This window comes from Clostridium mediterraneense, from assembly GCF_900091705.1.
Lineage (GTDB): Bacteria > Bacillota > Clostridia > Clostridiales > Clostridiaceae > Sarcina > Sarcina mediterraneense.
In genome coordinates this window covers 1-57,671 of sequence record NZ_LT594783.1, presented here as the reverse complement: position 1 = coordinate 57,671, position 57,671 = coordinate 1, and the positions used below count along the sequence as shown (strand labels likewise).

55 protein-coding genes and 1 riboswitch (1 of these 56 running past the window's edge) are annotated in these 57,671 nt (G+C 25.4%); of the genes, 41 read left to right on the top strand and 14 right to left on the bottom strand.

The genetic code is table 11. From position 1 onward, the window contains the following. The 4 genes from BN8917_RS00860 to BN8917_RS00845 all read left to right on the top strand — a co-directional run. A protein-coding gene (locus BN8917_RS00860; RefSeq protein ID WP_066869275.1) for a DUF1002 domain-containing protein crosses the window boundary here: on the top strand, positions 1–775 show its 3' portion. It extends 521 nt beyond the left edge of the window; the window shows 775 of its 1,296 coding nt (coding positions 522–1,296); its start codon lies beyond the left edge, outside the window; its stop codon occupies positions 773–775. An 81-nt stretch (positions 776–856) separates the two neighbouring features. Further along, positions 857–1,513, top strand: coding sequence for an HD domain-containing protein (locus BN8917_RS00855; protein WP_066869272.1), 657 nt, complete (start codon positions 857–859; stop codon positions 1,511–1,513). 413 nt (positions 1,514–1,926) lie between these two features. Then, positions 1,927–2,916, top strand: a complete 990-nt coding sequence (locus BN8917_RS00850) for a Gfo/Idh/MocA family protein (RefSeq protein WP_066869268.1) — start codon at positions 1,927–1,929, stop codon at positions 2,914–2,916. A 155-nt stretch (positions 2,917–3,071) separates the two neighbouring features. Further along, a complete protein-coding gene (locus BN8917_RS00845; RefSeq protein WP_066869265.1) occupies positions 3,072–3,653 on the top strand; it encodes an isochorismatase family protein in 582 nt (193 codons plus the stop codon). Positions 3,654–3,750: 97 nt separating this feature from the next. Here the strand turns inward: BN8917_RS00845 and BN8917_RS00840 are convergent, their stop codons facing one another. Then, positions 3,751–5,139 carry a sugar porter family MFS transporter gene (locus BN8917_RS00840; RefSeq protein WP_066869262.1) on the bottom strand — a complete coding sequence of 463 codons (1,389 nt, stop codon included), beginning with the start codon at positions 5,137–5,139 and terminating at the stop codon, positions 3,751–3,753. Positions 5,140–5,506: 367 nt separating this feature from the next. Between BN8917_RS00840 and BN8917_RS00835 the strand changes: the two genes are divergently transcribed. The 5 genes from BN8917_RS00835 to BN8917_RS00815 all read left to right on the top strand — a co-directional run bounded on the left by BN8917_RS00835 (position 5,507) and on the right by BN8917_RS00815 (position 11,579). Beyond that, positions 5,507–6,319 (top strand): hypothetical protein, encoded by an 813-nt coding sequence (locus BN8917_RS00835; protein WP_084748410.1) that lies wholly within the window; start codon positions 5,507–5,509, stop codon positions 6,317–6,319. A gap of 654 nt (positions 6,320–6,973) precedes the next feature. Continuing rightward, on the top strand, positions 6,974–7,411 hold the full coding sequence (locus BN8917_RS00830) for a hypothetical protein (protein WP_066869256.1): 438 nt from the start codon (positions 6,974–6,976) through the stop codon (positions 7,409–7,411). A 115-nt stretch (positions 7,412–7,526) separates the two neighbouring features. Beyond that, entirely contained in the window at positions 7,527–7,724 is a 198-nt protein-coding gene (locus tag BN8917_RS00825) for a DUF378 domain-containing protein (RefSeq protein ID WP_066869253.1), read from the top strand. Positions 7,725–7,879: 155 nt separating this feature from the next. After that, a riboswitch (SAM riboswitch) is annotated at positions 7,880–7,983 on the top strand. Positions 7,984–8,141: 158 nt separating this feature from the next. Beyond that, on the top strand, positions 8,142–10,430 hold the full coding sequence (gene metE / locus BN8917_RS00820; RefSeq protein WP_066869250.1) for a 5-methyltetrahydropteroyltriglutamate--homocysteine S-methyltransferase: 2,289 nt from the start codon (positions 8,142–8,144) through the stop codon (positions 10,428–10,430). A gap of 177 nt (positions 10,431–10,607) precedes the next feature. After that, a complete protein-coding gene (locus tag BN8917_RS00815) occupies positions 10,608–11,579 on the top strand; it encodes a Gfo/Idh/MocA family protein (RefSeq protein WP_066869248.1) in 972 nt (323 codons plus the stop codon). Positions 11,580–11,643: 64 nt separating this feature from the next. Here the strand turns inward: BN8917_RS00815 and BN8917_RS00810 are convergent, their stop codons facing one another. Both BN8917_RS00810 and BN8917_RS00805 read right to left on the bottom strand, forming a co-directional pair. Then, positions 11,644–12,939 carry a PTS sugar transporter subunit IIC gene (locus tag BN8917_RS00810; protein ID WP_066869245.1) on the bottom strand — a complete coding sequence of 432 codons (1,296 nt, stop codon included), beginning with the start codon at positions 12,937–12,939 and terminating at the stop codon, positions 11,644–11,646. Between the two features lie 41 nt (positions 12,940–12,980). Continuing rightward, positions 12,981–13,595, bottom strand: coding sequence for an AAA family ATPase (locus tag BN8917_RS00805; RefSeq protein ID WP_066869242.1), 615 nt, complete (start codon positions 13,593–13,595; stop codon positions 12,981–12,983). 65 nt (positions 13,596–13,660) lie between these two features. On the opposite strand from BN8917_RS00805, the gene BN8917_RS00800 reads away from it, so the two are divergent. The 3 genes from BN8917_RS00800 to BN8917_RS00790 all read left to right on the top strand — a co-directional run bounded on the left by BN8917_RS00800 (position 13,661) and on the right by BN8917_RS00790 (position 16,129). Next, complete coding sequence (locus BN8917_RS00800; RefSeq protein ID WP_066869239.1) at positions 13,661–14,365, top strand: MurR/RpiR family transcriptional regulator; 705 nt, start codon at positions 13,661–13,663, stop codon at positions 14,363–14,365. Positions 14,366–14,544: 179 nt separating this feature from the next. Then, positions 14,545–15,156: a cyclase family protein gene (locus BN8917_RS00795; protein WP_066869237.1), complete on the top strand. Its 612-nt coding sequence runs from the start codon at positions 14,545–14,547 to the stop codon at positions 15,154–15,156. Between the two features lie 34 nt (positions 15,157–15,190). Next, positions 15,191–16,129, top strand: a complete 939-nt coding sequence (locus BN8917_RS00790; RefSeq protein ID WP_066869234.1) for a carbohydrate kinase family protein — start codon at positions 15,191–15,193, stop codon at positions 16,127–16,129. A gap of 74 nt (positions 16,130–16,203) precedes the next feature. Here BN8917_RS00790 and BN8917_RS00785 read toward each other — a convergent pair whose 3' ends face one another. Both BN8917_RS00785 and BN8917_RS00780 read right to left on the bottom strand, forming a co-directional pair. Further along, the gene (locus BN8917_RS00785; RefSeq protein WP_235829958.1) at positions 16,204–18,534 is read right to left on the bottom strand and encodes a multicopper oxidase family protein; all 2,331 of its coding nucleotides are present in this window, start codon (positions 18,532–18,534) and stop codon (positions 16,204–16,206) included. Between the two features lie 103 nt (positions 18,535–18,637). Further along, complete coding sequence (locus tag BN8917_RS00780) at positions 18,638–19,486, bottom strand: MerR family transcriptional regulator (RefSeq protein ID WP_066869231.1); 849 nt, start codon at positions 19,484–19,486, stop codon at positions 18,638–18,640. 83 nt (positions 19,487–19,569) lie between these two features. Here BN8917_RS00780 and BN8917_RS00775 point away from each other — a divergent pair, with 83 nt between their 5' ends. Next, positions 19,570–20,925, top strand: coding sequence for an MATE family efflux transporter (locus tag BN8917_RS00775; RefSeq protein ID WP_066869228.1), 1,356 nt, complete (start codon positions 19,570–19,572; stop codon positions 20,923–20,925). A 130-nt stretch (positions 20,926–21,055) separates the two neighbouring features. On the opposite strand, the gene BN8917_RS00770 is transcribed toward BN8917_RS00775, so the two are convergent. Both BN8917_RS00770 and BN8917_RS00765 read right to left on the bottom strand, forming a co-directional pair. Next, positions 21,056–22,408 carry an APC family permease gene (locus BN8917_RS00770; RefSeq protein ID WP_066869224.1) on the bottom strand — a complete coding sequence of 451 codons (1,353 nt, stop codon included), beginning with the start codon at positions 22,406–22,408 and terminating at the stop codon, positions 21,056–21,058. Positions 22,409–22,602: 194 nt separating this feature from the next. Beyond that, complete coding sequence (locus BN8917_RS00765; protein ID WP_066869221.1) at positions 22,603–25,032, bottom strand: heavy metal translocating P-type ATPase; 2,430 nt, start codon at positions 25,030–25,032, stop codon at positions 22,603–22,605. A 307-nt stretch (positions 25,033–25,339) separates the two neighbouring features. Here BN8917_RS00765 and BN8917_RS00760 point away from each other — a divergent pair, with 307 nt between their 5' ends. From BN8917_RS00760 to BN8917_RS14255, 5 genes are all read left to right on the top strand, one after another. Further along, positions 25,340–26,779, top strand: a complete 1,440-nt coding sequence (locus BN8917_RS00760; protein ID WP_066869218.1) for a 6-phospho-beta-glucosidase — start codon at positions 25,340–25,342, stop codon at positions 26,777–26,779. Between the two features lie 466 nt (positions 26,780–27,245). Continuing rightward, entirely contained in the window at positions 27,246–27,833 is a 588-nt protein-coding gene (gene rbr / locus BN8917_RS00755) for a rubrerythrin (RefSeq protein ID WP_066869215.1), read from the top strand. 115 nt (positions 27,834–27,948) lie between these two features. Further along, on the top strand, positions 27,949–28,584 hold the full coding sequence (locus BN8917_RS00750; protein ID WP_066869212.1) for an NUDIX hydrolase N-terminal domain-containing protein: 636 nt from the start codon (positions 27,949–27,951) through the stop codon (positions 28,582–28,584). A 242-nt stretch (positions 28,585–28,826) separates the two neighbouring features. Beyond that, positions 28,827–29,132: a hypothetical protein gene (locus BN8917_RS00745; protein WP_066869209.1), complete on the top strand. Its 306-nt coding sequence runs from the start codon at positions 28,827–28,829 to the stop codon at positions 29,130–29,132. Positions 29,133–29,412: 280 nt separating this feature from the next. After that, positions 29,413–29,571 (top strand): hypothetical protein, encoded by a 159-nt coding sequence (locus BN8917_RS14255; protein ID WP_159426712.1) that lies wholly within the window; start codon positions 29,413–29,415, stop codon positions 29,569–29,571. Between the two features lie 112 nt (positions 29,572–29,683). Here the strand turns inward: BN8917_RS14255 and BN8917_RS00740 are convergent, their stop codons facing one another. Next, positions 29,684–31,117 (bottom strand): MFS transporter, encoded by a 1,434-nt coding sequence (locus tag BN8917_RS00740; protein ID WP_066869206.1) that lies wholly within the window; start codon positions 31,115–31,117, stop codon positions 29,684–29,686. A gap of 515 nt (positions 31,118–31,632) precedes the next feature. Here BN8917_RS00740 and BN8917_RS00735 point away from each other — a divergent pair. From BN8917_RS00735 to BN8917_RS00700, 8 genes are all read left to right on the top strand, one after another. Beyond that, entirely contained in the window at positions 31,633–32,286 is a 654-nt protein-coding gene (locus tag BN8917_RS00735) for a hypothetical protein (protein ID WP_066869203.1), read from the top strand. A gap of 421 nt (positions 32,287–32,707) precedes the next feature. Beyond that, positions 32,708–33,679, top strand: a complete 972-nt coding sequence (locus tag BN8917_RS00730; RefSeq protein WP_066869200.1) for an oxidoreductase — start codon at positions 32,708–32,710, stop codon at positions 33,677–33,679. Positions 33,680–33,891: 212 nt separating this feature from the next. Continuing rightward, entirely contained in the window at positions 33,892–34,740 is an 849-nt protein-coding gene (locus BN8917_RS00725) for a DegV family protein (protein WP_066869197.1), read from the top strand. 81 nt (positions 34,741–34,821) lie between these two features. Beyond that, positions 34,822–35,298, top strand: a complete 477-nt coding sequence (locus BN8917_RS00720) for a hypothetical protein (RefSeq protein ID WP_066869194.1) — start codon at positions 34,822–34,824, stop codon at positions 35,296–35,298. Between the two features lie 707 nt (positions 35,299–36,005). Beyond that, positions 36,006–36,260: a hypothetical protein gene (locus BN8917_RS00715; RefSeq protein ID WP_066869191.1), complete on the top strand. Its 255-nt coding sequence runs from the start codon at positions 36,006–36,008 to the stop codon at positions 36,258–36,260. 187 nt (positions 36,261–36,447) lie between these two features. Then, positions 36,448–37,605, top strand: coding sequence for a hypothetical protein (locus BN8917_RS00710; protein ID WP_066869188.1), 1,158 nt, complete (start codon positions 36,448–36,450; stop codon positions 37,603–37,605). A 139-nt stretch (positions 37,606–37,744) separates the two neighbouring features. Then, positions 37,745–38,515, top strand: a complete 771-nt coding sequence (locus BN8917_RS00705) for a hypothetical protein (RefSeq protein ID WP_066869185.1) — start codon at positions 37,745–37,747, stop codon at positions 38,513–38,515. An 88-nt stretch (positions 38,516–38,603) separates the two neighbouring features. Continuing rightward, positions 38,604–39,338, top strand: a complete 735-nt coding sequence (locus tag BN8917_RS00700) for a metal-dependent hydrolase (protein ID WP_066869182.1) — start codon at positions 38,604–38,606, stop codon at positions 39,336–39,338. 34 nt (positions 39,339–39,372) lie between these two features. On the opposite strand, the gene BN8917_RS00695 is transcribed toward BN8917_RS00700, so the two are convergent. Then, positions 39,373–39,882: a hypothetical protein gene (locus tag BN8917_RS00695; RefSeq protein WP_066869179.1), complete on the bottom strand. Its 510-nt coding sequence runs from the start codon at positions 39,880–39,882 to the stop codon at positions 39,373–39,375. 139 nt (positions 39,883–40,021) lie between these two features. Here BN8917_RS00695 and BN8917_RS00690 point away from each other — a divergent pair, with 139 nt between their 5' ends. Further along, positions 40,022–40,576: a lytic transglycosylase domain-containing protein gene (locus tag BN8917_RS00690; RefSeq protein WP_066869176.1), complete on the top strand. Its 555-nt coding sequence runs from the start codon at positions 40,022–40,024 to the stop codon at positions 40,574–40,576. Between the two features lie 65 nt (positions 40,577–40,641). On the opposite strand, the gene pnuC is transcribed toward BN8917_RS00690, so the two are convergent. Continuing rightward, on the bottom strand, positions 40,642–41,421 hold the full coding sequence (gene pnuC / locus BN8917_RS00685) for a nicotinamide riboside transporter PnuC (protein ID WP_066869173.1): 780 nt from the start codon (positions 41,419–41,421) through the stop codon (positions 40,642–40,644). 466 nt (positions 41,422–41,887) lie between these two features. On the opposite strand from pnuC, the gene BN8917_RS00680 reads away from it, so the two are divergent. The 6 genes from BN8917_RS00680 to BN8917_RS00650 all read left to right on the top strand — a co-directional run bounded on the left by BN8917_RS00680 (position 41,888) and on the right by BN8917_RS00650 (position 46,204). Next, complete coding sequence (locus BN8917_RS00680) at positions 41,888–42,655, top strand: hypothetical protein (protein WP_066869170.1); 768 nt, start codon at positions 41,888–41,890, stop codon at positions 42,653–42,655. Positions 42,656–42,810: 155 nt separating this feature from the next. After that, a complete protein-coding gene (locus BN8917_RS00670) occupies positions 42,811–43,257 on the top strand; it encodes a hypothetical protein (protein WP_066869164.1) in 447 nt (148 codons plus the stop codon). A gap of 144 nt (positions 43,258–43,401) precedes the next feature. Further along, positions 43,402–44,556 (top strand): pyridoxal-phosphate-dependent aminotransferase family protein, encoded by a 1,155-nt coding sequence (locus BN8917_RS00665; protein ID WP_066869161.1) that lies wholly within the window; start codon positions 43,402–43,404, stop codon positions 44,554–44,556. A 16-nt stretch (positions 44,557–44,572) separates the two neighbouring features. Beyond that, positions 44,573–45,073: a hypothetical protein gene (locus BN8917_RS00660; RefSeq protein ID WP_066869158.1), complete on the top strand. Its 501-nt coding sequence runs from the start codon at positions 44,573–44,575 to the stop codon at positions 45,071–45,073. A 234-nt stretch (positions 45,074–45,307) separates the two neighbouring features. After that, positions 45,308–45,511, top strand: a complete 204-nt coding sequence (locus BN8917_RS00655) for a hypothetical protein (protein WP_066869155.1) — start codon at positions 45,308–45,310, stop codon at positions 45,509–45,511. Positions 45,512–45,739: 228 nt separating this feature from the next. Next, positions 45,740–46,204: an NUDIX hydrolase gene (locus tag BN8917_RS00650; RefSeq protein WP_066869152.1), complete on the top strand. Its 465-nt coding sequence runs from the start codon at positions 45,740–45,742 to the stop codon at positions 46,202–46,204. Positions 46,205–46,240: 36 nt separating this feature from the next. Here BN8917_RS00650 and BN8917_RS00645 read toward each other — a convergent pair whose 3' ends face one another. Further along, positions 46,241–46,528: a hypothetical protein gene (locus BN8917_RS00645; RefSeq protein WP_066869149.1), complete on the bottom strand. Its 288-nt coding sequence runs from the start codon at positions 46,526–46,528 to the stop codon at positions 46,241–46,243. A gap of 175 nt (positions 46,529–46,703) precedes the next feature. On the opposite strand from BN8917_RS00645, the gene BN8917_RS00640 reads away from it, so the two are divergent. The 3 genes from BN8917_RS00640 (at position 46,704) to BN8917_RS00630 (ending at position 49,944) form a co-directional block, all read left to right on the top strand. Beyond that, positions 46,704–47,219 (top strand): sigma-70 family RNA polymerase sigma factor, encoded by a 516-nt coding sequence (locus BN8917_RS00640; RefSeq protein WP_066869146.1) that lies wholly within the window; start codon positions 46,704–46,706, stop codon positions 47,217–47,219. A gap of 3 nt (positions 47,220–47,222) precedes the next feature. Then, the gene (locus tag BN8917_RS00635; RefSeq protein ID WP_066869143.1) at positions 47,223–48,386 is read left to right on the top strand and encodes a hypothetical protein; all 1,164 of its coding nucleotides are present in this window, start codon (positions 47,223–47,225) and stop codon (positions 48,384–48,386) included. Positions 48,387–48,753: 367 nt separating this feature from the next. Next, the gene (locus BN8917_RS00630) at positions 48,754–49,944 is read left to right on the top strand and encodes an alanyl-tRNA editing protein (protein ID WP_066869140.1); all 1,191 of its coding nucleotides are present in this window, start codon (positions 48,754–48,756) and stop codon (positions 49,942–49,944) included. A 104-nt stretch (positions 49,945–50,048) separates the two neighbouring features. On the opposite strand, the gene BN8917_RS00625 is transcribed toward BN8917_RS00630, so the two are convergent. Together BN8917_RS00625 and BN8917_RS00620 are read right to left on the bottom strand one after the other, a co-directional pair. Continuing rightward, complete coding sequence (locus BN8917_RS00625) at positions 50,049–51,038, bottom strand: hypothetical protein (protein WP_066869137.1); 990 nt, start codon at positions 51,036–51,038, stop codon at positions 50,049–50,051. Between the two features lie 781 nt (positions 51,039–51,819). Further along, positions 51,820–52,764, bottom strand: coding sequence for a hypothetical protein (locus BN8917_RS00620; protein ID WP_066869134.1), 945 nt, complete (start codon positions 52,762–52,764; stop codon positions 51,820–51,822). Positions 52,765–53,121: 357 nt separating this feature from the next. Between BN8917_RS00620 and BN8917_RS00615 the strand changes: the two genes are divergently transcribed. The 5 genes from BN8917_RS00615 to BN8917_RS00595 all read left to right on the top strand — a co-directional run bounded on the left by BN8917_RS00615 (position 53,122) and on the right by BN8917_RS00595 (position 57,365). Next, positions 53,122–53,631, top strand: coding sequence for a hypothetical protein (locus BN8917_RS00615; protein ID WP_066869131.1), 510 nt, complete (start codon positions 53,122–53,124; stop codon positions 53,629–53,631). Positions 53,632–53,813: 182 nt separating this feature from the next. Further along, a complete protein-coding gene (locus BN8917_RS00610; RefSeq protein ID WP_066869129.1) occupies positions 53,814–54,611 on the top strand; it encodes an SMI1/KNR4 family protein in 798 nt (265 codons plus the stop codon). A gap of 631 nt (positions 54,612–55,242) precedes the next feature. Further along, on the top strand, positions 55,243–55,488 hold the full coding sequence (locus BN8917_RS00605; protein WP_066869127.1) for a hypothetical protein: 246 nt from the start codon (positions 55,243–55,245) through the stop codon (positions 55,486–55,488). 108 nt (positions 55,489–55,596) lie between these two features. Continuing rightward, the gene (locus BN8917_RS00600) at positions 55,597–56,862 is read left to right on the top strand and encodes a 3'-5' exonuclease family protein (RefSeq protein WP_141668647.1); all 1,266 of its coding nucleotides are present in this window, start codon (positions 55,597–55,599) and stop codon (positions 56,860–56,862) included. Between the two features lie 80 nt (positions 56,863–56,942). Then, the gene (locus tag BN8917_RS00595) at positions 56,943–57,365 is read left to right on the top strand and encodes a hypothetical protein (protein ID WP_066869121.1); all 423 of its coding nucleotides are present in this window, start codon (positions 56,943–56,945) and stop codon (positions 57,363–57,365) included. A gap of 127 nt (positions 57,366–57,492) precedes the next feature. Here BN8917_RS00595 and BN8917_RS14805 read toward each other — a convergent pair whose 3' ends face one another. Continuing rightward, positions 57,493–57,666, bottom strand: a complete 174-nt coding sequence (locus BN8917_RS14805; RefSeq protein ID WP_407641386.1) for a transposase — start codon at positions 57,664–57,666, stop codon at positions 57,493–57,495. Positions 57,667–57,671 lie beyond the last annotated feature (5 nt).

Below are 57,671 nucleotides of genomic sequence, written 5' to 3'. Positions count from 1 at the left end.
AGGTGATATAGGTAAAGATGTAGGACAAGAAAAAGCTACAGGTGCTATTAATGAGATAAAGACTGAAATTATAAAAAATAATACAAAAGATACAGTACAAATAGCTGAAACTATAAATAATGTAACTAATAATTATAATATAACGCTTACTCCTAAACAACAAAAAGATTTAGAAAGCTTAATGGCTAAAATCTCTAAGCAAGATTATAATTATGAAAGTATGAAAAATACATTAGAAAATGTAGGTAAAGATATTAGTGATAAATTAGAGGTTATGGGAGAAAGTATTTCAACAGGCTTTTTTGATAAGGTTAAAAATTGGTTCTCAGGTATAGGTGACTGGTTTGCTGGAATCTTTAAGGGAGAAGAAGATTTAGGTATTTTAGGTTCAACTAATGATGAAATGCTTGGAGATAGTGTAAAAGTTGATGCTACTGAAAAAGATGCTATAAAACTTCCAACTGCTGAAGAAGCTCAAGGATTCTTTAATAAGATTTGGAATTGGTTTAAAGGATTATTTACTAGTGATTCAAAAGAAACAGAAACTAGTACTCCAGTAAATAATACAAAGATACAGGGTGTATCAGATACAAATTCTAATAATAATGATAATAAGGTAGAAGAAGAAAGTAACTCAGGTGAAAATGCTGAGAATACTTCTAGTGAAGAAAGTAATTTAGAACCAAATAAAGATAATAATCAAAATGAATCTACTAATACAAATGAATCTACAAATGTAGAAGAAGTTAATCAAACAGAGCAAAATAAAAATTAATAAATTTTATAAAAAATCTACCTTTAATATTAAAGGTAGATTTTAATTTATATAGTTATATGTTTAGGAGAGAGAGGAATTATGGATAAAGAAAGAATTATTGAAGAAACAAAAAATATTGTTAAAGATAAATTATATGGAGATGGAAGTGGGCATGATTGGTATCATATAGAAAGAGTTTATAATTTAGCTAGTTTTCTGGCAAAAGAAGAAGGTGGAGATGAATTTATTATTAAAATGAGTGCTCTTTTACATGATATAGATGATTGGAAATTTAAGAAGGAGATAGAGAATGAGACTGATTACTCAGAAACCTATAGAATTTTAAATTTTATGAATATTGATAATGAATCTATTGATAAAATAATAGAAATAATAAATATAATGTCATTTAAAGGTGGAGTTATTGATTCAAGTCAAAAAACTATAGAAGGAAAAGTTGTTCAAGATGCTGATAGGTTAGATGCTATTGGAGCAATTGGGATCGCTAGAACTTTTGCATATGGTGGATATAAGAATAATTTAATGTATGATCCAGATATTAAGCCAATAGAATTTAATAGTTTAGAAGAAGTTAAAAATACTAAAAATCATACTATAAATCATTTTTATGAGAAATTATTAAAGTTAAAAGATTTAATGAATACTGATACTGCTAAGAAAATTGCAACTGATAGGAATGAATATATGTTAGGATTTTTAGAAAAATTTTATAGCGAATGGAATTTTAATAAATAGTAGAGGAGATAGTAAAATATCTCCTTTATTTTTATAAATAAAGATTCATAAGAATCTCATATATAAATTTATCTTTTATATAAAAGTAGTGTGAATAAACTACTATTTAAGATAGCTAAATATTACGGGAAGCATCTTTAGATACAGAGATAATAATTAACTTGTTGGTATTTTTTAATTTAATATTTTTAATATAAATTTTATTTAAATTAGTTCACCTTTTGAGTTATATAGCTATTTTATAGATTTTATAAATATTTTTAAAAACACAAACGTAAACACAAACGAAAGTGTAAACATTTATGTAGTTATAAATAATTGTATAGATTAAGTTTTATTTTAAATAAATAAATTATATAATATAAATTATAGAAATTTTTTACATATAAATAAAGATAAATAAGGAGTAAATTATGTTTAAAATTAAATTTGGAATTATAGGTTCAGGAAAAATAGTTGAAGAATTTTTACAAGCTGCAAATAAACAAAAAGATTTCGAATTTGTGGCTATGTATTCTAGAGATATAAATAGGGCAAAAGATTTTGGTAAAAGATTTGGGGCAAGATTATTTTTTAATAATTTAGAGGAGTTTGCAAAGTCAGAAGATTTTGATGCAGTTTATATAGCATCACCAAATGCTTTTCATTGTAAACAGGCAGTTTTAATGCTTAAGAATAAAAAGCATGTTCTTTGTGAAAAAGCTTTTGCAACTAATGTTGAAGAAGTAGATTCTATGATTAGATGTGCTAGAGAAAATAATGTTTTACTAGTTGAAGCAATGAGGAGTACAAGTTCTCCAGGGTTCATAAAGCTTAAAGAAAATTTATATAAAATTGGTACTATAAGAAGATACTTTGCTTCATATTGCCAATATTCTTCTAGATACGATGATTATAAAGAGAAGGGAATAATTCATAATATATTTAATAGAGAAATGGCAGCTGGAGCATTAATGGATATAGGAGTTTATTGTATAGCTCCTATGATTAATCTTTTTGGAACTCCAAAATTTATTATATCAAATGCATATATTATGGATACAGGTATTGATGGACAAGGAAGTGCTATATTTAATTATGGTACTTTTGACGCTAGTATACTATACTCTAAAATATCTAATTCTAAATTACCTATTGAAATTCAAGGGGAAGAAGGCATTATTATAGCTGATAATATTAGATTTAGTAATGTAAAGATAGTATATAAAGATAGTAGAGAAGAAATTATCTATAAAGAAGAGCTTGATAATGATATGTTTTATGAAATAGATGATTTTATAAATTCTATTAAATTAGGTAAAAAAGAATCAGATATAAATAAATTGGAAAATTCTAGAATGGTTATAGAGGTATTAGATGAAATAAGAAAACAAATAGGTGTTGAATTTTTAAGTGATAAATAGATTGATTGTATAGAGTTTATATATTTTAGAAATATTAATATAGATAAATAAATTTGAGAGTCTTGTTTATTTATCTTGTAATAAAATAGTAAACTATATATTATAGTTTATGACTATAATATATTTATAACTAAAGAAAATGGAGTGATTTTAATATGAGTAATATAGATACAATAGATTATAAAAAGACTGCTATAGTAGTAATAGATTTACAAGAAGGAATAGCTAAGAGAGAAGGACTTGCTCCTTATAGTGGAAAAGAAGTTGTTGATAATTCAGCAAAGTTAGCTAAAGCTTTAAAAGAAAAAGGTGGAGAAATTTTCTTGGTAAGAGTTTCATTTACTGATGGAAAGGATGCCTTACATCCAGCATTAGATCCTGTAGAATCAAATGCTACTATACCACAAGCAGGTTGGGATGTAATAGTTCCAGAACTTTCAGAAATTGAAGGAGCTCATGTAATTACTAAGAGACAATGGGGAGCTTTTTATGGAACAGAACTTGACCTTCAATTAAGAAGAAGAGGAATAGATACAATAATTCTTTGTGGTATAGCTACAGGTGTAGGAGTTGATACTACAGCAAGAGAAGCATTCCAAAGAGGATATAATCAAATATTTGCAATGGATGCAATGACAGGATTAGTTAAAGAAGAACATGAATATTTATCAAAATTTATATTCCCAAGAATGGGTAAATTAAGAACTACTAAAGAAATATTAGATTTAATGAAATAGAAAACTCAAGAAAATAAAGAAAAGGTATTGGATAATTCGAGAATCCAATACCTTTTTTATTTTAATCTATTTTCTTAGTTTAACTTTATATTTAATTTTACTTATTTTTTTTTAATAATTCATCCTGTATTTGTTCAAGTGATTTACCATGAGTTTCTGGAACATAACGCATGACAAATGGAATAGATAGAAAAGCAAAGACTGCAAAAATTCCAAAAGGTCCACCTACGTTATTGTGGAAAAGAGCAAGAATGATTAAGAAGAATTGTGTTACGACAAAATTTCCTATCCAATTTGCTGCAGAACCAAAGGAAGATCCTACTCCACGAACATTTAATGGGAATATTTCTCCAATAAGTACCCAAGCAAGAGGTCCCCATGAAACAGCAAATCCAAAAATATAGATTGCAATAAGAATAATAGTATATACAGCAGCTGTTTCAATATTTATTGTGTAGTTAATAATACATAGTATAGCAAGTGAAACTCCCATTACGAAAGCACCCCATATTAGTAATTTCTTACGAGGGAATTTATCCATAATAATAGTAGCTACAATTGTTGATAAGAAGTTAACCACACCTATACCTACAGAAATCCAAATTGCTGAACTAGCGGAAAAATGGAATCCTTCGATAAAAACTTGTGGAAGATAGTAAATAACAGAATTAATTCCAACTAGCTGTTGGAATAACATAATTCCGATAGCAGCTATAAGAGCTGGTCTAGCTATAGTGAATAATTCTTTTACTCCACCTTTATGGTTTTGAGAATTAGCATTTTGTATATCATGAAATTCACTTTTTATTTGTTCAGCAGTATAGCTTGGTCTTAATTGTGTTAGTACTTGCTTTGATTCATCTTCTTTCCCCATACGAATAAGAAAATGAGGTGATTCAGGAAGAATTATACTTCCAATAAATAATGCTAAAGCAGGAATAAATGCAGTTAAAAGCATCCATCTCCAATCAGCCCAACCTGCAATATTATGATTAAGGAAGCCAATATTTGCTATATATGCAAGTAAAATTCCTGCAGTAATCATAAGTTGGAAAAGTGTTTCTAATGATCCACGTCTTTCCTTAGGTGAAAGTTCGGCTAAATAAGCTGGAGTTAGTGCAGATGCAGAACCAACTGCTAAACCTAAAATAATTCTAGCTATTACCATAATTATAAAATCAGGAGCAAAAGCTGACATTAACGCTCCAATAATAAAGAGTATAGAAGATATAAATAATAATAGCTTACGTCCATATTTATCAGATAATCCACCAATAGTTAGAGCTCCCACACAAGAACCAATAAGGACTGCAGAAGTTACAAAACTAATTTGAGAAACTGTTAAATGTAGTGCTTTTTCAATAAGTGGTGATGCACCAGAAATGATACCAGTATCAAAACCAAAGAGTAAACCACCAAGTGCACCAATAACAAAAATAATATTACTATTTAATGAACGAGTAGCTTGAGATCGTTGTGTAGCCATAATAATCTCTTCCTTTCATTTTTCTTTTGTTTTTTATGTATTTATCAATTTAAATAAAAATTTAAATTCAGTAAACGCTTTCATGTATATTATATAAGAATATTTATTAATAAAGCAAGTAACATTTTGGTTACTTTAGTTTAGAATAATTAATTAAAACTTGAAATTTAGAAGGAGGATTTTATAAATAGATTTTAAATTCTGGTATAATTATAAGATAGAAAATATAATTTACAGTAAAGTAATTTTTATATAAAATCCTTATAATTATTATAAATAATAAATTTTTAAAGGTTTTTAGTAAAGTAAAAAATATAATTATAGCTTTAATTTTATTTTATAAGAGAGTAATTGGAGGAGTTTAATTTTGTTTTTTGTAGTCAAAATATCAGTAATATTAACAGTTGCTTTAGTAGCTGTATTTATAATTTTTGGTTTATTATTAGGAGTAATAGAGAGGGCAACGTTAAAGATTTTACTTAGAAATTATGGGGAAAAGTCTATAATTATAACAGGAATGATAGGGACTATTATTCATGAGCTAAGTCATTTTTTGATGTGTAAAATATTTTTTCATAAAGTAAATAATGTGAAGTTATTTTCATTTAAAATTAAGGATAACACGCTTGGCTATGTAAATCATTCTTATAATAGAAAAAATCCATATGCGAGAGTCGGAAACTTTTTTATAGGAATAGCTCCTATATTATTTGGAACAGCTATAATAATCTTATTATTCAGATTATTATTACCTCAAAGTTGGGATATTATCATATCTAAGTTTAGCTTTAGTAGTTATATAAACTTATCTAATCATTTTAACTTAGCATCTTTTTTAGAAATTCTAATAAAAGATAGTTGGTTAATAATAAAAACTTTGTTTGCTTGGGATAATATTATATCAATTAAGTTTTGGATATTTTTATTTATAGTTTTTTCTATAAGTAATCATATGTCTCTAAGTAGGGCTGATATTAATAATTCACTGGATGGATTAATATTTATATTCTTATTAAATTTTTTAATTTGTGGAGTTTTTTTACTTTTAGGAATTAGCTTTAATCAACTAATTTATTTAGTATTAAGTTATAACATATTACTTATTACCTTCTTATTTGTTGCATTAATATTTTCTTTAATTTCATATATTTTAGCAAATTTAATTTCAATAGTAAAATAACAAAGTTTTAATAAATTTTGTATTATTTAAGTGGAGTTTAAAATAATGCTGATTTTATCAGCATACTAAAAGCTATCTTTTTATTTATATTATATAATTAGATAGGGAGTAAAATAGAATTATAATTTCCAAATTTAAGTTCATACTCAATAATGAAAATAAAATCTTAATTGAGAATATTATATTATTTAAGAATATATTCTTAATAAATGTTTACTTTATATTTAGAAAAATTATAATTTAAATATTTTATATATAAAAATAATTGGAATTTATATACCAAATATGGTAATTAGATTTATGAAATAGTATTATTTTTTTTATTAAAATTTAGATAGATAAGTTTAGTTTGATATAAAAGAATATAAAGTTTAGAAAAATACTTATCAATTTTAAGATTTATGATTATTTAACTGTATTTTTTATAATTACCAAATATGCACATTATAAAAAATGGTGCTATACTTAGCCTAGTTAATCAATTGATTAAATTTTTAAAGATTTTAGAAGTTTATAAATAATAAATTTAAGTTATATATAATTTAAAAATAAAATATTGATAAAACTTTATATCAAGTATATTGATTTATAGTATAAAATATAAGGGTTTATTTTATTAAATTAATAAAATATTATGAAAAGAGGGTACTAAAGATGGTAGATAAGATGATTTTAAGAAAAACAAATAATCCAGAAGAAGGAGAATTATTTATAAGTCCTTCAGAAAAAGTAGAAATTCAATTAACAACAGCTGACACAGATGTTACTATAGAAGGAAATAAGTTTACAATGAATAAACCTCATCAATCAGTAACAGTTAAGTTTATGACAGATGGAGTTATAGATATAAATATATTAGAAAAATCAGAAGGTAAATATAGAGTTAAATACTTAAGTAAAGGAAAAGTTACAAGATCAGATTGGTCAGATGATAAAGGTTCATTACAATTTGCAGGTCATGGTGGAGATGTATTATTCTTTAGTACAGATGGAGATTTAAAGAATATCTCAGCTGAAATAGTAAATGAAACTGTTTCACATATATCAGTAAAAGTTGATGGAAAAGTTCATAAATTAGTAGCTTTAAACTAATACCTTAGTAATAAAGTAAAAGTTATCTCTTTTGAGATAACTTTTATTTTTTTATAAAAAAATATAAATAAAATTTATATTTTTGTAAATAATAAGAGTAAAGGAAGTGATTAAATTGAGAATATTAGATATTATAGTATTAATTTTAGTTATTATCGGAGGATTAAATTGGGGTCTTATAGGTTTATTCCAATTTAATTTAGTTACTCTTATTTTTGGAGTTGGTATTGTAAGTAATATAATTTATGTTTTAGTTGGTCTTAGTGCAATTTATGCTATATCATTTTTCATGAGAAATAGACTTTATGATTAAACTTTAGCTATCTTAAATAGATAGCTTTTTTTATTTTTTATAAATATAATTTAGAGACATATATTTTGATTAATAAATAATTTTATTAAAATTATAAAAAATATATTGACAAAAATATCCAAATCGCGTTATACTATCAATAAAATTAATAAAAATTCTTATCAAGAGCGGTGGAGGGACTGGCCCTATGAAACCCAGCAACCAATATTTATAGAAGTATATGGTGCTAATTCCTGTAGTGAAAACTAATAGATAAGAGAGTGATTGATAGAGTATGTTTTTTCATGCACTAGAGATTTATTCTCTAGTGCATATTTTTTTAGATGGGGAATAAGTTTTTAAATGGTGAGGGATTTTATTAGAATTTTTAAATTAGAATAATTAAATGTAATAAGTAAATTTAAGGGGGAGTTAAAAATGCTTAAATCAACAATAGTAGGATATCCAAGAATAGGGGAACATAGAGAATTAAAATTTGTAACAGAGTCTTATTTTAAAAATAATATTACGGAATTAGAACTTAAAAAGACAGCAAAAGAGTTAAGAAGACATTATTGGCAGATTCAAAAAGAAAAAGGATTAGATATAATTCCATCAAATGATTTTTCTTTTTATGATAATGTTTTAGATACAGCATTTCTTTTAAATGTAATTCCAAATAGATATAAAGAATTAAATATTTCAGATTTAGATACTTATTTTGCTATGGCAAGAGGATATCAAAAGGATAATAATGATGTTAAAGCTTTGCCTATGAAAAAGTGGTTTAATACAAATTATCATTATATAGTTCCAGAGCTTGAAGATGATACAGTATTAAGAATTAATGATACTAAACCTTTTGATTTATATAAAGAAGCAAAGGAACTAGGAATAGAAACAAAACCTGTAATTATTGGACCTTTTACATTTTTAAAGCTTACAAATATTAAGGGAAATAAAACAAAATTTGATTGGATTGAGAGTTTAATTAATGTTTATTCTGATATTTTATCTAAGTTTAATGAACTTGGAATAAAGAATTTACAAATAGATGAACCAATTCTAGTAACTGATTTAGATAATGAAGATAAAGAAATATTTAATAAAATATATTCAGAGTTATTAAATACAAAGCATGATTATAAGGTTTTACTACAAACTTACTTTGGAGATGTAAGAGATATTTATAATGATTTACTTAAATTAGATTTTGATGCTTATGCATTGGATTTTATAGAAGGGCATAAAACCCTTGATTTAATAAAAGAAAATGGATTTAGTAAAGATAAAATATTAGTGGCTGGACTTGTAAATGGTAAAAATATATGGAGAAATAATTATAAGGATACTTTAGAAACAGTAAATGAATTAAGAAAATATGTAGCAGAAGAAAATTTAGTAATAGGTACAAGCTGTTCACTTCTTCATATACCATATACAGTTAAAAATGAAGGTTTATTATCAGAAGAGTTTAAAGAAACTTTAGTTTTTGCAGAAGAAAAGTTAGATGAGCTTAATCAATTAAAAACATTAGTTGATGATAAGGATTATAAATTAAATAAAAATTTTATAGAAAATCAAAGAATTATTAAAGCTAAAAGTGAGAGTGCCCTTTGCTTTAATAAAAAAGTTAGAGATAGAGTTAATTCTTTAAAAGCAGAAGATTTTAATAGAAAAGAAGAATTTGAAGATAGAAGAGCTATTCAACATGAGAAATTAAAGTTACCAATACTACCAACTACAACTATAGGTTCCTTCCCTCAAACATCTGAAATAAAGAAAATAAGAAAGGCATTTAGAGATGGAGAGGTAACAAAAGAAGAATATGAAAATAATTTAAAGGAAAAGACCAGTGAAATTATAAGATTCCAAGAAGAAATAGGTATAGATGTTTTAGTTCATGGCGAATATGAAAGAACTGATATGGTTGAGTATTTTGGAAGACTTTTAGATGGATTTATTTTTACTTTAAATGGATGGGTTCAATCTTATGGAACTAGAGGAGTTAAGCCACCTATAATTTTTGGAGATATAAATAGAAGTAAAGAGCTTACAGTTAGTTGGAGTAAATTTGCTCAAAGTTTAACAGATAAGCCTGTTAAGGGAATGCTTACAGGACCTATTACTATATTAAACTGGTCATTCCCAAGAGAAGATTTAGATCTTAAAAATATAGCATACCAAATAGGACTTGCTATAGGAGATGAAGTTTTAGATCTTCAAAACAACGGAATTAAAATAATTCAAATTGATGAAGCCGCTTTAAGAGAAAAATTACCTCTTAGAAAAGTTGAATGGAATAGTGAATATCTAGATTGGGCTATACCAGCATTTAGACTTACAAATTCAAAAGTAGAAGCTTCTACATCAATCCATACACATATGTGTTATAGTGAATTTTCTGATATAGTTAAAGCTATTGAAGATATGGATGCTGACGTTATATCTATAGAAGCTGCAAGATCAGATTTTTCACTTCTTGATTTCTTAAGAGAAAGTAATTTTAAACTTGAAATAGGACCAGGGGTATATGATATACATTCACCAAGAATACCTAAGGAAGATGAAATAAAAGATTTAATAAGAATCATTCTTGGTAAACTTGATAAAAATAAGATATGGATAAATCCTGATTGTGGACTTAAAACTAGAGGAATGACTGAAACAAAACCAAGTCTTATAAATATGGTCAAAGCTGCTAAAGCTATCAGAGAAGAATTATAGAATTTAATATTATTTATAGAATCTGTATTATAATTAATTTTATAATACAGATTTTTTTTAGGTCTAGACGAGGATTTATTATTAATAAGATATATAGTATTATTTTTAGTATTAAAAATATGGAGATAAATAATAAGATGATATAATCTTATATAAATAAAGGAAAGAGGGATTTAAATGAAAAAATACAATTGGGCTATTTTAGGAGCAGGTAATATAGGTAGAGAAATGGCAAAATCACTAAATGAGGTTAATGGAGAAGTTTATGGTGTTGCTAATAGTAACTTAGAAAAAGCAAAAAGATTTGCAAAGGAATTTAATGTATCAAGGGTTTATGATACTTGTGATGATTTAATAAAAGATCCTAATGTTGATATAGTTTATATTGCAACTCCACATAATGCCCATTATGAATATTTATTAAAAGCAGTTCAAAATGGAAAACATGTATTATGTGAAAAGGCTATTACAGTTAATGCAAAGCAACTTAATGAGATAGTTTCTATTGCAAAAGAGAAAAATGTAGTTGTAGCTGAGGCTATGACATTATATCATATGCCACTTTATAAAAAATTAAGAGAGATTATTGATTCTGGAGTTATCGGTAAAGTTAAAATGGTCCAAGTTAGCTTTGGAAGTTGTAAGGAATATGATGTAACAAATAGATTCTTTAATAAAGAACTTGCTGGAGGAGCATTACTTGATATAGGAGTTTATGCAGTTTCATTTGCTAGATTCTTTATGGAGAGTAATCCAAGTAATATTGTAACTATGGCAAAACTTTTTGAAACTGGAGTAGATGAACAATCAGGAATAATAATGAAAAATGATGAAGGGCAAATGGCTGTAGTTTCTTTAACTATGAGAGCAAAACAACCTAAAAGAGGAATTGTTGCTGGAGAAAAAGGATATATAGAAGTAACTGATTATCCAAGAGCAGATAAAGCTACAATTACTTATACAGAAGATGGGAGAGTAGAAGAAATTAAACTTGGTGATACTTCAAAAGCTTTAGCCTATGAAGTAGAAGATATGCAGGAGTATATTACAAATAAAACTGGAGAAAAACAATTAGAGCTTACAATAGATGTTACAAATATTTTAAATGAAGTAAGAGAACAATGGGGACTTGTTTACCCATTTGAATAAAATTATTTAAATAAAAAAGGCTATATCAAAGTTATTAATTACTTTAGATATAACCTTTTTTTATTTAAACTTCTTCTGTTTTTAACATATTTTTTTCATATACTTTAAAGAATGGATAGTAAACTACTAAGCTTATAGCAACTAATGTAAATACAAATATTACATTTTTAAAGTCCATTCCTGAAAGATAAGCCTGTGCAAAGAATGGAGTAAATGAAGGATCTACCATAAATCCTGGAGTTACAAACCCTATTGTTTGAACAAAGTATCCAAGTAAAACTGTTATTATAGGCATTAATATAAATGGAATTGCAAGTATTGGGTTAAATACTATTGGACCTCCAAAAATTATAGGTTCATTAATTCCACAGATACCAGGTACTATAGAAACTTTTCCAAGTGATTTAAGATGAGTTGATTTACTCTTCATCATCAAAAGTACAAGTCCTAGAGTATTACCAGCTCCACCCATTATCGCATATCTATACATTTGTAGATTCATTACTACATTTGGATCTTGTCCTGCTGCCATTAATTCATTATTAAGTCCTGTATTAGTTATTCCAAGTGAAAATACTATTGGGAATATAAGTGAAGAACCATTTATTCCAAAAAGCCATAATATATTTGAAAATGTTATTATAGCTAGGAATCCCCAAACATTATCTACTACTGCTAAAGCTGGATTTAAAACATTCATTATAGCTTGTGGCATGTTCATATCAAATTGTGCTATTAAAAAAACATTTATTCCATATAAAACTATTATGTTAATAAGCGTTGGAAGTAATGAATTAACAAATGCAGTTACTGCTGGTGGTACAGAGTCAGGAAAGTTAAATTGTAGATTTTTATCTCTAAGCAATCTAGATATTTCAACTGATATTAAAGCTATTATAATTGCTATAAATAATCCATCTGCGCCAAGGAAAGCTGTTGAAATATTTCCATCTACGCTAGGAGCACAAATAAGTAAGAATAATGAAGTTGAAATAAGTCCTGATATAGCAGCATTTAATTTATATTCTCCTGCAAGGCAGTAAGCTATTGTAAATGCAGACATCATTCCAAAGATACCCATAGTCATATCAAAAGGAGCAGTAAGAATTTTATAATGTTCAACAGCAAACTCCTTCCAACTTAAAAGAAACTTTATAAATATATTAGCTGTGCTTGGATCTACTATATCTGGATTTATAGGTGGATTTGCAATTATTAAGAAAATTGAACCTATTACTATAAGGGGAAGTGTCATCATCATACCTGTTGATATGGATTTTAAATGTTTTTGATTTCCAAGCTTTGCACCAATAGGTGATAAAAGATTATCAAGCTTTTCTAAGAACTTACTATTTTTCATTCTTTGTACCTCTCAATCTATTGTTTATATAGTATTAATAATTAAAATTGCCATTTGTTAAAAGCAAAAGCTGATTCAACTACTTTTTCAGGATCATAGCTTTTTAATATTTCATTGTAACGTTCTTTATAATCATTAGTAATATTAGCTTCAGGAATTACCTTACTTGCTTCATGTAAGAAGTGGAATGAATCTCTTCCCATAGCAGCACCTCTTACTGTATGTTTATCTAAAGCTATATCTGGTATTTCAGGAACATAGCCCATTGCAAAACTCTTAATAACAATATTTTTTAATAGGTCACTTGATCTATCTTTTTCACTTTCTGCAAGATATCTTATTGCATGAATAAAGAACATAGCTCTATCAGCATCTGCATAATCAAATTCTCTTCTCATATCATTAAGATTTTTAACTAGAATAGCAGCATTAGGATTAGCCATTCCAATATCTTCAACTGATATTGAAAGAAGTCTTCTCCAAAGTTTTTCTTCCATTTGAGGTGATGTTATGTACATTTCATAAGCAAATTCACAAGCTTTTTCTGTCCAACCTCTTCTTATTGATTTTTGAAGAGCAGAGATAACTTCATCTGCTGCTAGTCCATTTCTTGTTGTTATTCTTGCCCAAGGATCTGTAATAAATTTTGTTGTCATAGATTTTCTCTCCTTTATTTACTCAAATTAACAATTTATATATAATGATAGTTGAGGTGATATTAATGAACTTAGAGTATTTCACTAACAAATATCAACTGACTAAACTAGAAAAAAATTTACTTAGTTATTTATATAAAAATGCAAATTCCTTAAAAAAAATTGGTATTAGAACAGTAGCAAAAGAAAATTTTACTTCTACTACGTCTATATATAAGCTTTGTAAAAAGCTTGGTTTTGAAGGATATTCAGATCTTATTTATCATATAAGTTATTCATCAACTATGTCTGATAAACAAGATAATAATATAGAATTAAACATAAATAGTTTTAATATTTTAAAAAATAATAAGGAAGATATAATAAAACTATTTAATAAGTATAAAGATAAACAAATAATATTAGTTGGTTCTGGTTTATCTCAGATAATATGTAATTATATGAATGAAAAACTTCTTTTAAAGGGATTTAAAAGTATTTCTAATCTTCATATGCAATTTTTATCTGATAAATATAGTGAGGAGAATCTTATAATTGCTATATCTCATTCAGGAGAAAATCTTAGAATGATAGAAATCTTAGAAAAAGCAAATAAAAATGGAATTGAGATTATAAGCTTTGTAGGTAAAGATAACTCAAGAATAATTGATTTATCTACCATTCCATTAATAATAGATTCACAAAAGAATAATATTAATATGATGAATTCTATTGATACATTTTTCCCAGAATTATTATTTATCTTTGAGTATATAGTTAGTTATATCTAAACTTTTACTATATTTATCTTTGACATAATTATACATAAAAAGACATTTTTGTTGTTGAAAAATAAAGATAAAAAAACATGTTATTTTAATATAAAAACATGTTTAATTAACTTATAATAATTAGAGATAATATAGACTTAAAATAAGTAAAATATATTTTTAAAATTAAGGAGGATATTATGTTAATAGATATAACACAGACAACTAGAATTGGACGAGTTTATAGAAAGGGTTCTGAGCCATTAAAAGTCGAAAAGGTAAAAAGACATTCAAGTAGTGGAAAAGAATATACAACTACTAATTTTTCTTGTGATGTGCATAATATGGGGACTCATATAGATGTGATGTCAGAAAAAAATATTTTAGAAACTGAAAGATTAATAGCAGATGGAATTAAATTTGATGTTTCACATATAACAAATAGAGCTATTACTTTAGAAGATTTAGATTTATCTCTTGTAAAAGAAGGGGTATTTGTATTTTTTCAAACTAATTGGGATAAGTATTTCGAAGATGAGGAGAAGTATAATAATCACCCTGAAATTTCTATGGAAGTTATGGAGTATTTAGTTTCTAAAAAAGTAAATATGATCGGAATAGATACTTTAGGACTTGGAAAAAGTAGAAATCATGGACTTATAGATGTATTTTTAGGAGAAAATAAAACATATGCAATAGAGAATTTAGCTAATCTTGATAAAATCCCTGAAAAAGATTTTAAAGTATATTGTATGCCTATGAAGATAGAAGGCTTAGATGCATTTCCTGCAAGATTATTAGTTGAATTTTAGATATTAAAATAATTATTTATTAAGAGGAAGAGTTATGAGTAGTAAGATTTTTTGTATAGGTGAACTTTTAATTGATATGGTTTGTGTTGATAATAAGGGATTAAAAGATGGAATAAAATTTGAGAAGAAGGCAGGAGGAGCTCCAGCTAATGTTGCTGCTGCAATAAGTAAACTTGAAGGAAATTCATATTTTTTAGGGCAAGTTGGAAATGATTTTAATGGGAAGTTTTTAGTAGAACTATTAAATGATTTAAATGTAAATACAGATATGCTTGTAGAAAAGGGAACAACTACAATGGCATTAGTGGGTATTGATAAAAATGGTGAGCGTAATTTTGATTTTCTAAGAGGTAGTGATGGACAATATTCTTTTGAAAATATAAATTTAAAGGAAATAGGAAACTTAGATATAATTCATTTTGGTTCAGCAACAGGATTTTTAGATGGAGAGTTAAAAAAGACATACTTTAAATTATTAGACTATGCAAAAGAAAATGACATATATGTATCTTTTGATCCTAATTATAGAGATACTTTAATTAAAGAAGATATGTTAGAAGGGTTTATAAGTGATTGTAAGGAATATTTAAAGTTTAGTAATTTTGCTAAACTTAGTGATGAAGAATTATTTTTAATTACTAAGGAAAAAGATTTAGATGCTGGAGTTAATAAGTTACATGATTTAGGAGTTAGTGTTGTAAGTGTAACTTTAGGCTCTAAGGGAACTTATTTAAGTATTAATGGAGATAAAGAAATAATTCCAACAATTAAGATTAAACAAGTAGATTCAACAGGAGCTGGAGATTCATTTGTTGGAGCAGTATTAAAACAATTAGCAGATATTAAGGATAAGAAAAATATTAGCAGAGAAGAGTGGAGAGATATAATTTTATTTGCTAATAAAGTAGGAGCAATTACTTGTACAAATTATGGAGCAATATCTTCAATGCCTACTTTAAGTGAAGTAATTTAAATATTTGAATAAAAATAAATTATTAATGAATAACCTTTTAAGTATAAATCAATATACTTAAAAGGTTATACTTTTTACAAATTATTTTTTAAAACTCTAAGAGGTCTCATCATATCATGATCTTCATGTTCAAGAACATGACAGTGCCATGCAAATTCTCCTGCAAAATCTTTAAACTGCATAGCTATTCTAGTAACTTTTCCAGCTTCAGCACTACAGGTATCTTTAAATCCTATTTCATATGGGTGTGGTTCTTCAGCTGGGCCTGTAAATTTAATTTCACCTGTTTCTTGATATAATTCAACATCATAAGGTATTCTATCTAAAATCATAAATTGAACTAGATGAACATGAATAGGATGTGGGAATGGGAAAGTATTAATTAGATTCCAAATTTCAATACTATCTAGTTTTGGTGTTTCAGTTGTAGGATCACTCCACATTCTATTATCAAGTAACATTAAAGGTCTTCCAAATTCATCTATTGATTGTGAAAGTGGCAAATTTCTAGCTTTTGTAGCTAAGTTTTCATCTATATGAACTGTAGTAGAAAGCATTGATGGTATAGAAGTTCTATCTGGACCTTTTAGAGGAGTGCATACTTTAAATCTCATTATTACACCAGTATGTCTATCAGCATTAAATCCAGTATTTAATAAATCTATTGTTTTACCATATGATTTTGAGAAGTCAACTATTACATCTATTCTTTCAGCTGGTTCTAAAGAGAAATTTTTAAGAATAGCTGTATGATGAACAAAGCCACCATCAGTACCTATTTGATAAAAATCTTCATCATTTGATAGATTTAAAGTTAAAGGTCTTGCATTACAAGTATTTATTATTCTAAAACGATATTTTCTTGGTTCAACATTTAGATAAGGCCATGTCTTACCATTTACAACTATTGTATCTCCAAAGAATCCTCCAGCTATTGAAGGAGTAACAGGTGCTGGTGGAGTTGGTCCATCAGGATAGAATAATGAGCCATCATCATTAAATGATTTATCTTGAATCATAATAGGATATTCATAATCACCACTTGGTAGATTTAAGCGTTTTTCTAAACTGTCTCTTATTATATAAAGGCCAGCAAGTCCGGCGTAAACATTTAATCTAGTACTTCCAAGAGTATGATCATGATACCATAACATAGTACCAGGTTGATGGTTAGTATATTTATATATTTTTTTAGTAAATTTAGGTCCAACAGCTGTATAGTTTTTTGTATACCAAGCATCTGGGCTTCCATCACTTTCAGATTCTACATTAGCGCCATGAAGATGGACAACACTTCTTACATCAGGTGTATCATTAGTACCATGAAGAGTATGATCAACAGGTAAGAGATGTTTTTCAGGTAAATTGTTTGTCCACTTAACATAAATAGGAGTATCTTTTTTAGCTTCTATAGTTGGACCAGGATATAAACCATCATAACCCCAAACTGTTGTAGGAGGGAAGAATTTATTAAATTTATGAGTAGTTTCTTCCATAGAGATATTATAGCAAGCCCTATTATAAGTATTTTCTTCTTTATTAATTTTAAGTGGAGTTGCTATTTTAGGTTTTGGTAATAAGTCTACAAATTTAGGAATAGTATTAGGATTTGCAGGATTTACTTCAGGTTTAACATAAGGAGTATATTGGTTAAATAATCTATTAAATTTAGATTGAGTATAAGTACTATCAATCTCATCATTAGATACTATATTTCCATGATTCTCATGATTTTTATTATTAATATCAGTAGTATTATTATTAATATTAGTGTCAGTATCAGTAGTAGTACTATTATTAATAGTAGTATTATTATTAGATACAGGTATAACTTCCTCTAAGATAACTTCATTATCTAAAGTATTTTCAGTATTAGTATCAGTATCTGTTTGCTGAGTTAAAACATCAGAATCGATATTAACATCAATATTAGTTAAAGTAGTATCATTTTCTATTTCTTCTTTAGAGACTATAGTAGGTTTACTAGCTAAGTTATTATTTATTTCTAATATATTCTCATTAGCTAAAATTTCTTTTGTAAGTACTTCAGTTTTACTAATTGAATTTTCCGTATTTTCTGTATTATCTTTAGTATATAAAATATTATTTTTAGATACAGTAGCTTTTATATCACTTACGTCTAAATTAGTTTTATCTAAGGTTTTATTATTAGGTATTTTAGTTTTGTTAGCTACTTTATTATTTATATTTGAAGTAGTTTTTTTAGAATTTTTAGCTACTTTAGTTTTGGAAGTTAAGGTAGTTTTAGTAGATAAATCAGAATCAGAAATTTTATTCTTAGATATAACTTTTCTAGTAGTTGAAGTATTGTTCCTATTTACGGCCTTCCTAGTAGAGGGATTATTTTTTCTATTTTTCCTAGTTTGCTTATCTATTTTACTCACGCCCTTTTTATTTATATATTTAAAATTTTAGATATATATTTCATTAATTATTGTATGTTTTTATTAAGTTCGTGTGTATTTTATAAATAAAAAGAGTTATATTTTATATATTAATTTTAATCATAATTTTAATAATATAATTATCATAACCTTTAACAGATAAATCATCTAAGATAACCTCTTCAAAAAAGTTACCTTCAGTTAAAATATTATTTTTATTTATAAAGTTTAATATTTTTTTATAACTTATTTCTGTATTATAATAACTTCCTTTATGATAGCAAACTAAATAAGATCCCTTTGTTTTAGTATAATTGCTAAACTTTGTATACTTATCATATAGTTTTGTATATATATAAGAATAGTTAAAATATTTTTTGTTTTTTATATTTTTATAATTAATAATAGTACCTAAAAGATTACAAGATTCTATTCCTATATTTATAGCTTCATCAAAATGATTGGAAAAATGCTCATTAAAACTATCAAATAAATATTCAGATAAGTTATTGCCAGCATAATCAGATGAAATTTTTGTAGCAAGAAAATGTTCTTCTTCTAGATATATAATTTTTATATCATTTAAATTAGTATCTAAACAACTTTTAGTAGCTTCAATTTTTTTATCTATAAAACTATTTATATAGTTTAATTTAGTAATTTTATTATTTATAATTTCTTTTTCTTTCTCTAAGAGATTAATAAGTTCTCCTGGATTTCTTTTATCTAAATATTTTTTTATGTCTTTTAAAGGCATACCAATTTCTTTTAAGATATTAATTGCGAAAAATACCTCTAATTGCTTATAAGAATAATATCTATAGTTATTTTCTTTTATTATTTCAGGCGAAAATATCCCCATTTTATCATAATGATAAAGAGTTTGCTTCCCTACATTACATAGCCTTGCAAATTCACTAATTGTAAAATATATTTGTGGAATATTTTTCATAAATGTTTAATCTCCCCTTGACTCTATTGTAACAATATACTTTATATTTATTTATGATAGCATAAAATGAAAAGGAGCAGTATATGGAAAATTCAATATCACAAAAATTTAATTTTAGAAAACTTATAATGTTTACAATACCATCAATAATGATGTTAATTTTTACGTCTTTATATTCTATAGTAGATGGAGTTTTTGTTTCTAGATTTGTAAGTACAGATGCTTTATCGGCAGTAAATATAGTTTATCCATTTATAAATATAATAATGGGAATTGGGGTAATGTTCTCATCAGGTGGAAGTGCAGTTATAGCTAAGAAATTAGGAGAAAAAAGGGAAGAGGAAGCAAAGAGCAATTTTACTTTAATAATATTAGTAGGATTTTTAGTTGGAGTATTTTGTTCTATAGTAGGATTTATATTTTCAAATCAAATAATAGTAGCTATGGGAGCAACAAGTGATTTACTTCAATATTGTAAAGATTACTTTATGCCTACACTTTTATTTGTACCAGCACTTATATTAAATTTATTATTTCAATTTTTAACAATAACAGCTGGTAAACCTAAGTTAGGATTGATTTTAACAATAATAGGTGGTTGTACTAATATGATACTTGACTATGTTTTTATATCTATTTTTGATATGGGAATAGCAGGAGCAGCTTATGCAACAGGTATAGGAAATTTACTACCTTCTATTATAGGAATAATTTATTTTCTTCAGAAAAGCTCTCAATTATATTTTATAAAACCAAACTTAGATTTTAAAGTTATAATTAAATCTTGTACAAATGGATCTTCAGAGATGGTAACTAATTTAGCTACAGGAGTTACAACAATATTATTTAATATAATTATGATTAGATATCTTGGAAGTAATGGAGTAGCGGCTATGACAATAGTACTATATTGTCAATTTTTAATAACAGCTTTATTTATAGGATTCTCAATGGGAGTATCTCCTGTAATAAGTTATAACTATGGAAAAGATGATAAAAAAGAGCTTAATAAAATTATAAAATATAGCTTAATATTTATATGTACTAGCTCTGTAATATTATTTATATTAGCCTTAATATTTGGAGCTAATGTAGTAGCAATCTTTTCTCCAAGAGGAACAGAGGTATTTAGCATAGCTATTAAAGGATTTTTATTATTCTCTATAAGCTTTTTAGTATCAGGGATAAATATATTTTCATCAGCATTATTTACTTCATTCTCAGATGGAAAAACATCAGCAATAATATCATTTTTAAGAACATTTATATTTATAATAATAGGAATAATGTTACTACCAAAGGCAATTGGAGTAAATGGAGTATGGCTTGCAATTCCATTTGCAGAAGGCTTATCAACAGTAGTAGCTTTAACATTTATTAATAAGTATAAATATAAATATGGATATGGAAAATTTGAGAAAGCTAAAAATATAGCATAAAGTATTAAAAGAGAGGATATTAAGGTGAATTTTAATTTTATTTTGATATTCTCTTTTAATTTAAAGGTATATATAATATTTAATTATGAGGAAGTTATTTTTAAAATAACTTCCTCATAAATTTTTTATTTTAAGAAGCTTTCTTATTATTATAATCAAATTTTGAATTTTTTGTTTTTAAATAATAGTAAACAGGAAGTCCTAGTAATGTTATTATAAGTCCACCAATAGATGTTAATGAACTGTAGATTCCAGCCATAAATAATTGATTAAGTATAACAAATAATCCTCCTAATATTGCTATTATAGGAATTAGGGGATATCCAATAACTTTATATGGTCTTTTCATATTAGGTTTTGTCTTTCTAAGTTTTATTACTCCAACAAAAGTAAAAATATAAAATATCCATATAGTAAATATGGCTAGGTTACTTAATAAATTAAATTGACCTGAAAGTGCATATATGATTCCAAGGGTAGAAGAGAATATAACTGAATTAGCAGGAACACCAGAACTATTTATTTTACTTAAAATATTACTGAAAGGAAAATTCCCTTTAGATGATAAAGCATAACAAACCCTTGATCCAGTTAATAGAAAACCATTTAATGTACCAAATACGGATATTAATATACCTATAGTAATAATATTTCCACCTATTGGGCCAAATATTTTAGTTGCTACAAGTGTAGCTGGTGCTGAAACATTTGCTAATTCATTAGCTGGTAAAACCCAAAGGAAAGCAATATTTATAGTTATGTAAACCGCCATAACTATTGATACTCCACCTATTATAGCTTTAGGTAAATCTTTTCCTGGATTTTTCATTTCTCCTGCAAGAGATCCAACATTTATCCAGCCATCATAAGCGAATAATGTTGCTATTAAAACTTCACCAAGAACTGAACCAAAACTTAAGCCATTACCTATAAGAGGAGTAAGAATTGGATTGTTACCTGTCCCATTTATAAATCCGAATATTATTAATAAAGCTAAAGGAATAATTTTAAAAATCATAACAACAATTTGGATACTCCCACCTAATTTGGAACTTATTATATTCATAATAGCTAAGAATAATATTATAGCAACTGCTATAGGGAGCTTTAATTTAGGCTGCCCTAATAATTGGCAAGCTTGTTCTGAGAAGATAATACCTAAAGCAGCTATAGTTCCTGGATAATATAAAACTGTTTGCATCCACCCTGTTAAGAATGATAATTTTTCTCCCCACATTTCTCTTATATATATCATCATTCCTCCAGTTTCTGTAATAGCTGCGGAGGCTTCAGCTGCAGTTAATCCAGCACAAATAGTTATAATTCCTCCAATAATCCAAGCAATTATTCCGAGACCTGGTGCACCATGTGTTGAAGTAAAAATTGCTTGAGGTTTAAAAAATACACCAGAACCTATAACCATTCCAATTACTGTAGAAATTGCTGCAGATAATCCTATATTTTTTTTCAAATTTTGTTTCATTTATGACCTCCTTATAATGTAAAATAATTTGTCACATTATATTACTATAGAGTGTAATAGTTTTCAAATTGATTAAAAAATATTTTAATATTAATTATTTTAAATATTTTTTAATTTTTTAAATATTCATCTTAAAAAATAAAAAACCGAAGTATTTAAAAGTAAATACTTCGATTATTCGTATATTTATATAATTATGATTTAAAGTTTTTAAGTCTTAGTGCATTTAATAAAACTGAAACAGAACTTAAACTCATGGCAGCAGCTGCTATCATTGGATTGAGTAGTGGACCCCCAAATATATGAAGTATTCCCATTGCAACTGGGATACCAAGTACATTGTAACCAAATGCCCAGAATAGATTTTCTTTTATATTTTTAATAGTTGCTTTACTTAATTTTATTGCAGTAGTAACATCCATTAGATTACTTCTCATAAGAACTATATCAGCTGATTCTATTGCAACATCAGTACCAGAGCCTATAGCTATTCCTATATCAGCCTGAGCAAGAGCTGGTGCATCATTTATTCCATCACCAACCATAGCAACCTTTTGATTTTTATCTTGAAGCTTTTTAACTTCATTTGCTTTATCTTCAGGTAATACTTCTGATAAAACTAAATCAATTCCAACTTGTTTTGCTATAGCATCTGCTGTCTTTTTATTGTCACCAGTAATCATAGCTACCTTTATTCCCATTTTGTGTAGAGAAGCTATAGCCTCTTTACTTGTTGGCTTAATAGTATCAGCAACTGCAATTATTCCTCTTAAAACTCCATCTATTGCTATATACATAGGAGTCTTACCTTCATTTGCAAGTCTATCAGAATCTTTAAAGAAAAGATTAATATCTATATTTTTTTCTATCATTAATTTTTTATTTCCAAGAAGAATTTTTTTATCTTCTATTTTAACTTCAATTCCATGACCAGGTATTGCATTAAATTCAGTTAGTGCTTTAAACTCTAAATTTTTATTAAGAGCTTCTTTAACTATGGCTTCTCCAAGTGGATGTTCTGATCCTTTTTCTGCACTTGCAGCAAAAATAAGAATTTCATCTTGTGAAATATTATTAGTTATAATATCAGTAACTACTGGTTTACCTTCTGTAATTGTACCAGTCTTATCAAAAACAATAGTATTAATTTTATGAGTAGTTTCTAGTGCTTCACCACCTTTGATTAATACACCATTTTCAGCACCTTTACCTGTTCCAACCATTATAGCCGTAGGAGTAGCAAGACCTAGAGCACAAGGACAAGCTATAATAAGTACTGATATAAATATTGTTAATGAGAAAATAGCACTTTCTCCAGTTATTAACCAGGCAAGTGATGATAATATAGATAAAATAATTACTGTAGGTACAAAATAAGATGATATAATATCTGCAAGCTTTGCTATAGGAGCTTTTGAACCTTGAGCATCTTCAACTAATTTAATAATTTGAGCAAGAGCAGTATCTTTTCCTACTTTTGTTGCTCTATATTTAATAAATCCAGTTTTATTAATACTTGCACCAATTACTTTACTTCCAACATTTTTTTCAACAGGAATACTTTCGCCAGTTAGCATTGATTCATCTATTGCTGTATTTCCAGAAATAATTTCTCCGTCTACAGGTAATTTTTCTCCAGGTTTAACTAAAATTATATCTCCAACTATTACTTCTTCTATAGGAATAACTACTTCTTTTTCATCACGAATAATTGTTGCAGTTTTAGGAGATAGACCCATTAAAGATTTAATAGCTTCTGAAGTTTTTCCTTTTGAAATTGCCTCTAAATATTTTCCAAGAGTTATTAAAGTTAATATAACTGCTGCTGATTCAAAATATAGGTGCATAGCATATTCTACTTCACCAAGATTTATTTTATATATACCAAATATTCCATATATAAATGCAGCAAGAGTACTTATAGCTATTAGTGAATCCATATTAGGACTTAATTTGAATAGATTTTTAATTCCTACTGTATAAAATTTATATCCTATTAGCATTACTGGTAATGTTAAGATTACTTGAATAATAGCAAAATTTAAAGGATTCATCATTGGATCAATTATATGAGGAAGAGGCATTCCTACCATATGGCCCATAGTTATTATTAAAAGTGGAAGAGAGAAGGCTAAAGAAACTATAAATCTAATTAGTAAAAATCTTTTCTCATCTAGTTTTTTATTATTATTTTCCTTGTTTTCTTCCTTAATTAATTTATAACCTGCTTTATTTACAATAGATTTGATTTGAGGATATCCTATTATATCTTCATCTATTTTTATAGTAAGTTTTTCCGTTGCAAAATTAACTACAGAGCTATCTACACCATCTAATTTCTTAGTAACTTTTTCAATTCTATTTGCACAAGCAGAACAAGACATTCCTTCAACTTTAAAAGTATAAGTTTTTAGATTTCTTTTAACTTTAAAGCCTATTTCTTCTACTACTGTTTCTATTTTTTTAGAATTTAACTTATTTTCATCAAATTCTACATTTAAAGTTTCAGTTGTAAAGTTTACAGCTGCAATATTTACCCCGTTTAACTTATTTATAGTTTTTTCTATCCTATTTGCACAAGCAGAACAGGACATTCCCTCTATTTTAAAATTTTTTTTAATCAATAAATTTACCCCCTTTTAAATAAATTCATTTATCAACCCCTCCCCTGTGGGGGAGAGTATAGTTAAAGTATATATTATTGAAAATAATTGTCAATTGAAATAGAGATTAATTAATTAATTGTTAATAAAGTTCAAAATAATTTCTTATATTGATTAAATTTAATATTTAAAGAGTAGTCTATACAAGAAATGACTTAATTATCCTATGATGTTAAGATTAGCTTAACTTGATATACAAGCTATATTTTGAAATAAACAAAAAATATCTTGCTAATAAATAATTTATTTATATAAGGAGGTAATTGTTATGAAAAATAATTTTGATAGATTCCCAGAAGGATTTTTATGGGGAGGTGCTTTAGCAGCTAATCAATGTGAGGGAGCATATAATGAAGGTGGAAAAGGATTAACAACAGTTGATCTTTGTCCAGCAGGAGAAAATAGATTTAAAGTAATATTTGGTGATATTGATACTTTAAGACCACAAGAAGGAGAATATTATCCATCACATGAGGCTATAGATTTTTATCATAGATATAAGGAAGATATAGCTTTATTTGCTGAAATGGGATTCAAATGTTTAAGAATATCAATTGCTTGGTCAAGAATATTCCCGAATGGTGATGAAGAAGAAGCAAATGAAGAAGGACTAAAATTTTATGATTCAGTCTTTGATGAAATGATAAAGCATGGAATTGAGCCAGTAGTTACAATTTGCCATTTTGATACACCAATTGGTATTATTGAAAAGTTTGGTGGCTGGAAGAATCGTAAGTTTGTAGATTTCTACTTAAACTACTGTAAGGCTATTTTTAATAGATATAAAAATAAGGTTAAATATTGGATGACATTTAATGAAATAAATATGATAATACATTGTCCATTTATGGGAGCTGGAGTTAGATTTAGTGAAGGTGATAATAAACTTCAAATTAAATATCAATCAGCACACCATGAACTTATAGCTAGTGCTCTTGCTACAAAATTAGCTCATGAAATTATGCCAGAGTCTATGGTAGGATGTATGCTTGCAGCAGGTGATACTTATCCGTATTCTTGCAATCCAAATGATGTTAAAGAAGCTATGGATAAAGATAGAGAAAATTTATTCTTTATAGATGTTCAATCTAGAGGAGAGTATCCAGGCTATGCTAAAAGATTTTTAAGAGAAAATAATATAAAAATTAAAATGGAAGCTGATGATGAAAAAATATTAAAAGAAAATACAGTTGATTTCATAGGATTCAGTTATTATTCAAGTAGATGTGCAAGTGCAGATGAAAACATAATAAATGAAGATACTTCAGGAAATGCATTTAAAACTTTAAAAAATCCATATTTAAAAGCATCAGAGTGGGGATGGCAAATAGATCCACTCGGACTTAGAATAACATGTAATACTTTATATGATAGATATCAAAAACCATTATTTATAGTTGAAAATGGACTTGGAGCTATTGATGTAGTTGAAGAAGATGGATCTATAAAAGATGATTATAGAATTGATTATTTAAGGGAACATATAAAAGCTATGAAAGAATCTATAATTGATGGAGTAGATTTAATAGGATATACTCCATGGGGATGTATAGATTTAGTATCAGCATCTACTGGAGAAATGTCAAAGCGTTATGGATTTATATATGTTGATAGAGATGATAAAGGAAATGGAACTTTAAAAAGAAGTAAAAAGAAAAGTTTTGATTGGTATAAGAAAGTAATAGCTACTAATGGAGAAGAACTATAAAAAAATAATTTCTAAAATTTAATGATATAGCATCTTACTAAATAACTTGGTTAAGAAATTTTTAACTAAGATTTAGTAGGATACTTTTTTTTATAAAAAAGTAAAATTTATAACTTAAGCTTTAAATAATATAATTTTAGTACTAGATTTTAGTTTAATAATTAGGTATAATTTTCCATATAGAATTCTATAATAAGTAATGTAGAATTTAAATATACTATTCTGTTATTATTTAATATTTATTCTTAGTTAATAATAAATATATTATAATTTTATTAACAATTTTTATAAAGAAAACCTATGAATATATTTAAATATTAATTATAATATTTAAAAAGTTAATAAATAGTAAATATAATAAGTGAGAATTTGCAATTAACTAATAATTATTATTGATTAAATATAAGTAGGGGAGTATAATCTATATATAGGATATTTAAGAAAAGATTAATTTTAAGGAGATGTTATTATGAGTTTAAGAGGAACAAAAACAGCTGAAAATCTATTAAAGTCATTTGCTGGTGAATCACAAGCTAGAACAAGATATACTTTCTATGCAAGTGTAGCTAAAAAAGAAGGATATGTTCAAATTTCAAATATATTTATGGAAACAGCAGAACAAGAAAAGGAACATGCTAAGAGATTCTTTAAATTCTTAAAAGATGAATTCGCAGATGAAGCTATAGAAATTACAGCTTCATATCCAGTAGCTCTTCATGAAGAAACATTAAAGAATTTAAAGGCTGCAGCAGCAGGAGAACATGAAGAATGGTCACAAGATTATCCTGAGTTTGCTAGAATTGCAAGAGAAGAAGGATTCCCAGAAATAGCAGCAGCTTATGAACAAATATCAAAAGTTGAAGAAAGACATGAAAGAAGATATAAAAAGTTAGCAGAAAATATTGAAAATGCTTCAGTATTTAAGAAAGATGAAGTTGTTTTATGGAAATGTAACAACTGTGGATTTATTTATGAAGGAACAGAAGCTCCATTAAAATGCCCAGCTTGTCTTCATCCACAAGGATATTTTGAAGTATTTAAAGAAACATACTAAAATTAAAAATAATTTATATTTTAATATAATGAGCGCTTTAAGCGCTCTTTTTTATTTTATTTTGTTTATATTAGTGATAAATTTATTATGTAAGATAAATTAAGGAGGTACTATTGTGAAAGAAGAGTGTTTAAATAATAAAAAATTATTAGATTTAGCTATTGAATTACAAGCTATTGGACAAATAGGAGAAACATATTGTAAAGATAAGTTTGATTTAGAGAGATTTAAAAGAATTCGTGAAATTGCTGCTGAAATATTAAGTATGAAATCAGATTTTAATTTAGAGAAAGTTAAAGAATTATTTTGTAATGAAAAAGGCTATCAAACACCTAAGCTTGATTCAAGAGCAGCAATTTTTAAGGATGATAAAATTTTATTAGTAAAAGAAAAATCAGATAATACATGGTCATTACCTGGAGGTTGGGTTGATGTAAATGAGTCAATAAGGTCTAATATAATAAAAGAAGTAGAAGAAGAGGCAGGACTCAAGGTTAGTGCTGATAAAATAATAGCTATTCAAGATAGAAACAAACATAATATTCCTCCATATGCTTATGGAATATGTAAGATATTCATATTATGTAATATAATATCTGGTGAGTTTAAGGAAAATATAGAGATAGAAGAAAGCGGATTTTTTTCTTTAGATAATTTACCAGATTTATCAGTAGAAAGAAATACAGAAGAGCAGATAAAGATGTGCTTTTATGCATATAAAGATAAAAATTGGACTGTATTATTTGATTAATTAAAGTTTTATATATTTATATGGAAAGTTTTAGAGTATTCTAAAACTTTTTCTATTTATTATTAATTTGTTTATTTTTTTATTTAGAGTATATTATATGTAAAATAATTAGTAAATTTATGAAAAAAGTATAATTAAAAATGATAATATTATAAATTTAAGTTTTTTACAATAAAAAAATAAAGGAATATAATTACATTATAAAGATAAATGTAATTTTTAGTTTAGAAAGGATATATATTATGGGTAAAGAATTTAAGCATATAGAGGAAAATATAAAAGAAAAATTTCATGATGCTTCAAAAGCGATTAGTGAAGCTATAGATGAGCAAGAAAAATTATTAAAAAGAGATTTAAATTTAGAATATAATCAGGAGATTTCAGAAAAGAGAGAAGAAAAAGCTCCTATAATTCCAGAGTCAGATTTAAAAAAAGAGAATGTTGATATAAAAGTTAATAAAGAGGATGAAAAAATAAGTAATTTAAAAAAGTTAGAATTAGAGCTTGAAATGATTGCTTATAAAGTTGGAGAGACAGGAATAAATTAGTTTTATTAAAAAGAGAGTAAAACTTTAAATACTATATTATATACTAGAGATATTTTAAATTTGTTTATTTAAGTTTAAAATATCTTGATTCAGTTTTTTATTGGATAAATTTATGTAAATTAGAGAAGAAGTAAACTAATAAAATATAAAAAGAATATATTTTCATATTTATTACCTTAAAAGTGATAAAATTCTATAAATGAAAAATTATATATATTAATATATAATAAAAATAGAATTAAGAATTAATTTAATGTTGGGTTAAAAGGAAGAAAAGTTTATGGAAATATTAGCACTGATAGTAAGATATTTTAGAGTTATATCAGGATATATATCATATATATTCTTAAGTATAGTTACAATTTATCTTATTTATAATGGTATTCATGATAAAATAAAGCATGTTAATAATGATGATGATTATACTATAAGAAGATAGTCATATATTAATAAATTAATATAGCTTAAAATATATTAATTTATTAATATGGTTAAATAAGTTTTATTAGAATGAAAAAGAGTATCTAAATTAATAGATACTCTTTTTTATTTTAGTTTTGTTTTGCTTCTTTATTTGCTTTTAAAATTATACTAAGGACTGTTGCTACACCTATAAGACAAATTATAGCTGCAATAATATAGACAGTATCCATTGAGCTTACAAATACTTGTGAATGTCCAGGAACAAATCCTTTAACAGTAAAGCCAAGTTTTTTACTCATTAAGTCGTATAATACAGAAGTTCCAAGTGTTATTCCACAAATCATTCCTAAATTTCTTACAAAAGCATTTACACTTCCCGCAATTCCAAGCTTTGATTTATCAACTGATGACATAACTATAGCATTCATAGGAGATTGGAAAAGTCCAGATCCTGCCCCCATTATAAATAAGTAAATTACTATTAAATAAATAGGAGTAGTTGTGCTAATTGTACTTATTAGGAAAAATCCTATAGCAGTTAAACTAAGTCCAGCAAGTGGGAAAAATTCTCTTCTAATTTTATCAGATAGATTTCCACTTATAGGTGCAAATATTGATAAAGCTATTGGGAATACCATAAGTAATAATCCACTTGCTGCAGAAGATATTCCTCTTACTGATTCATAATAAAATGGTAATATTATTGAATATGAGTTTATAGCTGTAAATGATAAAAATGATGAAAATACACCTTTTGAGAATTTATGATTTTTAAATATAGCTAAATCTAAAACTGGAGATTTTAATTTTACTTGAGATATTATAAATAAAATTAAAGCTATTATAGTTATAATAAATCCAGCTATTATTTTTGGATCTGTGAATCCATAAATACTTCCTTCTGTAATTGATATTATCAGAGGAACAATTGTTAGGATAAATAAAGCAGTTCCAATAAAGTCTAGTTTTTGGTCATTTCCTATATTAGGTTTAACAACAGGTATATTCTTAAATGCTAAGTATATTGCTAATATTCCTATAGGAATATTTATAAGAAATATGTACTCCCATTTATAAGCTGAAATTATTCCTCCAAGTGCAGGTCCAAGCATTGTTCCAAGTGCAACAACAAGTCCAGAGATACCAAGTGCTTTACCTCTTTCTTCTAAAGGAAAAACAGAAGTTATAATACCTTGGCTATTTGCCATTGTAAAAGCTGCTCCTAGCCCTTGTATAGCTCTTGAGATTATTAAGAATTCTATATTATTAGAAATACCACATAATAAAGAACCAATAGTAAAAATAATAATTCCTATTCTAAATACTTTAGCTTTACCCTTAAGATCACCAAGTCTACCAAAGGTTAATATAAGACTTGATATAACTATTAGATAAATTGTAACTGCCCATTGTACTGTTGACATTGATACATTTAAATCTTTTGATATTACAGGTAAGGCTACGTTTACAATACCTGCATCTAAACAGTTCATAAAGGTAACAATTACTACGCTAAATAATATAATCCAACGTTTATTATATATTTCTTCTTTAGTTATCATATTAATATCCTTTCATTAAATTTATTTACACAATATTAATATTATAATTCAAATAAACTTAAAAAACAATTTAATAGACTATACTAAATAACTTATTTAGTGTGTTAATTTTAGAGTTTAATTAATAAATTAGCTAAATAATAAAAAAATAAAAAATTAATCAAGAAATTTCTAATATATACAATAGGTTAAGAGGGGGAGATCTTAATAAATATAAATTTATTAAGATAAATGATTTTACAGAGAGAAGGTAAGTTATAGGTAACTAAAAAGGATAAAAAGATTTTTATAAAAGTAAGTATTTTTTTATTAATTTTATTAACAGGTTTATTAGGAACTTTTTTAATAGATAATTTTAATATAAAAAGAAAAAGTGAAATTATACTTTCTGCAATATTAAATAGAGGCTTATTTTAGAGTAATCTTTATTTTTTATATTTAACATTAGATTTCTAAAATAAAAATAAGTAAAAATATGGTATTATATTTATGAGAATGTAAATGGGAGAGATTTTATGAGAAGAGATGAAAGAAAAAAAAGAGAGTTAAAAAATGAGTATATATATGAAGAGATAGAAAAATTAAAAGAACAATTAAAAAAAGAAATTTTATATGATGTTGAAAGAAAATTTAATAATGAAATATTACCTAAAATAAAGGAAGAGATTAAAAAAGAAGTTATATATAGCTTAAAAATTGAAAATTCAAGAAGTAATCAAATAAAAGAGAAATTAAAAGCTAAAACTGTAGTAAAAAATAATAAAAAGAAAACTGAGGATAAAAAAGAAAATTATATTTATAATAAAGATAATTCTAAACAAAAGAAACATAATACAACCATTAGTGATGAAGAATTTATAAAAGATTTTTTAGGTATGAAAGATATAGAGAAGACTTCACCTCAAAATTTTGAAGAAAATATAAATGATAAAACAGCTATAATGTCAGAGGATATTGATAGTAATATTTATAATAGTAAGAATATAGATGAAGATGAATACTTCTTTAAAGAAAATACTATGTATGGGTATAATGAAACAATAGACAAAGAAAATGATAAGAATTTTATTAAAAATAATATAAAGGATTTAGCTAATGAATCAGTATTAAAAGCTAAAAAAGTAGCAAATGAGATAAAGAATTTTGTTAAAAATAATGATCTTTTATAATTATGCTTATTATACAGTGTAGATTTAGCTTGAATTTATCTTGAAAAGTATTACAAAAAGATTTCTTTTTACTTAATAATTTCTTATTTATAAGATAAGATTTGGCTATATAAGTTTAATTTATAAAAGAAGATAAAAAAATATAGTCCTTATATTTATTTTAAAAGAATGGCTTTAATAAAGGATTTCTAGCTATTTTTATATGTGTAAAATTTTATAAATTTAATATTGAAATTGGAAAAATAAATATTTTATTTATAGAGAGAGTAGTAAAACTTACTAAAATTAAGTATTCAAGAGATATTTAAACTTAATTAGAATTTAAATAATATTTGTAAAGGATTTATGGTGTTTTTACTTAGTGTGAATTTTTATATAATTAAATCGAGCAACAAAATAAAAATTTTAAGGAGTGAATGACATGAGTAAAGGGGCCTTTAAGAATTTTAAGTTCAAAAACTTAAGTTTTAAAAATAAAGTAGTAATGGCACCAGAATCAAGTAATCGCGCGAGTATAGATGGACAACCAACAGAATTCCATTTTAATCATTATGGAAGTAAAGCAATTGATGGAGTTGGTACAGTAGTTGTTGAAGCTACAGCAGTTGAAAAAAGGGGAAGAGAAACTACAAAGGATTTAGGAATCTGGAGTGATAGACATATAAAAGGACTAAAGAAAATAGCAAGAACTATAAAAAGTAAAGAAGTTGTGGCTGGAATACAGTTATTCCATTCAGGTAAAAAGGGTCAAGCTATTAATTTAGATAAAGATAAGATAGATAATAATAAAAATGTTATTAAAGATTTTTCAGAAAATGATATAAAAATGATAGTAAAGGCATTTAAAAAAGCTGCTAAAAGAGCTTTAAGAGCTGGATTTGATTTTATTGAAATTAACGGGGAGCTTATCTCAGAGTTTCTTTCTATAAATAAAAATAAAAGAAAAGATAATTATGGTGGAAGTTTTAAAAATAGATCTAGAATAGTTGTTGAAATAGTTAGAGCTATAAGGCAAGTATGGCTAAGTGATAAGCTTTTAGCAATAAGATTATCTTCTGAATTATATGGAACTAAAAATGTAGAAAGAGAAGAATTTGAAAAACTTATAGATGTACTTAGGGCAGAAGGAGTAGACCTTATAAATATAAGTACACAAAATGAAAAAGAAATAGAAACAGCTACTTTAAATAAGATAAAATCTAAGAAAGTTAGTGAAGAAAAATCTCTTCCGATAGTTGAAGGAGGCCTTATAAATGTTGCAAGTGAATCTAATGAAGTTAAGTATACTGAAGGATTAGCTTTTTTAGGACAAGCTATTTTAAGAGATTCATATTGGATAATAAATGAGGTTAAAAGTTTTGTTTCAGGTAAAACATATGTAAAAGTAATATAAATTTAAGGTTATCTCACTAGAGATAGCCTATTTTTTGTTTCTATTTATATAAAAAATAAAAAAATATTTATTTTATATTAGTTTTTTATAGTATAATGAAATACAGGTAAACTTTTAAATAGTAAATTTATTAAATAATAAATTATTTATAATATAAAGTAGTTATATTAATATATAGCTTTATAGCTATAATTATATCTATGGAGGATTTTATGGAAAAGATAGCAATAATAACAGATAGTACTTGTGGAGTTCCACAAGAATATATTGAAAAGTATAATATTGAGGTTATGAGATTAAAAATTATATATGGTGAAAAAGAATACATAGATGGGATAGATATTCAGCCAAATGAAGTTTATGATAGACTTTCAGTAGAAGTTCCTACAACTTCAATGCCTTCAGTTCAGGATGCGACAAATTTATTAGAAGGTTTAATAGAAAAAGGATACACCCATGTAATAGGATTATTTATTTCAGCTGGGCTTTCAGGAACAATGAATAGTTTTAGAATAGCTGCAGAACAATTAGAAGATAAAATAACTGCATTTGTTCATGATACAAAAATGATATCAATGGCTACAGGTTTAGTAGTAATAGAAGCAGCAAAGATGATAGAAGATGGATATAGCTTTGAGGAAATTTGTGCTGAAATTCCTAAGATGCAAGAAAGAACAACTCTTTACTTTACAGTAGATACTTTAGAGTATTTAATAAAGGGTGGAAGAATAGGAAAAGTTTCAGGAACAATAGGACAAATGCTTAATTTAAAACCTATTATAACAATGGATGATGAAGGAATGTATACAACAGCAGGAAAAGTAAGAGGTTCAAAGAAAGCATTATCAGAACTTATGAGACTTGGTAAAGAACTTCTTGATAAAGGAAAAGGAAAAGTTGTTGTTATGACAGGAACAATGAAGGAAGAAGCTGATAAGCTTAGAGAATATTTCAGTTCACATAAGAATGCAGAATTTATTCATCAAGGAGTATTTACTCCAGTTATAGGTGTCCATGCAGGTCCTAGAATAGTAGCATTTACTGTAATGGAAGAAAAATAATTTTTAAAATTTGAATAAATCTAAGATAACATGTCCATAATTAAACTATAAAACATTTAATTAAAATTGGGGGAAGATAGAATGTGTTTAGTAATGGATTATAATAAAAGTTTAGATTTAGCCTATTTTAATAATTTTACAATAGAAGAAAATTCTTATGAGACTTTATATAATTTAATAATTAATAATAAAAATGATTTCTTAAAAGGAAGATATAAAATAGCTTATGGATATGTATTATCAAAAACTAAAATTAGTTTTAGACATTGCTTTTTAATAGATGTTATATCAAAGAAGGTAATTGATCCAAGTTGTGTGAAGTTTATTAATACTTGCAAAGAAGTTAAAAATTATAAATATAAAGTTTTTACAGAATTTAAATCATTAGATGAATATCTTTTTGCTATTAAGTTTAGTAAATATATAGCTAAAGAAAATGAGAAGTCTCTAGAAAGACTTTTATTAGATGAAGAAAATAAAATGTTAGAAGCTTTTAAGAAAAGAGATAATATAGAAGAAAATAAGAAAATAATATATCCTATAATAATAGCAAGTTAATAATAAAAGAGATATCTAAAAATAGATATCTCTTTTTTGTATTTATATATAAGAAAATATCTGAAATTACAAATTTTTATAAATATACTTATTAATTGTTTATTGTTTTGTTTTTTTTGTTTATTATTTCCTATGAAAATATAAGAAACATTACTGAAGTTTTAATATTAACATATATACTTAAATTATTGTACTTGAAAATTTTTTAGAAATAATGGTAAAATATAAATGTAAAGAAAATATAAACAAATTATTAAATTAGTTAACAAATAATTTGTTTTAAATAATACTAAAAATAAATATTTTTAAGATAGTTTATTTTTAGTTAAATTATAAATTTCATAAATAGGAAACATTTTATTTAAATTTTATAAATTTAAATCTTTATAGTAACTGCTATAAGGTAAAGTCCAATATATGTATTCTAAAAATTGAATTATTTCAGCCAACATAATTTGTTTTTTAGAATATATTTACTGTACTTTAGAAAATTAAATATATTCTAATAGTTTTAGTACCTATGAGAAATTTTTTACTCTACCTAGGCACTTCTTGCTATTTTTCTCCACATACTTTTTATAGTATGTGGTTTTTTTATTTAAATTTATTTTAAAGAATACATATATATTAGTAAAAAGACTAATAATACTATAGAAGGAAAATAGTAAAGGTATTATTTCCTTTAATAGTTTTATTAGGAGGACATTATGTTAACAAAGAAAACTTTTAGTAATAATCCAGTAGTCAATAAAAAGGGGTATAACAATAATAATTTACAAAATGTTATAGATAATATGGGTCATAATGATCAAACTCATCAAGATGTTAGTTCTATGTTAAATCAAGGAGCAAGTATTGATGGGGTGTCTAGTTCTTTAGATTTATCTCTTGGAGAAGTAAAGGCTATTAAGGAAAGAGCTATTAAAAATGGAGATGTTAAAAATCAATGGGATAATGCATAATTTTAGATATTTATTTAAGAAAAATATAAAAGTTATGTTTATAAAAAAGGAATCTAGATATTTCTAGATTCTTTTTTTATTTTATAGTCCGTTATATACTTAATATGTAACATATATGTTATATATAAATTTTTATTTTCTTGTATTATTAAATTAGATATTTGTGTCAGATTTGGAGGAGTATATTATGGATTTTGATAGTGTTTTACATAGAACACGTGTTATAAAGGATATAAATATAGATATAAATAGAATGATAAATGAAAATATAGATAATATAAATTTAAATGAAAATATGAAGTATGCACTTGCAAGAAAGCTTAATAGACTTGATAATAGTATAAATAGACTTATATCAGAGTTAAAACTTCTTGCTTATGAAGAGGGAAATGAAGAACAGGTTGAAAACTTAGAGAAGGATGAAGAAAGAAGAAAAAGTGATATATTTATAAATAGAATTCCAGCAAGTGAAAAGGATACAGTTGTAAGTATGCCAGAGGATAATTATTTAGAGAGATTAAATAATAATTCATGGGAGAACAATATAGATAAAGAACAAATTATAAATAATATAAAGAAAATAGGAATGGAAGATTCAAAAGTAAATGATGAAATAGATAGTGAAATATCTATGAATGAAATAAGTGAAGAAGAGATGGGTAATACTGTTATGATAGATAGAAATGAAATGATGAATCATATCAGAGGTATACAGTCTCAAGATAGTGAAGAAAATGATAGTCCTTCTATGGAAAATCAAAAAGCTGAAGAAGAAAACTTAAAAAGAGATATGATGGATTGCCAAGATTCAATAAATAAGGCTAATGATAGTATAGAAGAAATAGAAAGACTTTTAGCGGCTAATAAAAAATTGGTTAATGAAAATAATGATTTAGAAGAAAAACCATATATAAGAAATGTTCAGAAGGAAGATAATAATATCAATTTAGCTAATGAGGAAGAAGAATTTAATTTAAATAGTATATTACCTATAGATAATTATGAAACTAAAGCTCAAAAGACTAGAATAAAGCCTATTAAACATACTAGAGAAGAAATATTAAAGACAAAGAATATAAAAGTTGAATCATTTAATAGGGATTATGACCCAAATAGAATTCAAAGACTAAAAAATAGTAGAAATAATCAAAATGGTCATACTGCTATACTTTCATCAGATGATATAAGTGTTAAACCAAGTGATGATATGGATAAAACTATGGCTATGAGTAAAGAAGAGTTTTATTCAATAGTTAATAAATCACTTAATAACTCAAAATCTAGAGATTATTATGATTACTATGATGATGAAGATGATGATTACGATTATGATGATGAATATTAATTGAAAAAATAAATTATAGCCTTATTTAATGACTATTTAAGACTTTATTTAATTAAATGTAATTTCTTTGAAATTAATATAAAGATATATTAGTTTATAATTAGTTGATAAAAAAGAGTATAAACTAAGGAGAAAATATATGAAATCAATTAAATTATGGGTAACTATAGGAGTATTAGCTATAATTGGTGTTGGAGCAGCTTGGGGATTTATGGATTCAAGTAAGGGAGATAAGATATTAAATCAGACAGTACTTAGCAAGCCAGCAGCAAATAATTCAGCTGAGTATAATACTTCACCAGCTAATAATGATAAAATAACAAAAAATATGCCTATAACAAATAAAACTATAACTACAGTAGATGGGGCAGTTATACCAGCAGGAACATATTATGTACCTATACAAACAGCAAGTGGTAAAACAGTAACAGATTATTTAGTAACTGGAATGATTACACAATCAGTACCTGTTAAAACTTATACAGAGCTTGGAGGTACAAAATTTGCAGGGGATCTAGAACCAGGAACAAATACATTAGTAACAGGATATGCTGATGGATATTATGTTTTAGGAACAGGTTTTGGAATGCCTACATATGTTAAGGCAACAGATGTTAAACTTATGAAGTATTCAGAATTACAATCAATAGATCTTGGAAATTCACCTTATAGTCTTGATTTTGTAAAAAATCCAAGCTATAACCAAGCAGTAGTTAATTTATATGAATATCCTACTAATGCATCAAAAGTTGTAGGACAAATTAATACAAGTGATTTAAATAGTGATATGTCACAAAATGAAGCTACAGTTATAAATACATGTAACAAGATGAGTGATATAGTTTATAAAGGTCAACAGGGTTGGATGTTAACAAAGGCACATATTGAAAGAAGATATGTTAATTCATAAAAATATTAAAGTATCTTAAGCTAATGCTTGAGATACTTTTTTAAATTTATTATAATTTAATTTAAAATAAACAAAAGAGGAGAGAAAAATGTTAGGACCGACACATAGAATGGGTGGAATAGCCTTTGGAGCGTTAATGCCCATAGTTATAGAAAAAGTAATGGGAGTACATATAGATAAGCCTTTATTATTTGCATCAGTATCTATGGCTGGAGGGGCAATAGGAAGTTTAATTCCAGATATTGATTCACCTTCAAGTACTATAGGAAGAAGAATGAGAGGGATATCTAGATTTATAGCAGAAACATTAGGACATAGAGGTGGAACTCATACATTAATATGCTTATTAATATTTGGTTTTTTCACTATATTTTTAGGTGATAAGTTGCAAAGTTTTCTATCAGGAAATTTAACAGAGGAAAATAGACTTATATTTTCAATAATAGTAGCATTCATAATTATGACATCAGCAATGTTTATAGTTAAGCATGTACCACTTCAAAAAGGTAAAATTACTAAGTTAAAAGGGACAGGAACTATTTTATTAATATTTATAATAACTGTATTAATATCATTTAGTTATAGCTCAATATTTTTACATTATGTAAAAGTTTATCTTTTAGGGGTAGTGGTAGGATATGCAAGTCATATATTTTTAGATATGTTTACAAGAGCTGGAGTTCCATTCTTTAAGCCATTTACAGACTATAGGATTAGTTTTACTAATTATAAAACAGGTTCAGGTATAGAAGATTTTACAAAAGTTATAAGCACAGTAGTAATAGTTCTTTCTATAATAACACTTGGAAAAATACAATTATAAAAAGGGTATCTATTTAAAAGTAGATACCCCTTTTTTAATAATTTAAAAATTGTTTATTAAGTCTTATTATTAATGCGTATATTGGTTTACCAAGGAATAACATGATAAAGAAATTGCCAATCATATGAATAGTATCATATGGTATACCACTTAAGAAATATGTAAATGTAGTATATGGTCCGTACAATACAAGATTTTGTAGTATAAAGAATATACTAAAGAAGAACCCACAAAGTCCACAATATATTGATAAACCTATATGATTTTTAAGAAGTATTTTTCTAAGTAATACACTTATAATAACTATTGTCGGCCATGTTATCAAATAAATAAGCCACCAAATAGCAAACCCATCTATAAATCCTAAAATTAAAACAAATATAATTGAAATATATAAACTTTTATATCTATATATTAAAGAAAATATTATAGTTAATGTAGTTACAATTTCTATATTAGGTAAAAATGCTAATACTTTCTTACCTACCATCATTATAACTGCAAGATAAGCAAATACTATTAGTTCTCTTAATGTAATTTTCATATCACCCTCCAGCTTTATACTCTAAATACAGTTTTATAGTATATCATGTAATGAACAAAATGTTAACATTGTAATTTAATATTAACCATGATATATTTAGAATATATCAAATCTATGAAAGGGCTATAAAAATGAGAAGATGAAAAAGATAGTGGCGCTTATAATCATAATCCTATTAATTATAGCGGGATTTGTAGGATTTTCTAGTGCTATTGATATGTTTCATCCAAACGAATATACTAATTACATTAACGAATATAGTAAAGAGTATAATTTAGATCCTATTTTAGTAAGAGCTGTTATAGAAACTGAAAGTAAGTATAATCCTAATGCTACATCTAATGTAGGAGCAAAGGGACTTATGCAAATTACAGATTCAACAGGTCAATGGATAGCAGATCAAATAGGGGTTAAGGATTTTAATCCTGAGATGTTATTTGATCCAAAGATAAATATAGAGTTTGGTTGTTGGTATCTAGCAAACTTAAATAATGAGTTTCATAATGAGGATAATGTTGCAGCTGCATATAATGCTGGCAGAAATAATGTTAAGCAATGGCTACAAAATAAACAATATTCTAAAGATGGACAGGTATTAGATGTAATACCATTTTCTGAAACTGCTACATATGTAAAAAGAATAAATTTTTATGAGAAGGTATATAAATTTATATATAAACATCATTTAAATTAAACTTAATAATGAAATAAAAAATGCACTCAAATTTATTATTTGAGTGCATTTTAGCCTTTAAAGTATTAATTATTTACTTTTTGTACTTTTTGTCCTCTATGTATCTTTAGCCAGTTATATAAACCGTAGAATGCTGCGATACCGTATTGAGCCCAAACAAGAGCTCCTGATAGATCTGATGAAGTAAATGTTCCTGTTACGATAATTGTCTTAATAAATAGTACAATACCTATATTAGCAGCTATCCAGAAATGCCATTGTTCAACATATCTCTTTGATGTTAAGTACACTGCAAATATTGTGATTACAGATGTAAGTGAATCAAGCTTATATTGAGGGTCAGCTTCAATTGTCATTCCAAATAAAGCTTTAAATATAGCTGGTAATGCAAGTAAAAATTCTGCATATAAGAACCATGCTATTAATAATCCTACTAATGTGATAACCCATTGAATAGCTGTAAATCTTTTAACCTCTATTGATTCACTGCCGCTTTTATCTATATGTTTTTTCCATGCTATAAAACCTGCAATTTCTATTGGTAATAGGAATATTATGTTTTGTATAAATTGTCCATATAGATTTTGTGAAAGTGAAACTATCGCGTAAGTAATTGTATTTAATATCCACCATGAATAACAGGCAATACTTGCTCTAACTTGATATATAGATGTAAGTACACCTGAAAGAGTTGATATAAGTCCTATAATACTTATTATTGTAAATAAAGACTTAAAGCTTTGTTGTCCTGTCGCTGCTGGTAAGAAGAATGATACTATTCCTGCTATAAAAAATACAACGAAAAATATTTTTTGAAATGGTGATAGTTTTGTAAAAAAGTTCATCTGTAGTCCTCCAATTATTTAATCTTTTGTGTGTTAATAATTAATGAATGACTTGTTAACGAATTTTCTATATTTATTATAAATACTTTCTTATTTTATTTCAAATGAAAAATTTGTACAAGAAAATAATTAAATCTAACAAACTTATTCATACTATTTTTTTCACTTAATTTGTTACTTTTTAAAATTTAATTTTGATAGAATATTAAGAGAATATTTTAGGGACAAGATAAATTTCTTGGTTATTATAAAAATAATACTAAATATTTTCTGTTTACAAATTATTAATAAAATATATAATAAAAATAAGATTATAATATAAAAAAAATTAAATAATTTATAAAATACTTAATTGGACAAATTGTAATTATATAATTATATTAAAATATTATTATGGAATTACCATGATAATTAAAAATTTAATTATTGCATTAATATAATTATGTAATACAAAAAGGAGATTTTTATGGAGAAAAAGATGAAAAAGTTTGCTATGACAGATCAAACTAAAAGAATCTTAATTGCTATTTTATTTATAATTGTTATAGGGATAGCGGGTATAGTTACTATATTAAGTAGCACACATTTTCTAAAGAGTGATAATCCAACAAATGAAGCTAAAGGACCTGGAGTAGAAAATGGATATGTATATGTGAACCCAGCTAGTAAAATAGTGCCTAATAAAGGACAAGCAGTTCCAGGAGGAGAAGCATCAACAACTGCTTATGCAGGTGAAACTGATACAACAGCAGTTCCAACATCTGTAGATGGAGATGATACTATACCAGGAGCATCTTATGCTACAAAACCACAAAGTGCTAATAGTTCATCAAGTAATTCAGCAGATAGTTCAGACAACAATACTACTAAAGGAACTGTTACTAAGACAATAAATAATTTAATTGATAGTATAGGAAATGAAATAAAGAGTATAGCTAATACTATATCTGGAAATTCATCAACTAGTTCAAGTTCAGAAGGAAATACTACTCAAGTAGCTTCTTCAAATACTACTAATAGTAGTATTTCAGATAATAATCAAGCTACAACTACAAATAATGATGATTCTTCTGCTAGCTCTTCAACTAAGGCTAATACAGATGATAATTCTGCAAGTAGTAAAGATAGTTCAAGTGATGTAAAGAATAATACTAGTCAAACAAGTAGTAATTCAAATGAATCAGCAAATCAACAAAAAAATACTACTAATTTAAATGTAAAAAGTGAAAAATAAAAAGATGCATCAATAAGGAAACTTATTGATGCATTTTTTTTATTTTTATTAATTAAATTTATAAAAGTTAATAAAAATTTGACCATTAGTTTTATTATTCTACATATGAAAATAGTAAAATTAAATAAAGTTTGCATTGAATGGAGTGATTTCCTATGGAAATCTATGGACGTAATAGATTCTTAGAAGATATAAAATATTTTTTTATTAATTTAAAGAAAGCATTTACTTGTGGTTCTATAAATTATAAAACTAATTTATATGAATGTGAAATTATAAAAGTTGAAAAGGCTGTTGAAAAGTCTTCTTTTAAAATAGGAATATTTAAAAGATCAGGATGGAAAAGTTTAGATAAATTATTAAAAATAATAGAGAGACTAAGAACAAAGAGAGATAGAGAAAGAGTTGTAATTCTTCTTGAAGAAATAGCTTACTCATTATTTGAATATGTAGAATTATCTGAAAAACCAAGCTATAGACTTGTAGATAGTATAGTTTCATATATAGAGGTATGTGGAATATATAGTTCTTATATGAAAGAGGATAAGGTTTTAGAGATTTTACAATCAATATATATCCCAAGAGTTAAAATATATGATTAATATAAGTTTATAAAATGATTTCTTTTGCAATTCAATTAGTAAAAGAAATCATTTTTTATATTAAGTAAAAAATCGTATGGGTATAATTTGAAAATCGGAAGAAATATGGTAATCTAAGTAAAAATATATTTTGGGGTGAAGATTATGGGTAATAAATTTGTATATACTCCTGGTCCAACAATGGTTAGGGAGAATGTTAGGTTTGAAATGTCAAAAGCTACTACAAATCCAGATGTAGATAAGGAATTTGTTGAGTTTTATAAAAATTGTTGTGATAAGATTTCAGATATTATAGGGGCTAAAAATTCAGATACTTATATTTTAAGTGGTGAAGGTATTTTAGGATTAGAGGCAGCTTGTGCATCTCTTACTGAAACAGGAGATAAGGTTTTAGTTATTGATAATGGTGTATTTGGAAAAGGCTTTGATAGCTTTGTAGAGCTATATGGAGGGGAAGTTACTTATTTTAAAGGTAATTATAATAATGAAATAAATATAGATGATTTAAAAGTATTTTTACAAAAAAATAATAATTTTAAATATGCAACTATTGTTCATTGTGATACTCCTACAGGAATGCTTAATAATATAGCTGAAATATGTCCTCTTTTAAAAAGTTATGGAATAATTACAGTTGTTGATTCAGTTTCAGCAATGGTTGGAGAAAGTTTTAAAATGGATGATTGGCAGGTAGATATAGCTCTTGGAGGATCTCAGAAAGCTTTTTCTGCTCCGATAGGTTTAACTATAGTAAGTATAAGTGAAGATGCTAAAAGGGTGATAAAAGATAGAAAAGAAAATATAAAATCTTTTTATTGTAATTTAACAATATGGGAAAATTATTATAAAGATAAATGGTTTCCATATAGTATGCCTATAAGTGATATAATAGCTTTAGATAAAGCCGTAGACAATATATTAGAAGAAGGAATAGAAAGAGTTATAGAAAGGCATAAAAAGATTGCTATGGCTGTTAGAAAGGCTATAAAAAGTATTGGTTTAGATTTATACCAACAAACAGGATTTTCAAATACTGTAACAGCAGTAGCTATTCCTAAAGAAATAGGAGCTTTAAATTTAAGAAATCATATAGAAAAAGAATATAATGTCATTTTTTCAACTTCTATTGCAGAATTTGAAAATCAGATTTTAAGAATAGGACATATGGGAGAGAATGCTAGATTTGAATTTATAGTTTTAGCTTTAGATTGTATAGAAAAAGGATTAAAAGATTTAGGATTTAATTCAGACTTAAGTTTAGTAAATGAGTTTATTTTAGAATATAATAAAAAAGATTAGGAGATTAAAAATAGATATGCTAGATATAGAAAGTTTATTAGAGGATTATAAAAATTCAGTAGAAAAAATAATTAAGGATGGAAAAAGAAAATATTTAGAAAGTGAAGTATTAGAATTAAGTGATAAATCTAAAGTAGATTATATTTATAAAGCACATACATTAGATGTGGGTAAAATAAATAATCAACTTAATAAGGGAAAGGCAATTTATTTTCCTTTTGTAAGTGGCTTTGATGGTGAAATAATTACTATAGTTGGGGAAGAATTTGATTTAGATGTTGGAATAGATTTTGATTATATTGAAGGTATGGGATATATGCCAACATCTGAAAGAATTATGGATGTAGGAGAGCTTAGTATTTCAGCAAAGAATTTAGTAGGATTTATTTTATCTAAAGATAATGAATATAAGATAGAAATTGGTCAGTGGATTAAAGGAAGTAATAATATTAAAATTGTAAAAAATGCAGGGTTTATAAAAAAAGATATAGATAAATTTATAGAAAATTACATTTAATTTAAGTAAAAGAGCAAACTATTTTAGTAAGCTCTTTTATTTTTTATAAAATTTAAAGTTTATATTATGTATATTTATTAATTTTTATTGGTATAAGATGGAGAAATAAATATAGATAATAATAATTTGTTTATATCTAGAATGTAATAAAATTCAAGAAAATAGAAGAAATTAATAAAATAATATGGTAAAATAAATTTAAAAATGATAAAAGAAACTGAAAGGAAGAAACATATGGTAAATTTAGCTAAGGAAGAATTATATTCATTAATTGAAAAACATAAGGATGAAATTACTAAAAAAGATATTAGAGAATTAGCAAGAGAAATAGCAATAAAAATGTCTGGAGAAGGCGCAAATGTACCTCCTATAGATGAATTACAAGTTATTGCATTAGAAGCTTTAATGGAATATAGACAAAAACATGATTTATATTAGTTTTATAAGAATTCTTGAATTTTATAAATTCAAGAATTTTTTTATTATTAATGTAAAGATAATTATAGTTTATCAAATTAAAATTAATTTATAAAAATATAAGTTGAGGAGTTTTATTAAAGGGGAAATAACTATATTTTATAATAAAAATCAAAAAGTATCTTATAAATTTTTATTATAAAATGTAGAATATATAGAGAGAAATATTTATATGAAAGTAGGATACTAATGATAAATTTTAGTGAGAATGGAGTTATTTTTAATTTAAGAGTAGCAGGGATAATAATAGAAGATGGATATATATTTTTAGAAAGAAAAGAAAAAGATGATTTTTGGTCTATACCTGGTGGTAGAGTAGAATTTATGGAAAAGACAGAAGATACTATAATAAGAGAATATAAAGAAGAAATAGATGCAGATATAAAGGTTTTAAGACAGCTTTGGATAGCAGAAGATTTCTTTAAATATGAAAATAATCAGTATCATGAGATAGGTTTTTATTATTTAGTAGAGCTTTTATCAAAACAATTTAGGGATAAAGAAAGAGAATATATAGGAAAAGAAGGCAAAGAAGATTTAATATATAAATGGTTTAAGTTATCAGAGATTGAAAAGACAAATATATATCCTGTATTTTTAAAAACAGGCCTTAAAAATATTCCAAAGAATATAGAAAAAATTATACAAGAATAAAAAAAAGCCAGTTATCTAAAAGATAGCTGGCTTTTTTTAATTTTCTTCTATTATTATAGTTGCGTTAGAAAAGATATATATTTTATCTTGAGTTCGAATTTCTATAATTCCTTGATTTTTATATTTTATATGCATTTTATAGTTTTCATATCTTCCTATAACCTGTCCATTATCTGAATATACTGTAACTATACCATTAACCCCTGATATAGATGATTTATAGTTTCTATATATACCTAAAATTTTTTGTGAAAATACTGGGTAAAAAATAAAAGATAATAAGATTATTATTATTAAAAGTGAAATTGCAAGTCTTTTTGGCATGCTAATCATTCCTTTTTAAATTTAATACAATTATTAAGTTTAGTTTTCCTTTAGTTAAAGATTTTATGTAAATATAGAATAGGTAAAATTTTATTTTTATAAATTTATGATTTTATGGAACTTTTTATAAGAGAAAATTGTCTTTATATATGAAAGCTTAAAATGGAGGGTAAAAATGATAGATGAATTAGTGTTTAAAAAAGCTAAGAAAGGAGATTCTGAAAGTTTCTATAAGCTTTTAGAGCCTATAAAAGAAAAGCTATATAAAGCTGCTTTTATTTATTTTAATAATGAAGAGGATGCAATGGATGCTTTACAGGATTCAATAATTAAAGCAATAAATTCTATTAATACTCTTAAGAATCCACAAGCCTTTAATTCTTGGATTTGTAGGATTTTAATTAATACTTGCAAAAATAATTATAATAAATCCAAAAAAGTTACGTCTATAAATATAAAGGAATTTGAAAATGAATTTACATATGAAGATAAAAATATAGATGAAAATTATGATTTATATGGTGCATTAGAAAAATTAAGTGATAGAGAAAAAGATCTTATAGTTATGAGATATCTAGAAGATATGACTCTTAAAGATATTTCTTTAAAAAAAGAAATTCCTCTTGGAACTGTGAAAAGTGGAATAAATAGAAGTCTTAAAAAATTAAAAATTATTTTAGGAGGGGCATAGAGCATGGGGTTAAATAATAAAGATATTGATAAAATAAAGCTTCCAGATAACTTAGATGAAAGATTAAAAAAGATAGTAGATAAAGCTTATAAGAAAAAAATAACTAAGAATAATAAAAGAAGAATAACAATTGCTGCATTACTAGCCTTTATGATTATAGGTGGAGTATTTTCTGTAAATAGTCAATATGTAGGGGCTAATGTAATGAGAGTAAAAGAAGTTTATCAAAATTCATATGAGGTTTCTAAGGACTCTATAGGATATAAAAATGGGATTATTGAAAGAGAATTAAACCTTTATGGAATAAAAGTAAAGGTAAAAGCGTGGGTAGAAGATGGATATATATATTGGGATGTAATAAAAGATTATAGTGAATTTAATATAGAGGATTGGAAAAGTAAAAATAAAGATAAAATAGATAAGTGGAAAAAAGAAAATAATATTAAAGATGATAGTAAAATTGTATATTATCCTATACCTAATGTATCTACACATATACTTATAAATAGTGAGGAGCCTAAAAGTAGCTCAGGTTATCTTTCAGAGGTAAGTGATGATAATAAAGTATATAAGTTTAAAAGCTCTGCATTAATTGATGATAAGTTTTTAGAGGAAGATAATTTTAATATTGAAATAAAATTAAATGATATAATAATGGGAGAAAAATATAGAAAAAAAATAGAAGGAACAGAGGGATATGAAGTTAGTGAAGGAGAACCTCTTCAACAAGAAAGTACAGAAAGTATTAAATTTAATCTAAAGGCTAAAGATGAAAAACAAATAATAAAATCTGCTGAGTTAAACTATACATTTGATTTAAATGGAGCAGGACAAACAACATTAATAGAAGCAAAAATTCATCCAGGATATATAGAGTTATTTTATTTTAATAGTGATATAAAATTTGAAAATCATAGATTTCAATTTTTTGATATAGAGCTTGAAGATGGAACTAAGATAGATGAAATAAGCGAAATAGGAAGAGATGATTTATATGCCCCAGAAGGGTGGGATGGTAAAGATTGGAGTGTTGTACCTTGGAGAGCACAGTATAAAGGAAAAGTTACAGGAGATACTTTAAAAATAACACCAAGAGTAATAAGTCATAATAAAGGTGAAGAGTATAATTATTCAAAATCAGATTCTATAATAATTAAGTTAAACTAGCTTTTATAAAATAATTGGCAGAAAACTTGCCAAATCTTAACTTTTTTTGTAAAATAGAATTACAACTAAGAATAATACGTAGCCAAGCTCTTTTTTATTGGTATTCGTAAAAAAAGAAGTAACTTTAAAAAGTTGCTTCTTTTTTTGCTATTTGTATTCTTAAATAAAATACTCGTAAATGATTATTAATATAATAAAAAATTTAAAATGTACCATAAAATTAAATTCTAAAATTTTATCTAATGCAAAAAATAGAAATAGACTATTTTATGATGTCTTCAAAAAGGGGAAGGTAATTTATATTTTAGGAAAGGCTTAATATTTGTTATAATTATTATTAAAGACAATAAGTTGGAGGAATTTATATATGGAAAAGCTTTATTATGAGGATCAGTATATAAGAGAGTTTACTGCGGAGATAGCCCAAGTTAAAGAAGAAGGCGGAAAGTTCCATGTAATTTTAGATAAAACTGCATTTTTCCCTGGTGGAGGTGGTCAGTTTTCTGATAGAGGTACTATAGATGGACATAAGGTCATTGATGTTTATGAAAAAGAAGGAATAATATATCATGTAACTGAAAAAAAGCCTATAAAAATACATAGAGTTAAATGTGAAATAGATTGGGAAAGAAGATTTGATGGTATGCAACAACATTTTGGTCAGCATGTATTATCAGGATGTTTCTTTACTTTATTTAATGCAAACACTAAAAGTATTCATATAGGTGATAAGATTAGTACTGTTGATATAGAAGGAACACTTACAGAAGAACAAGTTAGAGAGGTAGAAATTTTTGCAAATAAAAAAATAGGTGAAAATATTAAAGCAGAATTTTTAACACCATCTAAGAAAGAACTAAAAAAAATGAAGATAAGAAGAGATCTTCCAGATACTAATGAACAAATTAGAATTTTAAAAATAGGTGATTTAGATATAAATGCTTGTTGTGGTCTTCATCCTTCTTCAACAATTGAGCTTAGACATATTAAAATAAAAAGATTTGAAAAGAATAAAGGTAATACTAGAATAGAATTTTTAGCAGGTACAAGAGCTATTAATGATGCTATTTTAAAAGATAATTTTTCAAGAGAGATTTGTAGATATTTAAGTAGTAGTGAAGTGGAAGCTATAAATGGAATTAAGAATTTAAATGAAAAACTTAAAGAGGTAATAGATCAAAAGAAAAAATTAGAAAATGAAATAGCTATGTATCAAATGAAAGAAATGATTGAAGCTTCAGAAAATATAAATGGTATTTCAGTTGTAGAAAAAATATTTGATAATGAAGATATTAAATATGTTGATAGGCTTGCAAAAAAAATCACTGAAGATGATAATATAGTTGCTTTAATAGCAATTAAAAATGAGGGAAGAGTAAATCTTATTTTTGCTTCATCCAAAAATCTTAAGAAATTTAATATGGGAAATATATTAAAAGATGCTATTAGCCTTATTGATGGTAAAGGTGGCGGAAGTGCTTTTCTTGCTCAAGGAGCTGGAAAAAATAATGGGAATTTAGAATCTTCTTTATCTTATGCTAAAAATAAGTTAAGATAGATATAATAAAAATAAAAGTTTAATTTAAACCTAGTGCAAATATTTTTAAATTAAGTTTTTATAAAAAATAATCCAGTACAAATTTAATTGTACTGGATTATTTTCTAACTGTGATTTTTGTTCCAATTAGGATCAAATGCATTGTAGTAGTAATTTATTTTACCAAAATGTATTCCTTTATAGAAGTATCCTGAATATAAGAAAGCTTGTTGCTTATCTTGCCAGATTCTACCGTTAGGGTTCATATAGAATTCAGCTGTTGTTCTTGAACCCCTTAATTGGAATTCTTGTTGGTTTGGAACAGGACAGTTTAAAACTACTTGATAATATGTTTCATTATCAACTACCTTTGAATATTGTAAATAAGGTTTAGCAGTAACCCCTGGCATTGTAGTAGCACCAGTAGTAAATTCAATAGAAATCTTTGTAAGTTGATTTTCTATTTGTGCTGGAGTTAAATTGCTATTTAAAGGATTTTCAATACCATCTTCTTTAGCTTTAGCTACTGTCATAGTATCACCAAGTGCATCTATGTAAAATATACTTTCTAAACCAGTATAGTTATAAATTGTTCCATTAGGACTCTTTATACCAACAGGATTAGCTATAGTACCAGCAGTTGGCATATTATAATAGTTAAAAACTTCATAATATCTTATTCCATCATAAGTAACAAAGTTGTTTAAATTTACAACTGTTCTATAATGCATTTGTTGGACATAGTATTGGTCATAAATGTTTGATTCAATTTTATTATATAATTTAGCGGCTGCTGCTGAAAATGTGTTAGTATTATTGTAAACTTCCATTTCAGCTTGTGTTAAGTTATATTGTGCGTTTTCTTTAACTAGTTGTGAATGAGAGGGCCCATCACTACCAAATAATTTATCTAAAAGTCCTGTTTTTTTATCAGTCTTTTTAGATTGGGTTGTTTCATTAGTATTATTTGTGCCAGTATTACTTTGGCTTGGGGATGATAGTAACACTTGGCCTTGTGGATGCTCTAATGCATAACTTGATTTTATTATGTAATAACAAGTATCAACAATACCTGCAAATGCTAATATAAAAACCCATAAAAGTATTTTTTTCATCAGTTATCACCTTTTAAATTTTTAAGTATTTCACAAATAATAATATAGATTAATGATTAGTGCTTCCATCAATAAATATGAAAAAAAGTTTAAGAAAGTATTAAAAAAGTGAATAGTGGGACATAATAAAAGTGAAAAATATAATATTTAATATGAAAATACAGATTACATATAATCATATGTAGTAAAATAAACTTATTTTTATGTGAAATACTTTTTTAAAAAATAATTATTTAAAAAGTAAAAAGAAATCATAAAAAAATATATTATATTTGTTAATTTAATTAATTTGTATATATTTTTTTAAAATAGTATACTTATGTTAGCGTAAAGCTATAGAAATCATAATTTATTTATTAAGGAGTGATTAACAATGGAAGAAAAGATTGAAAATCTTGGTGCTGTTTGGTTTGCATTAATATTTATGTTATCATCATTAATATTTATGGTACCAGCTGTATACATGTAACAGTACTTAACTAATGTTTATAGAGTAAATATTAGTTAATTACTGAGTAGATTTAATTCTAATAATAAAACAAATTTTATTATTAAGGAGTGATTAACAATGGAAGAAAGAGTTGAAAATCCAGGTGCTGTTTGGTTTGCATTAGTATTCATGTTAATATCATTAATATTCATGGTACCAGCAGTATATATGTAACAGTGCTTAACTAATGTTTATAGAGTAAATATTAGTTAATTACTGAAAAGAAATTATAAATTTAATCATAAAAAAAAGAAACTATCTAATTTTAGATAGTTTCTTTTTTTATTTATTTTAATAAAATGCTTGAGACTTATCTATGTAAACATAACCAGTAAGACTTAGATAAAAGCTCTTATCTCCCCAATTTATTAGATAACAGTGATAACCATCTACATCTTTAGTTTTATTTAAATTAACTTTAATAGATCCATTTCCTGAAAAATAAGATGTAAATTCAGTTGCAAGTTGATAAAGTTCTGAATATTTTTGTTGATCATTTAAATCACTAAAATCTTGAACATATTGAGTTCCAAGTTTCTTACCAGAAGGACTTACATAGAAAGCTCCTACAAAGTTACTATAGTTACCATCATATACCCAATGTTCTGAATCTTTACCTATATTATATTCATATAAATTATAGTATTTAGTTCCATCAATAACTTTATAATTATTAAGGTTTGTTATAAAGGCTGTCCCATTTGGTTTACTTTTAAGAGCTATACTTTGAAGCTTACTATAGTTTTCTTGTTGTTCACTTGTAAGTGGTGTAGGAGTATAGCTAGGTTCACTATTATCTGATAAATTGGAGTTATTAGTAGTATTTATTTTTTTAGTATCTGTATTATTACTAATATTATTTTTAGTATTATTATCTAAGTTACTACTTGTACTTTGATTTGTATTAGATGTTTTTATTGTAGTATCTTTATTAGCTATATTATTATTTTTAGGGTTACCATTATTGTTGGTATTAATATCATTAGTAGTAATATTAGATGTATTATCAGTTTTAATATCTGATTTTACAGTTTTAGCATTATTTGTTTTACCTAAATTATTATCTTTTTTGCTTAATTTATCATTAGGGATATTTTCAGCAGAAATTTTATTTGATGTAATATTTTTATTTTCATTAGTTGAAACTATTTGGGATTTATTTGTTAAAGAATAAGCAAATACTCCACCTACAGCTAATATTATAGCAATAGTTATAGCTAAAGCTGTTTTTTTCATTTTTTAGCTCCTTTCAGTTATTAAATATTAATATATTACACTTAAATCGTTGTATTATCTAGAAATATTATAAATCTTAGAGAAAATTAAATTATTCCGTATATATTACTAAAAGATTACAAAATAATTACTTAATGGGATATTATCATAAATATTTATGGCTTATATAGTGAATATTTCCATAATAAAGATTTAACTAAAAAATAGCTTTTGATATATATTATTACTAATAATATATATCTTAAAGCCAGTCCTAAATTTCGAGATGTATTTATAAAATTTATTATATATGTTAAAATAGAAATGATTATAACAGGATTTATAATTATTTAAATTTATAACTTAGGAGAATTTAGAATGAACAAAGGAAAAAAGATAGCAATCGTAGTAGCAGTAATTCTTGGAATTATAATACTTGTGGTTGGGACTTTAACAAAACCAAAGCAATCAGCACAGGCGTCTAATCCTGCTAATTATGCAAGTAGTCAAATTGAAAAGTTAAGACAGTTAGAGCAATTAACAACAAAACTTTATAATGAGGAAACTATAACAGATATGGCTCAACTTAAAAGTGAAATAAACCAAATCAGTGGTAGCCAAGATTCATTATATAATGCTATGCTTTCAAATTTAGAAGCTAATAAGAGTTATTTAAGTAGTAGCAAATATGAAGAGATAAAAGATACATTAACTAATAAAGTGCAGCCAAGTTACAAGCAAGTAGTAGCAGATGCAGAGGAGATTGTTAAGAATGGTTATGATAAAACACCATCAAAGACTGTTGAGAATTATCAAAATGCAATGAGTAGTATGGTGGCTGCTGAAAATATTATAGCACCAGATAAAAGTCAAATAGCACAAAGTTAATATATAAATTTAGAAGATATCTAATAAATAGATATCTTCTTTTTTTGCTAAGGATTCTTAAGATTAATAGTAAAGTTATTTAAAAACTTTATAGAAATAAAAAAAGAATTTTATTATAATAAATAAGAATGAACAAATAGGATAATGAAGATGAAGTTTGATATTAACAAAGGAGAATTTATATGAAAATAGTTAAAACGTTATGGGAAGAAATTTTAGATATTATAGAAGAAAAAATTAGTGGATTTTCAATAGATTCATTAGAATCAGGGGTGAGAGTTTCTAGATTTAAGGAAGTAGAGAATGAGATGAATTTAGAAATTCCAGAAGAATTAAAGCAGTTATATAGCTTAAATAATGGTACTCTTGGTCTTGGAGCAATACTTGGATTTGAGCTTATGACATTTGACGATATGTGTTTGGAATGGAAAAATAATAAGAAGAATGATAAGAATGAAGTTAAGGACATATATGTTTCAAATCCACAAGGAGCTATAAGAAATAAATTAATAGATAGTAATTGGATTCCTTTTGCTTTTAATAATGAACATACATATCTTGCTATAGATTTAAATCCAGATTCTAAGGGGAAAGTTGGACAAATAATTAATTTTGGAGAATCAGAACTTGATACAGAAAAATATGTAATAGCTGATAGTCTTGAAGATCTTTTAAGAAAAACAATTATGATATATGAATATAATGGACTTTATATAGAGGATGGAATAGAAGTTCAAGAAGGAACAGAAGATGAAAATGAAAATCTAATTAAATTTATGGACAAGCATTTATTTAATATAGTGGAGTATTATAAGAGCTCAAGAGCTTTATATGAGGAAGATAATGATTTAGATATGTCATATAATTTAAGAGAATATGATGATTATGTTGAAGAAGATGGCTATGATAATTATGAAGAAGATGATGATTATTATGGTATATCAACATATGATGAAGAGGATAGATATGATTATTATTAATAGATATTTTTAAACCTAGCTTTAAGCTAGGTTTTTTTAATAAAAAAAGACATTTCTTTATTATAAGAAATGTCTCTGTTGTGTAATATATTTTTTATGAATAGAAATAAGATAAACAAATATTATTGCTCTTAATCTTACGATTAATATTAATATAAATCTTAGAATAAATTTTGTCTATAAACTTAAATTATCTTAATATTAAATTTAATTATTATAGATATAATGCCTTTCAATTTTAAGTAATAATTTTTATCATAAAGTAAAAAAAATTGCCTAATGATAAAAAGATTCTCATTTATTTAAATATTTTAAATAAAATTTATTCCAAAGATATCATAATATTTTGGATTTAAAAGCAATAAATATATTATTTAGTATAATTATAAATTTATTTTATTAATTAGGGAAAAAATTTTAATAAATTAGCTGTAAAAGATATTTTTTTTATGAAAAAACTTCTTTTACAGTAATTTTAAAAGAAATATGTAAGTAGAATTTTTGTTACTAATATTAAAAATATGTTAAAATTATAAATAGATATTAGGAATGATTTTTAAAAATGTACAAGCCTACATAAGGTAATAAAATAATTGGAGTAAATTAGGGATTAAAATAGGAGGAATTTAACATGAATACTAATGAAGAAAATCTAGTAAAACACTTTTTAGAATTAGCAAATTTAGATGAAATTAAGGAATTAGATTTTGAAAAAAGAGAAAATATCTTGGAATTTATTATAGATTTTGCAGAATCTAATTTAGATAGAAAACAAGAATGTAAAGATCTTTATAATAGTTATTATGAAGTAGATAACTATGATTTTTTTGAAGGAGCTCTTAGAGCTAAAAGATTAACAAGTAAATATTTAAAATAATGTTAAAGAGAATATCTTTTTTAGAGGTATTCTCTTTATTTTTTTATAAAGAATGTAAATATTATAATTTACATATACTAAATATAGTGTATTAGAAAGGAATGAGTGATGATGAGAGTAGCATTTTTAGATTTAGAATTTACAAGAAAAATAGAAGAAAAAAGTTTTATAAATGAAATTATAGAAGCTTCAATGATTACTTTACCAATTAAGGAAGAATATAAAGTAAATAATAAAGGGATTATAATGAGTAGGTTTTTAATTGAAGATAAAAATGAAGAAAAGATAGCATTCTTTGTTAAGCCGAGTAAGAACAAGATTTTAAGTGATGAAGTAATAAAGTATACCTTAGTATCACAAAAAGATGTGGATAATGCTATAAGTCTCTCAGATACAATAAATAAACTTTATAATTATATAAAGAACAATGATATTATAAGAATATATATTTATTCTAGCTATTGTAAAAACCTTTTAGTAGGAGCAAAAAAAATATTAAACTCTAAGTTAGATAAAAAAATAAATTATATAATAAATCTTTTAGTAGATATAAGTTATTATGCTGAAATTGCTAAAAAAAGAATAGACTTAAAATTAAAAAGAATTTATAATAATGACACTAAATATTTATTAGAAAGACTTAAAATGAAAAAAGAATTAACTTTAACTGATACATATTTAGTTTTAATGAATCAAGTAGAGATAAATAAAAAATATAAGAATAAGTCATTAAATGATGCTAGTTTAATTAAGCATATATTTTTCTCAGATGATGTATCCTTACAAACGGAAAGAAAAAATTTAATTATGTTTGTTAAAAAAAGAAGGGAAAAGCTATATTCTAAAATTATAAAATCTCAAGAAATGTTAGAGTGGATATGTAATTCTCAAACTGTAGATGAATTAGAAAAATATAAGGGGGAAGATGTTTATAGCATAATAAAATCTATAGCTTTTATTAGTAATGAATTTAAAGTAAAAATTATAGAAAATCCTAATATTAGAGTTCAATCTATAAGTGAAGAAGATCCATGGCTTATTATGTATAAAACTACTAGAGAACTTGGTAAGGATATTAAAAATTCTTGGGGCCTTAATATTAAGACAGTAGATGATTGTATAAAATTATTATCTGTAAAAGAAGAAAATGAAAATAAGCAAAAACTTGAAGCCGATTTAATTTCACTTCTTATGAACAGTAATGATGATTTTTTAAAGTTTGAAGAAGATATAAAAGACCTTAAAATTGATATTCTAGAAAAAATATCTGAAAGATGTCAAGAGATTATTAGGAATTATAAAGGACATTCTTTAGATGTTTATTCAACTAAGTTAAATATAATAAACAACAAAATTTACAAAATAAAAGAATAATGTAATTAAAATGTTGAAATTCGAATGGATATATAAGGTAGATTATAAATATAGATTATAACACAAGAAGAGGTATATAGATGAAATACAGAGAAATTGGAAGCGATAATGTAATATTAAATGCTAGATATAATAGCTACATGGGAGAAAGTTATAGTTATCTTACAAGATTATTATATAGAAAGATAAATAGTGAAAATAATAAGGATTTTAAAGTAGCTATTGATAAGGAATTTTTTGAAACTTTAAAAACAGTTACAGGTACTTATCTAACAGAGAAAGAGTTTTTAAAGATAAAAGAAAATTATAAAAACGAATTAGAAGAATATAAAAAGTCAGATTATAAGATGGTAAGATATATGTATGCTTATATGTCATATATATATGGGAAAAATAAGGCGATAAATGTTAAGGATACAATATTAGAAGTTATTAATATGTTTAAAGAAGATGGATTAAAAGGTAATGCTTTAGATCATGTTATAATAGGATTAAAATATTAGTTTAGAAGGGGCTGTCTCATAATACCATAATTTGGAATTGTGAGGTGGTTCCTTTTATTTTAATCGAATTTTATGCATGACAAATAAAGGTATTAGAAATACCTATTTGGATAAATATGAAAAAATATTAGAATAAGTGCTTTTTTAATCTACCTGTATCTCTTTTGCTAATATAATTGATCATATTATGTGCTAATGAAATTAATAAAAATTGCGTTTCAACGTTTTTTAATCCTCTGTATGAAAACCTTCTAAACTTTCTACTTTCTTTTATCAATGCAAAGACACCTTCAACTTGTATTGATC

Coding starts and splice junctions, on each gene's coding strand:
- BN8917_RS00855 (WP_066869272.1), top strand. CDS start 857: ATGGATAAAGAAAGAATTATTGAAGAAACAAAAAATATTGTTAAAGAT.
- BN8917_RS00850 (WP_066869268.1), top strand. CDS start 1,927: ATGTTTAAAATTAAATTTGGAATTATAGGTTCAGGAAAAATAGTTGAA.
- BN8917_RS00845 (WP_066869265.1), top strand. CDS start 3,072: ATGAGTAATATAGATACAATAGATTATAAAAAGACTGCTATAGTAGTA.
- BN8917_RS00840 (WP_066869262.1), bottom strand. CDS start 5,139: ATGGCTACACAACGATCTCAAGCTACTCGTTCATTAAATAGTAATATT.
- BN8917_RS00830 (WP_066869256.1), top strand. CDS start 6,974: ATGGTAGATAAGATGATTTTAAGAAAAACAAATAATCCAGAAGAAGGA.
- metE (WP_066869250.1), top strand. CDS start 8,142: ATGCTTAAATCAACAATAGTAGGATATCCAAGAATAGGGGAACATAGA.
- BN8917_RS00815 (WP_066869248.1), top strand. CDS start 10,608: ATGAAAAAATACAATTGGGCTATTTTAGGAGCAGGTAATATAGGTAGA.
- BN8917_RS00810 (WP_066869245.1), bottom strand. CDS start 12,939: ATGAAAAATAGTAAGTTCTTAGAAAAGCTTGATAATCTTTTATCACCT.
- BN8917_RS00805 (WP_066869242.1), bottom strand. CDS start 13,595: ATGACAACAAAATTTATTACAGATCCTTGGGCAAGAATAACAACAAGA.
- BN8917_RS00800 (WP_066869239.1), top strand. CDS start 13,661: ATGAACTTAGAGTATTTCACTAACAAATATCAACTGACTAAACTAGAA.
- BN8917_RS00795 (WP_066869237.1), top strand. CDS start 14,545: ATGTTAATAGATATAACACAGACAACTAGAATTGGACGAGTTTATAGA.
- BN8917_RS00790 (WP_066869234.1), top strand. CDS start 15,191: ATGAGTAGTAAGATTTTTTGTATAGGTGAACTTTTAATTGATATGGTT.
- BN8917_RS00780 (WP_066869231.1), bottom strand. CDS start 19,486: ATGAAAAATATTCCACAAATATATTTTACAATTAGTGAATTTGCAAGG.
- BN8917_RS00775 (WP_066869228.1), top strand. CDS start 19,570: ATGGAAAATTCAATATCACAAAAATTTAATTTTAGAAAACTTATAATG.
- BN8917_RS00770 (WP_066869224.1), bottom strand. CDS start 22,408: ATGAAACAAAATTTGAAAAAAAATATAGGATTATCTGCAGCAATTTCT.
- BN8917_RS00760 (WP_066869218.1), top strand. CDS start 25,340: ATGAAAAATAATTTTGATAGATTCCCAGAAGGATTTTTATGGGGAGGT.
- BN8917_RS00745 (WP_066869209.1), top strand. CDS start 28,827: ATGGGTAAAGAATTTAAGCATATAGAGGAAAATATAAAAGAAAAATTT.
- BN8917_RS14255 (WP_159426712.1), top strand. CDS start 29,413: ATGGAAATATTAGCACTGATAGTAAGATATTTTAGAGTTATATCAGGA.
- BN8917_RS00740 (WP_066869206.1), bottom strand. CDS start 31,117: ATGATAACTAAAGAAGAAATATATAATAAACGTTGGATTATATTATTT.
- BN8917_RS00735 (WP_066869203.1), top strand. CDS start 31,633: ATGAGAAGAGATGAAAGAAAAAAAAGAGAGTTAAAAAATGAGTATATA.
- BN8917_RS00730 (WP_066869200.1), top strand. CDS start 32,708: ATGAGTAAAGGGGCCTTTAAGAATTTTAAGTTCAAAAACTTAAGTTTT.
- BN8917_RS00725 (WP_066869197.1), top strand. CDS start 33,892: ATGGAAAAGATAGCAATAATAACAGATAGTACTTGTGGAGTTCCACAA.
- BN8917_RS00720 (WP_066869194.1), top strand. CDS start 34,822: ATGTGTTTAGTAATGGATTATAATAAAAGTTTAGATTTAGCCTATTTT.
- BN8917_RS00715 (WP_066869191.1), top strand. CDS start 36,006: ATGTTAACAAAGAAAACTTTTAGTAATAATCCAGTAGTCAATAAAAAG.
- BN8917_RS00710 (WP_066869188.1), top strand. CDS start 36,448: ATGGATTTTGATAGTGTTTTACATAGAACACGTGTTATAAAGGATATA.
- BN8917_RS00705 (WP_066869185.1), top strand. CDS start 37,745: ATGAAATCAATTAAATTATGGGTAACTATAGGAGTATTAGCTATAATT.
- BN8917_RS00700 (WP_066869182.1), top strand. CDS start 38,604: ATGTTAGGACCGACACATAGAATGGGTGGAATAGCCTTTGGAGCGTTA.
- BN8917_RS00695 (WP_066869179.1), bottom strand. CDS start 39,882: ATGAAAATTACATTAAGAGAACTAATAGTATTTGCTTATCTTGCAGTT.
- BN8917_RS00690 (WP_066869176.1), top strand. CDS start 40,022: ATGAAAAAGATAGTGGCGCTTATAATCATAATCCTATTAATTATAGCG.
- pnuC (WP_066869173.1), bottom strand. CDS start 41,421: ATGAACTTTTTTACAAAACTATCACCATTTCAAAAAATATTTTTCGTT.
- BN8917_RS00680 (WP_066869170.1), top strand. CDS start 41,888: ATGGAGAAAAAGATGAAAAAGTTTGCTATGACAGATCAAACTAAAAGA.
- BN8917_RS00670 (WP_066869164.1), top strand. CDS start 42,811: ATGGAAATCTATGGACGTAATAGATTCTTAGAAGATATAAAATATTTT.
- BN8917_RS00665 (WP_066869161.1), top strand. CDS start 43,402: ATGGGTAATAAATTTGTATATACTCCTGGTCCAACAATGGTTAGGGAG.
- BN8917_RS00660 (WP_066869158.1), top strand. CDS start 44,573: ATGCTAGATATAGAAAGTTTATTAGAGGATTATAAAAATTCAGTAGAA.
- BN8917_RS00655 (WP_066869155.1), top strand. CDS start 45,308: ATGGTAAATTTAGCTAAGGAAGAATTATATTCATTAATTGAAAAACAT.
- BN8917_RS00650 (WP_066869152.1), top strand. CDS start 45,740: ATGATAAATTTTAGTGAGAATGGAGTTATTTTTAATTTAAGAGTAGCA.
- BN8917_RS00645 (WP_066869149.1), bottom strand. CDS start 46,528: ATGCCAAAAAGACTTGCAATTTCACTTTTAATAATAATAATCTTATTA.
- BN8917_RS00640 (WP_066869146.1), top strand. CDS start 46,704: ATGATAGATGAATTAGTGTTTAAAAAAGCTAAGAAAGGAGATTCTGAA.
- BN8917_RS00635 (WP_066869143.1), top strand. CDS start 47,223: ATGGGGTTAAATAATAAAGATATTGATAAAATAAAGCTTCCAGATAAC.
- BN8917_RS00630 (WP_066869140.1), top strand. CDS start 48,754: ATGGAAAAGCTTTATTATGAGGATCAGTATATAAGAGAGTTTACTGCG.
- BN8917_RS00625 (WP_066869137.1), bottom strand. CDS start 51,038: ATGAAAAAAATACTTTTATGGGTTTTTATATTAGCATTTGCAGGTATT.
- BN8917_RS00620 (WP_066869134.1), bottom strand. CDS start 52,764: ATGAAAAAAACAGCTTTAGCTATAACTATTGCTATAATATTAGCTGTA.
- BN8917_RS00615 (WP_066869131.1), top strand. CDS start 53,122: ATGAACAAAGGAAAAAAGATAGCAATCGTAGTAGCAGTAATTCTTGGA.
- BN8917_RS00610 (WP_066869129.1), top strand. CDS start 53,814: ATGAAAATAGTTAAAACGTTATGGGAAGAAATTTTAGATATTATAGAA.
- BN8917_RS00605 (WP_066869127.1), top strand. CDS start 55,243: ATGAATACTAATGAAGAAAATCTAGTAAAACACTTTTTAGAATTAGCA.
- BN8917_RS00600 (WP_141668647.1), top strand. CDS start 55,597: ATGATGAGAGTAGCATTTTTAGATTTAGAATTTACAAGAAAAATAGAA.
- BN8917_RS00595 (WP_066869121.1), top strand. CDS start 56,943: ATGAAATACAGAGAAATTGGAAGCGATAATGTAATATTAAATGCTAGA.